The sequence below is a fragment of the Chryseobacterium sp. CH21 genome (assembly GCF_004119445.1).
In the GTDB taxonomy this organism is placed as follows: Bacteria; Bacteroidota; Bacteroidia; order Flavobacteriales; family Weeksellaceae; genus Chryseobacterium.
On sequence record NZ_QICI01000044.1, the window covers coordinates 57672 to 115342 of the forward strand.

Sequence of the window (57671 nt, forward strand, 5' to 3'; positions counted from 1 at the left end):
GAGATAATATATTAGGATGAACCTCTAATAATTGGGCAACAGTATTCAGATTAAGTTCCGGATCTTTGTATAGCTTTTCCTGTACCATTTGTGCACAAGTTTTTTATAAATAGATTGTATCGCCTCGTCTCCGGGAGAATTTTTCTGATATTTTACAATCTCATTATCAACCGCTCCTGTATCCTCAATATCAGGAAGAACAGGAATGTTCAAAATTCCTACACGGCTGATTCCAAAATAAGCAGCCACTACAATAAACAGAACTACCAGTGAGAATATGAGAATATCATTTCTAATAATCACTGCTATCCATATTAAAGCGATCCCAGCAATGAGATAATACAGCCAATTCAGATTCATTTTTTCAGTATTAGAATATTGACTGGATATGCCTTCCGTATATTTTCTTACAGTAAAAAGACTTAAAGCAACATAGATTATTCCTGATAAGATCATGAGATATTTAAGCACTTTACTTAATAACTTAAACTCATTATTTCCGCTCTGGTAAACAGCCAGTCTATCCCATGGGGACATTAAAAATAGTTGAGACAGCATCAGACAGATCATCAGAACAGGAATAGCGTTCAACAACCATATCTTCACACCCGGATTTCTTCCTGTAACACACAAAACATACAAATACAGCATGGGCCCGTGAATAAAAGGAAAGACAACTTCATATCCCAGAAGATAGGGAAACTTCAAATAGCTGCCGGAAAAAAACAGAATAAATAAGATAAGATGTATTCCTATAATCAGGAACCATCCAGCTAATATATAATCTGCCATTATTTTTTTGCGCTTTCCTAAAATCAAAAAGGAAGAGAAACAGGCAATAAAAACGCCTGCCAGATAAAATAGAGATGGTAAAGATTGCAGCCCAAAATCAGACATTCTATGAATACTTTAATTGACCTTTAAATTATTCATTTTTTTGACATATTATGATGATTTTTACCACCATACCTCAAAAAATTAATGAAGAGATCAATAATTAAGAATATTTTAATTCGTAAATCTCAAATTTTAATTTATACTTCGTAATTTTATCATGTTTTTTAAACGTTTGGATTACCATAGATAAGCCATTAGCTGTAATGCAAAGCATATCGGAATGTTAGATATGATTTTAAGCATATTTTAATATTAAACTTTGTTAAAAGTGATTGATTCTTTAACAAAAAGTATATTTTTGCACAATTATTGATTTAGTCTATTGATTTTGAAAATAATTTAAACGAAATAAATAATTATAAACTTTTAAAAATTTAAAATTATGTCACAATCGTACGAGGTTATTTTCGAAAACAACAAAAATGGGTAGAGTCCAAAGTAGCTGAAGATCCCAACTTCTTTCAGGAACTTGCCAAAACTCAGCATCCTGAATTCCTTTATATAGGATGTTCAGATAGCAGAGCTACAGCAGAAGAACTGATGGGAGCAAAACCGGGAGAAGTATTTGTTCACAGGAACATTGCTAATGTTGTCAATACTTTAGATATGAGTTCCACAGCCGTTATTCAGTATGCTGTAGAACATCTGAAAGTAAAACACATTATTGTTTGTGGCCATTACAACTGTGGTGGAGTAAAAGCAGCGATGACTCCTCAGGATTTAGGATTATTGAACCCATGGCTGAGAAACATCCGTGACGTTTACAGACTTCATCAGACAGAGCTGGATTCTATTGAGGACGAAAGCAAGCGTTATGACAGACTTGTAGAACTTAATGTTCAGGAGCAGTGCATCAACGTAATCAAAATGGCCTGCGTACAGGAAAGATATATCCTTGAGGAACAACCTATTGTACATGGCTGGGTATTTGACCTTAGAACAGGTAAAATTATTGATCTGGAGATTGATTTTGAGAAAACCTTAAAAGACATTCAAAAGATCTACAATCTTACAGGTTCTGATTGGGTAATGAGTAGAAAGACCAAATAGTTTTTCTAAAAAGAATGTAAAATGAAATTCTGGAGTATTATTGTATTAACGTTTTTTCTGAATTTTACAGCGCTGCCAAGTATTGCTGCGGTTGCGGGCTGGGATATTGCAAGAACGAATATTATAATCAATGAAGAAGAACCCCATTCTCACCCATCCTCATTTATTGTTTACGAAAAGACTATTCCGAAACCTTTAGATGTATTCGATTATCTGAAATTTTCAGAACCTGATGTTCAGGGCGTGTCTTTTGTACTGATTGATGATTCTTTTCATCTTTCACCTTTACTTACTATATTTTCTCCCCCTCCGGAAGCGTAACTCCTATAGTTAGATTTTTTTGATACCATTTCCATATCATTTTTGATATCGGATACACCCGTATTTAAAATTAATTTTTTTTTCAACTTCTTATAATTGACTTATTGATAAACCAATAAGCCTGTTATATCTTACAGCTTCACATTATGAAAAAGACATCATTAATAGGAGGAATCAAGGAGAACTTTCCTTCAGGACTCGTGGTATTTTTAGTAGCACTTCCGTTGTGTTTAGGAATTGCTTTAGCATCAGGTGCTCCCCCATTGTCCGGTATTATTTCGGGTATTATTGGCGGCCTGGTAGTAGGTACAATCAGTAATTCAAATATTTCAGTTTCCGGACCTGCTGCAGGTTTAACGGCTATTGTTTTAACGGCTATAACAGATCTTGGCGCATTTGAGCTTTTCCTTTGTGCAGGGATCATAGCAGGACTTATCCAATTGGTTTTAGGATTTGTAAGAGCCGGAAGTATATCCAACTATTTCCCAAATAACGTGATTGAAGGAATGCTTGCTGCCATAGGAATCATTATTATTTTAAAACAGATTCCACACGCATTAGGATTCGATAAAGATTACGAAGGTCATGAATCTATTTTTGATAATGGCCTGAACTTCGGATATTTTACAGAATTATTTGGAGCTATCCATCCGGGAGCTATCGTTATTACTCTAATTTCTGTAGCAATTCTTATTGCATGGGATAAAATCCACGTTCTGAAAAGGATGAAAATGCTTCCTGGAGCTTTGGTTGCAGTAATCGTAAGTATCCTTTTGAATCAACTCTTTAAGATGTCCGGAAGCTCTTTGGCTATTGAAACCCAGCATTTGGTTTCATTACCGGTTCCACAGACTCTTGATGATTTTAAAAATCTGATCACAACGCCTGATCTTAATGGTTTTACCAATCCTAAAGTCTGGATTGTAGGGGCAACAATCGCTATCGTAGCTTCTATTGAAACGTTGCTTTGTATTGAAGCATCAGACCGATTAGACCGACAGAGAAGAATCACAGATACCAATCTTGAGTTAAAAGCACAGGGAATAGGAAACCTTATCAGTTCTTTTATCGGTGGGCTTCCAATGACTTCAGTTGTGGTAAGAAGTTCTGCCAATGCCAATGCGGGGGCAACTTCTAAAATGTCAACGATTATTCATGGTATATTTTTATTGATCTGTGTACTTTCTATTCCTGTTGTATTAAATTTAATTCCATTGGCTACTTTGGCGGCGGTATTAATTTTGGTGGGATATAAATTGGCAAAGCCAGCTACATTCAAGCATTTCTGGCATTTAGGAAAATTCCAGTTTATTCCATTTGTAGCAACGGTTGCCGCAGTAGTAGCAACAGATTTGTTAAAAGGAGTAGGAATTGGTCTTGCCATCTCTATTTTCTATATTCTTCAGGGAAATATGAAAAGAGCTTACTATCTAAGTAGAGAAAGACTAGATGATGCTGACGGAATCAATATAAAACTGGCTGAAGAAGTTTCATTTTTAAATAAAGCAGCGATCAAAAAAACACTTAAAAACATTAAGCCCAACTCTACCGTTATCATTGATGCCAAGAATACTTCTTACATTGCAACCGATGTATTGGAGATGATTCAGGACTTTGCCAATATCCGTGCAAAGGAACAGGACATCAACGTAGAGCTTTTAGGCTTTAAAACTTCATACAGAGATTACGAAAGAAGTGAGGATTCTCACATTTTAGTTACTCATAAAAGAGCCATGTAATCTCAAACACAAATTAATTTTTTTAACTTTAAATTCGAAAATAATAAATAAAATATGAAAGCACATACATACGAAACACAATCAACAATTACTCCGGAGAAAGCATTAGAATTCTTAAAAGAAGGAAATCAAAGGTTTGTAAACAACCTTAAAGCCAACAGAGACCTTCTAGAACAAGTGAATGCTACCCGTGAGGGACAGTGGCCGTTTGCTGTAGTTTTAAGCTGTATTGACAGCCGTACTTCTGCAGAGTTGATCTTTGACCAGGGATTAGGAGACGTTTTCAGTATCAGAATTGCCGGTAATTTTGTAAATCAGGACATTCTTGGATCTATGGAATTTGGATGTAATGTTGCTGGTTCCAAACTTATTGTAGTATTAGGACACACAAAATGCGGAGCATTGAAAGGAGGTCTTGACGCTGCACAAATTGAAGGAATGGGAATGGACAACCTAAACCACTTGATCAATCACTTCAATCCTATCATCAATGACATCATTGAAGAAAATGAAGAACGTTCTTCAAAAAACAGCTCCCTTCTGGAAAGACTTAACCTGCAGAACGTAAGAAGTGCCATCGAAGATATCCGTAAGCAAAGTTCAACCCTTAAAAACCTTGAAGCAGAAGGCAAAATTAAAATCGTTGGAGCCAATTATGATGTTGAAACAGGTGTTGTAACATGGTTATAAAAAAATAAAATCATTAGATTTCAATTATAATTTACAGAAAATGCCACCGGAATCCGGTGGCATTTATTTTTTGTTATGATTTAGATTCATGCACATAAAAGTTCAGGCTGCCCTGTTACTTATCATCTTGAATCTGCTATCTATTTTATTTCCCGTTAAAGGCTGACATTGTATTATTCAAACCTGCAAATACAAAAGAAAGACTGGCCTTTGAAAACGTTTCAATTCTTTCTGTAAGCTTTTCCGATTCTTCTTCATTCCATGTTCCTAAAACATAATCTACCTGTCTCCCTGCAGAAAAATCAGCAGAGATCCCGAAACGCAGTCTTGCATAATTTTGAGTCTGTAATACTTCATTGATATTTTTAAGTCCATTATGCCCTGCATCAGACCCTTTTCCTTTCAATCTTAAAGTTCCGAAAGGAAGAGCAAGATCATCAGTAACGATCAGTACATTTTCCAAAGGAATATTTTCCTTCTGCATCCAGTATTTCACTGCATTTCCGGAAAGATTCATGTAGGTATCCGGCTTAAGGACAAACACTTTTCTTCCTTTGTGCTTTCCTTCTGCCAGCCACCCAAAGTTGGAAGTATTGAATGATACGTCAAGAGTTTCCGCTATTTTCTCAGCTACTTTAAAGCCTATATTATGTCGTGTATTTTCATATTCTGAGCCTTTGTTACCAAGCCCGACAATTAAATATTTCATCAGAAATTTTTGCAAAATTAAGGGATAAAAAATAAAAAACTCAATCTTAGGAAAGATTGAGTTTAAATATTGTTAAAAAATTATTCTATTGCGGTTTATAGATGTAATTAATGCCATATCCTTTCGTCATATAAGTCTGAAGATCATAAACGTAATTGGTACTCTTTACAATTGGAGTTGGAATTGGCGGTGTAAGATCTGTCACAGACCATCTCTTAGGATTGTTTGGAGATAAAATAAGACTTTCTTTATCATTGATAACCGTAGATAATAGTCTTGAAATTTTATATACATGCGGCAATAATGTGAATGGGCTCACCTGATCATCATATGCATAGTATTCATAGCTGTATTTGTTTGTAACAGGTCCTGGTGCACCTCCTGCCATAGTACCATAAAATCTCACTACTTTAGAAACATTATCTCCCACATAAGTATATCCTGTTCTTGAATAGTCTGTAAAAACAAGTGGAGCTCCTGCTACATCCGGACCGTTTCTCATAATGATAGAATCCAGTTTCCCTGTAGAATTGCTGTATACTATTCTATAAGAAGTTTTCTCTTTTTTAAGCAGGGTCTGTGGCCCCGGAGTAGTTGCCGGTGGTACAGGTGGAGGTCTTCTGAAGGTAGAACGGTTCTCAGAAATTGTCTGAAGCTTGCTGTTATTGGCATAAGTGAATAGTTGAGTGTAAGATACACTGTCTTTATCAAGCTTTCCGTTTCCATCAAGATCCAGGAAACCATTGAAATTAATCTGGCTGATTTTATCACCACTGTACATAATATTAGTAATGGAAGCACTGTCTGTGATTACTTTAGTCACAAGAAGGCCGCTGTACTGATATTCTGCGATCGTATCTTTATCTGTTATTTCTCTGTATAATGCTCTGGGACCGCTTAATCCTCCTGTATTATTAAGATCCAACAATGGATTCCCATCCTCATCCAATAAGCTCTTGCAGGAATATATTGAGGAAAAACCTGCGATGAGTAAAATAAAATAGAAAATTTGTTTCATTTCCTTGTAATTGATTATTTTTTTGACAAATATAATTTTTTTTTGCCTAAAAATTGTATTATTATTTATATTCTGGTAAGATTAATGACTATATTTCTCCTATAAATTTTTATAGGTAAAAGTCATGTTCTGATTTTTTTCTACAACCACATATCCCTGATTGTCATAAGAATAACTTTGAGCTGTATTAACAGGAGCTGCCGGTGATGGCAATTCTATAAACATTGAAGTAGGATTGTTCGGAGAGATTTTATAGAAATTTACCGGACTGATCAGACTTCGTGTGATGAAATAGACTGATGGAAGTGTAGAATATGGGCTTTTCTGAGCATCATAGTTTTGAAAACTATACTTGCTTACCACTGCTGTTGTCATATTCGGATTTCCGTTGATATCCAATAATCCTTTAGAGCAAACAACCTGAATAACATTATTCCCGTTATACACAAAAGCATAATCTATAAATCTGTTATAAGCACTGATCCCTCCTTCTTTTCTTTTCTCAAGAATTTTAGTAAGTTTATTGGTTACAGCATCATAAGTAAATGCATAATCACTTACTACAGATGCAGACGGGGTAGCTCCTGTTGCCGTAGAAGTTGCATTGTAAATCTTTTTACCAGTATCATCTGGAACAATATTAAATTCATAAACAAGGCTTGATGAAGCAGAGCTTACATATTTAATTTTAGTAATATTCTTGTTGGTATACGTTACTGTTCCTGTAAAATAAGCATTTCCGGAAGCAAATTCATCTTTGGATACCGCAGCCTGTAAATCTCCGGTTACCGCCATTGTAGTATATTCTTCCTGAGAAACATTGTTTGAGCTAACCTTTGCTAAAACTCTTTTAGGAGGCGGTCCATCATCCGGATCAGGGATGGATTCTGTAGGATCTGAGGTAGTATTACATGCTGTCAGCAGCCCAAGAAAAGCAATACCGGCAAACATTTTAAGAAAATAGTTTTTTACCATATAGAATTTTTTTAGCTTGTCCAAATATAATTCAATTTTTAATAATACACTTCACTTTATACGAACAAATTCACAAGGAATAGACTTAATAAACAAAAAAAATCTAAAAACATAACGTTTTTAGATTTCCAATTATTGTATTATTATGAAAATTAATAAGGCTGCAATATTGATGTTGTCAAAACAGATTGTGACATATCACTGTTAAGGAAGGTCGTATTCACTGCTGTTCCTACCCCAAGTGTAGATCCTGAAATGGCCCTTTTTGTACAGGCTACTTTCACTTTATAGTCATTTTTTGGAGTAAGATTAGTAAGCGTTGCATTCAGATTAAAGATTTTATAGGCTCCCGCATCCCCAAGCAATACGTCTGTTCTTACCGCTTTTAACTGATCATCTACAAATACTCCGCAAGCAAAACTGGCAGAATTGGCCCCTGTTTTTTGTACGGTTGTTTGAAATGAAAAAGTAGCTTTATTTGTTTGATTAGTCACAGAGAAACTATCCATTGTTCCTGTAAGTACAGACCAGTCAGTAGTAAGTGCTGCTCCATCATTATAAGGGTTTGTTGAACCATTATTCCCGGAAAAGCTCACTCCGGTTTTGTCAGAAACCGTATTAATGGAAAACACAGACATACTTCCTTGTCCGTCAGCAATTTTTATCGTTTTCCAGTCATTTGTATTTAAGTCTGTATTATTATGCAAAATATCACCTGCTGCTCCGGCAGATCCTTTCAATGCATCTGTACCTCCTGTTCTTAATTCTTTTCTGATATTAAGATCTCCATTCACATCCAGCATATTCGTTGGACTTGGAGTATTAATACCCACTTGAGCGGTTGCAGCAACAGTTAACAGAAGTGATGTTACAAATAGTATTTTTTTCATGATCAGCTTTAGTTTATAATGTTGTTAAACACTTGAGGAACTTCATATACATCTACTTTAAGGGATGACTGTGCAATGAAGTCATTAATATTAGTATTGGTATTACTTCCTATCTTAAGGGTATTACCGGAAGCCCCATAAGATCCTAATCTTGTACAGGCAACATCTACGGAATGGTTTCCTGTGCCAAGATTATCTACTATCCCGATTTGGGTATGGGTAAGAAACGGATATAAGCTATTGATTGCCTTTAAGTTCCTCTGTCTAAGATTCACCAGTTTTCCATCTACAAAAATACCACATGCATAATCTATTGAAGTATCCGCCGTTGTACCTGCTGTTCCGAAATCTGCCTGAACCACTGTTTCAAACTGGAAGTAAGCCTTACTTTGAGAACTGAATACGCTGATCGTCTTTGAGAGACCATCTATTTTTTTAAAATTCGGAAGGGTACTCAACTCTTTTCCTTTGGTAAAAGTAGCCCCTCTTGAAGTGAAGCCTACCGTAGAATCATCAGAGGATGTAAATGAAGCCCCTACTTTATCTGAAAAGGAGTTGTTGTAGATCAGATAAAACTTATTCGGTTCATATTCAGGAATACGTAGTGATTTCCAGATCGGTGGAAAACCTTCTCCCCTGGAAACCAGAAGCTGGTCATTATTCCCTTGGAATATCGTATTATCAGCGGTATTATAAACACCAATTTTGTTTCTGAAGTTGACATCTCCGTTTACGTCAAGTTTTGCTTTTGGAGCATCAGTTTTTATACCTACTTGAGCGGTTGCCAAAAGTCCCGTTGTAAAAAGCAGAGTTGATAATATTTTTTTCATCATTAGTTGTTTTTATAGCTCACGTATTCGATAACGTCTATTTTCAGGGTAGATTCCAGAGTAAACGCACTGGATACTCCACTTGAAGTCTGTACATTACGTCCGATTGCAAATTCTGAAGTTGAATTTGATGTATCAATCTTTCGGCATGCAATTTCAATATTGTGAACTCCTATGGGAACATTTTGTTCGGTATAATTAAGGGTGAAGATATAGTCCTGAAGACCATTTTTCCCGGAATTATTATTAGAGGCAATTCTATCCGGGCGCACAGCTACCAACAATCCATTTCTGAAAACACCGCAGGTAAATCTAACACTTTCTATAGTGGTAGAAGATTGCGCTTTCATTTCAACCCCCGTCTGAAACTGATAGGTGATTCTGTTTTTTCCGTTTTTGATAGTAAAGGTATTTTGAAGACCATCAATCTTTTTCCAATTCCCTTTTGCTGCATCAGTCACATTATCCCCCACTTTGTTTGTGTAGATATTATCACCGGCAACACCGTTAGACAGAGAGATTACACCCAACTGATCAGACGACAGATAAGAATTGATCAGCTTATACTGTCCCTCTTCCATAAAGGAAACGTTCAAAGATTTCCACACAGGAGGCAAACCCTCACCCTGAGAAACCAAAACCTGGCCGTTTAACCCAGCCCCGCCAGCCTGAGTTGAAGTCCCGCCTACTCTAAGTTCTTTTCTTAAGGTGGTTTTCCCATTCACATCAAGAACAGATTTCGGTTTCGCTGTACCGATTCCCACCTGTGCGTTGGCGTAGAAAGAAAGAAATCCAGCCGCGCAGCAATATATAATTTTTTTCATAATAAGGACTGCAAAGGTACGTAATGAAGCCCTAAAAATTCCAGTTATACATTCATAAACCTATAGAAATAAACACATTACAAGATAGAATTAATCACACGTAAAAGTAGAATTATTACTACATAACTCCACTTTCCATGTAGTGAAAATAAATTATAGCTACAAACCCTTACTGTTCGGGGTTTTACAGGATTTTTTTTATCATTGAAAAGTGACTTCAGACCCCTCAAAAAGAGCTTAATTCTCTTAAGCAGGAATATTACCAAATAAAAACATGATAAGAATCACAAAAAAAGCGCGCAAAAATTAAGATTTCTACGCGCTTTTTATCTTTATCATAATTTTATTTACAATAAATAAAAATTATAACTTAATTATGCTCAATAATAGCTTTCAACAGGATATTAACCTCATCCACGTTTTTCACCTTTTCTTTCCTCATCATCAGCTGATTACCTTCTTTTCCGGACTTTTCTTTAAGCTGAGCTTCGGCAGGATTTCGGGTTAAATAATTAATAATATGCCTGAATCTATCCGTCTGATAGAACTTATCCTGAGGGTTTCCAGGGAAGTATCCAAGGAACACTCCATTTTTCATAACAATCTTTTCAAAACCAATATCTGCTGCCAACCATTTCAGCGAAACACTCTTCAACAGGTTTACTGCTTCTTTTGGTAATGCACCAAAACGGTCAATCAATTCCAATTCAAATTGGTGAAGATCTGCCTCATTAGTAATTTCTGCAATTTTCTGATACAGCAATAATCTTTCTTCTGTATTGGAGATGTAGAAATCCGGCAACATCAATTCTAAATCTGTATCAATATTAACATCTTTCACAGATTTAAACAGCTTCTGCCTGTCTTCTTCATTATCGAACAGTTTTTCAAAATCAGCGTCATCTTTCAATTCTTCCAATGCTTCCTGCATTAGTTTCTGATAAGTTTCAAACCCCATTTCATTGATAAATCCACTTTGTTCAGCGCCCAAAAGATCTCCTGCGCCACGAATTTCAAGATCTTTCATTGCAATCTGGAAACCACTTCCCAAATCAGAAAACTGTTCAATAGCTTCCAAACGCTTTCTTGCATCGGAAGTCATCATATCATAAGGAGGTGTGATCAGATAACAAAATGCCTTTCTGTTACTACGTCCTACTCTTCCTCTCATCTGGTGAAGATCCGCCATACCAAATCTCTGTGCATCATTGATGAAAATAGTATTGGCATTAGGAACATCTACCCCACTTTCTACAATAGTCGTGGAAACAAGAACATCATACTTTCCTTCCATAAAATCAAGAACATTCTTTTCCAGCTGTTTTCCTTCCATCTGCCCATGCCCCGTAATCACTCTTGCATCCGGAACCAACCTTTGAATAAGCCCGGCAATATCTTTCAGATTTTCAATCCTGTTATTAATAAAGTAAACCTGCCCATCTCTTTGAAGTTCATAAGAAACAGCATCACGAAGTATTTCCTCACTGAATCCAATCAACTGAGTATCTACAGGCTGCCTGTTGGGTGGTGGTGTTTTGATAACAGACAAATCCCTTGCCGCCATAAGAGAAAACTGCAATGTCCTAGGGATAGGAGTTGCTGTCAGGGTAAGGGTATCCACATTATTCTTAAGTGTCTTCAGCTTATCCTTTACCGACACTCCAAATTTATGTTCTTCATCAATAATCAATAATCCAAGATCTTTAAACTTTACTGAACTGCTTGCCAGCTGGTGTGTTCCAATGATGATATCTACTTTTCCATTCTTTAAAGCATCTAACGTCTCAGATTTTTGTTTAGCCGTCCTGAATCTGTTGACATAAGCAACATTGACAGGAAAATCTTTCAACCTTTCTTTAAAACTTCTGTAATGCTGAAAAGCAAGGATCGTAGTAGGAACCAATACAGCAACCTGTTTACCATCTGTTGCCGCTTTAAATGCAGCGCGGATCGCAACCTCAGTTTTACCGAAACCTACATCTCCGCAAACAAGCCTGTCCATAACGGTATCAGCTTCCATATCTTTTTTACATCTATGGTAGCTTTTTCCTGATCCGGAGTATCTTCATAGATAAAGCTGGCTTCCAATTCGTTCTGCAGATAAGAATCCGGCGTATAGGCAAACCCTTTTGCCGTTTTTCTCTGCGCATATAATTGGATAAGGTCAAAAGCAATCTGTTTTACTTTAGCTTTTGTTTTCTGTTTTAATGATTTCCAGGTTGGAGAGCCAAGTTTACTCAGCACAATCTCCCTTCCATCCGGTCCGTTATATTTCGAGATTTTATGCAAAGAGTGAATACTTACATATAATAAGTCCCCATTTTTATAAGTTAGTTTAAAACATTCCTGAATCTTACCATCGTTATTTACTTTTACAAGCCCCATAAACTTCCCGATTCCATGATCAATATGGGCAATATAATCCCCTATTTTCAAGGACATCAAATCCTTCAGAGTAAGCTGCTCAGATTTTGCAAAGGTATTTTTTGCTTTATATCTCTGATAACGGTCAAAAATCTGATGATCAGTATAAACCAGCAATTTGTGCCCGTTATCTACAAACCCCTCATGAAGTTCAGACTTAAAACTTTTAAAAGGAAGCTCATGTTCAAGTTCCTCAAAAATAGATTCCAGTCTTTCTTTCTGCTTTTCCGTTGAAAAAGAAATCCATGTATCAAATCCGCTGTTTTGTTTTTCTTCGATATCTTCAATCAGCAGTTCAAAGTTTTTATGGAAAGATGGCTGTGGAGTCTGTTCCATTTTGACTTCTGTAATTTCTTTCAAGCCTTCAATGACTACTCCACCAAAATCAACCGTTTTAAATTTTTTATAATCAAATAAAAACTCCTGGTCTGAAATAAAAAGCTCCTGTGGCGTTCTGTGGGCAATATCTTTATTTAAAGTGTCATATTTTTCCAGAGACTTTTCATAGAATGTCCTTATCTTCTGCATTCCTATCATTCCGTTTTTAGAAACCACAAAGCTTTCATTAGGTAATAGCTGCAATAGAGACACTCTGCTTCCTGTTACAGAGAAGTTCATATTGGAAACCAGCTGAAAATCTTTTACTTTATCTACGGAAAGCTGAGTTTCAATATCAAAGGTTTTAATACTTTCCACTTCATTCCCGAAGAAGGTAATTCTGTAAGGTTTTTCATTTGAAAAAGAAAATACATCCACAATACCTCCTCTCACTGAAAACTCTCCCGGTTCTGAAACAAAATCAGCCTGCTGGAAATGATAGTGATTGAGCAATTCGTCTACAAAATCAAAATCCAGCTGATCCCCAACTTTTATATGATGAGAAATCGCTTTAAAGTCTTCTTTTTTCAAAACCTTTTCAGACAAAGCTCCGGCATAAGCCACAATAACTTTCGGAGATCTTCCGGAATTGATTTTATTGAGAACTTCAGTTCTTAAAACCAGATTCGCATTTTGTGTTTTTTCCACCTGATAAGGCTCAAGATGGGTCGCAGGAAAATACAACACCTTATCCTTACCCAGAAGGTCTTCCATTTCTGTATTGGCATATAATGCATCCTCTTTATCATCTACCAGGTAAAGAATATTTTTCTTTTGAACCAAAAAAAGCTCAGCTACAAAAATAGAAACTGAAGATCCGGCACTTCCTTTTACGGCAATATGCTGACTGTTTTCTAATTGTGTGAAAATTTCTTTCCCGAACTCTTTCTGCATCAGATCTGGAAGAAACTTTTCGTTAATGGATTTTAATTGCATAAATAGTATTGGTATAAACGACAAAAGCGATTTCGGGAGTTTTCCGAAACCGTTTACTGATATACAAAGGTACGGATATTTTTTTCTTTCTTTAAAAAACAGATTGATTTCATGATTCAAAATGAAGTATTTAGCTTGTAAATCTTAAATTTTTACAATTTTATCTAACAATTCGTTAAAAAAAATCAATTATTTCCCCATGGCATAGTGTTTGGGCCTTCCAGCCTAACCAAACATTAAGAATAGTATTATGAAAAAAGCAATTAAAATCTTAGGAGTGATGATGCTGTTGGTATTTACAGCAATGTCTTTTTCGTCGTGCAGCAAGGATGATGATCCGGTAAACAACGAATTTTTTGCAGGAACGTATAAAGGAAGTGTTTCTTATAAAGATGGAGGTTCTACCAACATCAGCACAGACAACGGAAGTGTATTTGTAACAAAGATCGCCAGCGGAACCAAGTATAATTTCGCTTTCTCGAACAGTATTCCGGATCTTAACGGAATAGAATTTAATCAGGAAGGAGATCACACTCTGGTAATGATAGGTTCTACCGCAACTTCTTATATCAGAATTGACAATAATGTTCTAAAAATTCTGTATGTCAAAGATGGCAAAACGTGGACAGCTAATTGTACGCGCTAGCCATGTCTATTTATATATTATGCAAGCCTGTCTCCATTTCTGAAGACAGGCTTTTTCATTGTAAATGAAGTGTTTTAATTTTTTTTTAAGCTGTAATAAACTTTAGTTAAGGTTGAAATTCTGAATTTTCTAGCCTGCTTTTTGTATATCTTTATTCAACTAAAAAAACAAACAATAATTCTTATGAAAAAATTCTTATCAGCAATGTCATTGATCCTTGGATTAGGACTTGCAACTGCTCAGCAAACTGCTCCCGCTACCAGTGCTCAGCCTCATCACCCTGCAAAAAGCACAGTGACTGCTGCTAAACCTGCAGAGGTAAAAGCGGCAAAACCAGCAGTAGATGCAAAAGCAGCTAAGCCTGCACAACCTGCTGCCAAAATGAAAAAAGACGGTACTCCAGATAAGAGATATAAAGAAAACAAACATCTTAAAAAAGACGGCACTCCGGATAAAAGATATAAAACAAACAAATAAGTACAACATTAACATATAGTTGTTATTTTCATAATCAAATTTCGAAAAAGCCGATGGAACTTGTTCTATCGGTTTTTTTTATGTGAAGCTTTGTAAAAAATGGTTCCAGATTCTATACTTATTTATAAATTTGACCCATGTTAAACTTCTTCAAGAAAAATGCGGCGCTTATCTGGGCAAAGAAACATGTTCAAAAAGCAGAAGATTTTAAAAAAAATGCAGAGAAAAATCAGGAGAACTTATTACTTTCTCTAGTGAACACGGCTCAAAAAACACTTTTTGGGCGGGAGCATGATTTTGAAAACATTCATTCTGTCAAAGAATTCCAGAGCAAAGTTCCTGTTGCCGATTATGAAGATCTGAAACCTTATATTGAAAGGGTAAAAAAAGGTCAGGCCAATATTCTATGGACAGACACTCCGGAATATTTTGCCAAAACTTCGGGAACAACTTCCGGATCTAAATACATTCCTATATCCAAGGAAGGAATGCCTTTTCAGATTGCCGGTGCTCAAAGTGCCTTATTTCATTATATCAGTAAAAAGAATAACGCCGACTTCGTAAATGGAAAAATGATTTTTCTGCAGGGAAGCCCGGAACTGGAAGAAGTTTTTGGAATAAAAACCGGGAGATTATCCGGAATTGTAGCCCATCATATTCCTAATTATCTTCAGAAAAACCGTTTACCAAGCTGGGAAACCAATATTATGGAAGACTGGGAAGCGAAAGTGGACAAAATTATTGAGGAAACGGAGCACGAAAACATGACCCTGATCTCAGGAATCCCGCCGTGGTTAATCATGTATTTTGAGAAATTGACAGAAAAACATGGTAAAAAATCAAACAGCTTTTTCCGAATCTCCAACTTATTGTTACCGGAGGGGTAAATTATGAACCTTATCGTGATAAAATGGAAGATTTACTGGGTGGGAAAGTGGATATTATTCAGACATTTCCAGCCTCTGAAGGTTTTTTTGCTTTTCAGGATGATTATACAAAGGAAGGATTACTACTATTAACCAATCATGGGATTTTCTATGAATTTATTCCCTTAGAAGAATATGGTAAACCTAACGCAAAAAGGTTAACATTAAAAGAAGTTGAGCTTAACAAAGATTATGCTCTGATCCTGACTACCAATTCCGGATTGTGGGCATATTCTATCGGAGATGTCGTGAGATTCACAAGCAAAGCTCCATACAGAGTATTGGTGAGTGGCAGAACAAAACATTTTACTTCCGCTTTCGGAGAACATGTAATTGCTTTTGAGGTGGAAGAAGCTATGAAAGCTACTCTTGAAAAGTATCCTGCCCAGATAACTGAGTTTCATCTTGCTCCTGAGGTAAATCCACAGGAAGGACTTCCTTATCACCAATGGCTGATCGAATTTGAAAAAGAACCCGAAAACATAGAATTATTCAAAAATGAACTGGATCAGCAGCTTAGAATAAGAAATACTTATTATGATGATTTGATTTCGGGAAATATTCTACAGAAACTTCAGATTACCCCACTTAAAAAGAATGCATTTCATGAATATGCAAAATCTCAGGGGAAACTGGGAGGGCAAAATAAAACACCGAGATTGGCTAATGACAGAAACATTGCAGATCTCTTGGAAATTTACAAAAATAATCATATTTTTTCAATTCCGAAAACGTATATTCGAAAAAAATTATAAATTTGAAAAACTAAAAGAAAATAATGAAAGCATCTGTACTGTTGAAATCGTCTTTACTAACATCTTTATTTGTTATTACATCTTGTGCTACTACAAAATACAGCGAAGATATTTCAAAAAACAATTACTCTAATCTTGAAGCCGGAAAGGTATACAAAGTAACTATGAGAGATGGCTCTCCGAAACAGACGATCCTCTTCAGAAACGTTGTTGGTGATAATCTTGTAGGGACAGCGGGTAAAAAAGACAGTACAGAAGTAGTGATTCCTAAAGCTAACGTAGCTGCTGTAAAAGACAGAAGAAAAGCAAGAATTGCTGCCGGCGCTACTATTATTGGTGCGGCAGGTGTCGCTGCCATTGTCTTGAGTTCTTCAAGAGCCGACTAAAATAGATTTTATCTTTTGAGATATATTTAATATATCTTTCAAAAATTGTCATATGGATAGTCCTAAATAAATTTTTAGGGCTATTTTTGTTCATGATTTCCTTTACCCCGTTACAAACATTACAAAATGTTGAGTTCAGAAATCTTCTCACCGGGAGATTTTTTATTGTTTTAGCTTTCAGAATGCTTGCCACTTTATTAGGTTGGTGGGTGTATCAATTAACAAAAGATCCTTTTTCAATAGGTCTTATCGGACTTTCAGAGGTGATTCCTGCAGTAAGCTGTGCGCTGTATGCCGGACATGTTATTGATATGAATGAAAAAAAGAGACTGCTTCTCATCTGCAATTACGCTTATATTTTTCTGATCGGATTACTACTGATCCCCGCATTCCTGGATGTAGAAATGCATTTCACAGGTCATCAGATCACCTACTACATTTATGGAGTTATCTTTTTTACGGGAATAGCAAGAGCTTTTATTGGACCTATTGTTCCTTCCATGATTCCTAAAATTGTAAAGAAAGAAAATCTACCCAATGCAGTGACACTGAATCAGGCAACTTTCCTGATATCTTCTGTATGCGGACATGCGGTAGGAGGTATCCTTATTGGATTTATCGGTGTAAAATGGACATTGGTTGCTATTTTAGCATTAATTTTTGTTGCCTCATTATTTTTCTGGCAGCTTCATAAACAGCATTCAGAATATAAAAAAGAAACGGTAAATGTGGTAGAAAGTATGCGTGAAGGAATCTCTTATATTTTTAAAACCAAAGAAATTTTAGGAGCATTATGTCTTGATATGTTCGCTGTACTTTTTGGTGGTGCAGTAGCCATGATCCCGGTATTTGCTACGGATATTTTAAATTCCGGAGCGGAAGGTTTCGGCTTACTGAATGCTGCTTCTGACATTGGTTCAATGTGTATTATTACAATTTTATCTATAGTTCCACTTCGAAAAAATCAAGGAAAAATACTTCTTGCTGTTGTTACCGGATTCGGGCTTTGTATCATTGGATTTGGGTTATCGAAATTATACTGGCTGTCTTTCATGTTCCTTGTGATGAGTGGAATGCTTGATGGAATTTCAGTGGTTATACGAGGTACAATTGTACAGTTAAAAACCCCTGATCATATCAGAGGGCGTGTTTTGAGCGTCAATTCAATTTTCATTATGTCCAGCAACGAAATGGGACAGTTTGAAAGTGGCGTTATGGCCAAATTATTAGGAGTTGTACGCTCAGTTGTATTTGGTGGTTGTATGACTGTTTTGGTGGCTTTAATCGTAGGAAGCACGAATCCTAAACTGAGAAAAATGCAATATTAACTTATTATTTTTCAACCCTTTTCAGATTTTAAACGAAACAAATCATAATTCGAAATACTTAAAAACAGAATAGAACGTTTTCTATTCTGTTTTTCGTTATATAGCTATTTTTTATAAGGTTAACATGATATTTACACTACAATTATTTATCGAAACAACCAATATCTTTACGATCTCCACATAATTGCATTGAAAAAATAAAATACAACATTAGAAACCAATATATTACTTTCATTAAATATATCTCAAAATCTTTAATTTAACGTTAATAATTTTTTATATTTGCTTGATAAAATATCCCCCTATGACTAAACTTTTACTAACTTTAAGCTTTTTCATTGCAAGCTGTTGGGTTGAAGCCCAAACTTTCACTGACAAAGCACTAACACAGAATGTCTTGCAGCTCAACAGCTCCAAGACGACCAATGATTTTGACAATCTTTTCAATAAATTTTCAGCAGCAAAAACGACTGAAACATGGCAGGCCAACTACTATGCTGTTGTTTCTTTATACCTTAAAAATGAAACTTTGCTAAAGAAAGCTCCAGGATCCAGCCTATTGGATGACAATGCTTTAGCCAGAAAAATAGCAACAGGAATATGGACTATACAGAGAGATAATGCTGAGGTAAACATATTGCTAGGCTTACTGTATTTTCAGAAAATACAGATTGATGGATCTCAAAACAATCAGCTGGATCTGAATGTGATCTCTCAAAGCATAGCAAAAGCTGAAGCAAACTCAAGCAATAATCCGAGACTTGCTGTTCTTCAAGCAAAAATTAAAGAAAAATCAGGAGATAAATCCAATGCCGACATTTTATACCAAAAAGCTTTAGTCGAATTTTCTAACCAAAATTCTGCAGATGGCAAATCTCCTTCATGGGGAAAGCAACTGGTACCCACTGTCCAATAATCTGGAAATAAAAAAATTAAAATGATCAACATGAAAAAATATCTACTCGTTTTTCTACTTTTCTTAGCTCAAGTGGCGTTTGGACAGCAAGACTGTATTTCCGCCATCCCGATATGCAGCGACGCAGCTATTTCTCTCACGCCTAACGGCTGGGGGAGTGTGAAAGAAGGCCAGGTAGGCTGTCTGGGTCCTAACGGAGAGAGTAACTCTATATGGCTTACTTTCAGTATAGAGACCGCAGGAACACTTACTTTTGTAGTAACTCCTACAGGTCCTACTGCAGTAGGGATTGACTACGATTTTGCTCTGTATGGCCCTAACTATAACTGTTCCAATACAACAGCTACTCCACTGAGATGTTCTTACGCCGGTGTTAATGCTAGTATAATCAACCCAACCGGGCTTAACATGACCTCTACTGATACAACCGAAGGTGGTGGTGGTGATGGCTACGTAAAATATATTGACGTACTGCCTGGGCAGGTGTATCATCTTCTTTTAAATAACTATTCTCCGCTGGTAGCTCCATTTACCTTAACTTTTGGAGGAACAGCTAAACTTCTTACTCCTTTTGATAATAACTCTGCGCAGGTTTATCAGCCCCATCCGTTTTTAGAGCCTGGCCCTACCCAAAATGGAGAAATCCCTGTATGTGGTAAAATTGTAAACTATGATTTTTCTACATTTTCTGCACAGATCATCAATGGTAACTCTAATTTTATTGTAAAATATTATGCTTCACCAACAGACGCATTAGATGATAACAATCCTATTACTGCCCCTACAAATATTAATGTGGCTAACAATTATACGTATGCCATCAGTTATGTTGATCCGAACAGCCCAACCAGCTTTTTAAATCAGTGTAGAGAATTTGGACAGATTAAATTCATTGATAAGTCTTTTACGTTAAACCCTGCCACGCTTACCTCTTGTAGTAATAACGGCTCAGGAACGGCAACGTATGATCTGTCTACAGCAACTGTAGGAGCAGCTCCCAATCATACATTAAAGTATTACCCTTCTATGTATGATCTTACAAATGGCACTAATGAGATTACCAATCCTTATGTCTTTGTTTCTGCTGAAGGGTCAGTTTTTGTAAAAGCAATCAACGAATTTGGATGTACAGCTTCCGCTGAAATTACCCTGAAATTCTATCCTTTGGTTACAGCTACAGATGCGTCAATAAGATCTTGTTTCATAGAATCAAACCCATCTACAGCGTTATTCAATCTTGCCAATGCTCCGGTTACAAGTCCTACAGGAACTGCAACCAAAAGATATTTCCCATCATTGACAGACGCCATAGATGCAACAAACGAAATTTTAACATTTAATAATTATATTGCTCCAAATGGCTTTGTATATGTGAGAGTATCAGACACCCGTGGATGTTATACTGTTGCAAAAATTACTTTAACGGTAATTGCTCCTGTAACATCAAGTGTTCTGAAAGACAAAATCATCTGTATGGAAGATACTACAACTCTTGATGCAGGTCCTGGATTCAGCAGCTATGAGTGGAGCACAGGAGCAACTACGCAATCTATCAAAAATGTTGGAGTAGGAAATTACTGGGTAAAACTAAAAACAGGAGAATGTATCGCTACTCAAAAAGTAACAGTATATCCTTCTGAGCAGCCAGTGGTAACAGGGGTGGATGTTTCCAACACAACTCTAACAATTAATGTAATAGGAGGAACACCGGATTACCAGTACTCTATGGATAAAATTCTGTGGCAGACCTCTAACACTTTCTCTAATATCGCAAGAGGAACTTACAAAGTATATGTAAAAGATGCTTACGATTGCGATCCTATTGAAGTGACAATAGTGGTTCCTAACCTTATCAATATGATTACTCCCAACGGAGATGGCGTGAATGATGTTGTAGATTATTCTGCAATAGCAGACAAACAGAACCTTGTTTTAAGTATCTTTGACAGATATGGAACAAAAATACATCAGGGAGACAAATCTAACGGATACAAATGGGATGGAACTATTGCCGGGAAGAAAATCCCGACAGGTACCTATTGGTATTCTGTAACATGGAATGAGAATGACAAAAAGAATACTCCTTTCAAGTTTTCAGGATGGATTGTTGTAAAAAACAGAGAATAATCATCATATAAGAAGTGAAAGCCGCTTTGGCGGCTTTTTCTTTTACAAATCATAGAAAAAAAATTATTGATTTCAGTTTGGTTTAACAAAAACTTTTAACAATGAAAAAAATACTACTCCTTTTTATTTTATTGATAACACAATTGGCTTACTCACAGTCAGACTGTGTCACGGCAATCCCTATCTGTGGTAACTCTGACATTTCTTACACCCCTTCAGGCCCGGGGAATATTATAGAAATTCTTAACCAAAACGGAGGATGTCTTAGTACCAATGAACGATATACCGTTTGGTATACCTTCACCGTATCCACACCAGGAACACTGGCATTTAAAATAAAACCTAACGATCAGGGGGATGATTATGATTTTGCAGTCTATGGACCTACAGCAAATGGCTGTGCTTCTTTACAGAATGCAGATCACGTATTCATCCAGCCAATAAGATGTAACTATAGCGGAACTCCGGGAGACACAGGCCTGGATCTTGCTCTTGCCCCTCCTGCCGTATTCCCTACCAACCCTCCAGGTACTACAGCAAGTATGAATAATGGTAAATGGAGCCCTTATCTGGATGTATTAGTAGGTCAAACATATTATTTGGTGATTGACAACTTCAGTAGATCCACCAATGGATTTTCTTTAGAATGGTCAGGTACTGCAAGCTTAAGTTCTGCATTTAACGACCCTGTTCTCTCTCCTAACCCATTTATCGCTCCGGGAATTCCGGGAGCTACTCCTACTGATCCTAACCAGGTGATGGTTTGTGCATTACCTACCCAGTTTGATTTTACAACACTTACTGCGGCAATTATTAATGGCAACAGCTCTAATTTTAAGGTTACCTACCATAAAACAACCAATGATGCCCTTACAGGACAAAACCCTCTTACGGTAACAACTGTAGACGGAACAACAACATATTATTACAGAATTGTATACCAAGACCCAACTAACCCTAACAATCCTATCAACGGATGTTTCATAACAGGGAAATTTAAGTTTGTAAATGTAGGTATCTCAGCAAACACAGCCACTCTATATTCGTGTAATAATAATGGAGCAGGTACTGCAAAATATAACTTAACAACAGCCAATGTATTTGGCGGCCCCGGAGCAACCATTAAGTACTATGCTACTATTGCTGACATGAATGCAGGAATCAACGAAATTACGGATCCTGCGAACTATGTTTCTCCGGAAACAACTATATATGTAAAAGTAGTTTCTACTTTCGGATGTATAGCAACCACTACAATCAGACTATTGTTCTATCCAACAGTTGTATTAAAAGATGCCGTAATCCAAAACTGTTATATTGATAATGATGTTACCCGTTCAACATTCGATCTTTCTAAAGCTGATATTGGCGTAGCAGTTCCAACACCTACGGGAACGATTATTAAATATTACACATCAGTAGCTGATGCCAAAGCACAGACTAACCCAATTACAACACCATTAAATTATCTTTCAGAAAGCAAAACAGTATATGCAAGGGTAGATAATGACAAACAGTGTTATTCAATTGCCAAAATAGAACTGAAAGTACTTCCTCCAGTAAAATCGGCAGTATTAAAAGACAAAACAATTTGTGCTGAAAGCAAAACAACTTTGGATGCTGGCCCTGGATTTGTCAGCTACGAATGGAGCACCGGAGAAACAACACAATCTATCAACAATGTACCAGTAGGGGTATATTGGGTAAAACTTCAAACCGGAAAATGTTTCACTCTTCAGGAAGTACGTATACATGCGAGCCTTCAGCCTGTAATTTCAGGAATAGAAATATCAAATAACAACATTACAGTTACTGCTACAGGCGGAGTTCCTCCTTATAAATATTCTGTAGATGGTATCAAATGGCAGGATTCTAATACATTCACCGGGCTTCCAAGAGGAGAGAATACCATCTATGTAAAAGATACTTACAACTGTACTCCTATCCAGGTGACCGTTACCGTTCCTAATCTTATTAACGCAATCACACCTAATGGAGACAACATCAATGATGTTATTGACTATTCCGCATTGACATACAAGAAAAATCTTATCTTCATTGTGTATGACAGATATGGAAACAAACTTCATGAAGCCAATAAAATGAGAAATTTCTCTTGGGACGGAACAGCCTTTGGTAAGAAAATTCCAACTGGAACTTACTGGTATACCATCTCTTGGAATGAAGACAATAAAAACAATACCGAAACTAAATATTCAGGATGGGTATTGGTAAAAAATAAAGAATAGGTTTCACTAAATCTTTCTAAAAAATCACCCCAGACCGGGGTGATTTTTTTTATCAACACAACCAACCTCCTGTCTACAGCATTTTCCGAAAGACTGCTAACAATTTGTTGAATACTATTTTTTATTATTTTTTAAATAAACTATCTTTGCACCATGGCGCAGAAAGAAACATTATCATCCCTGACACACGGAAACTTTGCAAAAGAATTGTCTATTGCGGATGGAAAAATGCCTCCCAATGCAGTGGATTTCGAAAGACTTGTTATCGGAACTTTTTTGATTGACAAAAAAGGTCTTGACCATTCCATTGACCTTCTCACCCCGGAAGTATTCTATGACCCGAGACATCAGGTCATCTTTTCTACCATCCTGAAACTTTATGAGGGAAACCAACCGGTAGACTTAATGACGATTATTCAGAATTTAAAAAAAGAAGATAAACTAAGCCAGGCAGGAGGTGACCACTATATCATTGACCTGACGATGGGGGTAAGTTCATCTGCCCATATTGAATATCATGTACGTGTTATTCTTGAAAAATACATTTTAAGAAGCCTTATTAATGTTTCCGCTAACGTTATTGATTCCTCCTACAAAGAATCAACGGATGTTTTTGAACTTTTGGACAAAGCAGAACAATCCTTTTTCGAAATCACCAACGGAACGATCAAGAAGGGATTTGATACAGCCAATTCATTGGTAAAACAGGCTATTGATACTATTAAATCTTTAAAAGATAAAGAGGGGCTTTCAGGGGTTCCTTCAGGATTCCGAGATGTAGACAAGGAAACCGGTGGATGGCAGAATTCTGACCTTATCATTATTGCCGCCCGTCCCGCGATGGGTAAAACAGCATTCCTTCTTTCCATGGCAAGAAATATTGCGGTAGGCCACAAAGTCCCTATGGCTCTTTTCTCTCTCGAGATGGCATCTGTACAGCTGATCACCAGAATGATTGCTTCCGAAACAAGGATTTCTTCTGAGAAATTAAGAAAAGGAACTTTGGATGATGAAGAATGGCAGAGACTATTCTCCAATGTATCTGAATTGGAAAATGCTCCTTTATATATTGACGAAACACCTTCCCTTTCCATCTTCGACTTCCGTGCAAAATGCCGAAGACTGGTAATGCAGCATGGAGTAAGAATCATCATGGTCGATTACCTTCAGCTGATGACAGCAGGAAGCAGCGGCGGAAAAGGAGTCGGAAACCGTGAACAGGAGATCTCCATGATTTCCCGTTCATTAAAAGCCATTGCTAAAGAACTTAACGTTCCGGTAATTGCCCTTTCCCAGCTTTCAAGAAGTGTGGAAGCCCGTCCCGGAAAAAGACCTCAGCTTTCTGACCTGAGGGAATCCGGAGCGATTGAGCAGGATGCGGATATTGTATCTTTTATCTTCAGACCGGAATATTATAAAATTACCGTTTGGGATAATGATGAAGAGGGACAGGAAACCTCTACGGAAAACCAGGCTGAGCTGATCATTGCAAAGCATAGAAATGGTGCTACTGCGGATGTCAGATTATCTTTCTTGAAACATTTTGCAAAATTCGGGGATATTGAAGCAGCAATGGATGGTGCCGGAGGCGGATATCCTTCCAACTTTGGAGAACCGAGTGGCTTTGACAAAATTAAAACAACAATTCAGCCAGGGGCAGCATTTGACCTTCCGGACAGCTCAAAACTTTCAGGTTCATCAATGAATGACTTTGATGATGATGATGATTTCCCGTTTTAAAATAAGGGAATTTAAACCCAATTCAGTTTAATTTTACATAACTCAACTTTTAAAAAGCAGACTTGAGAATCGAAATTTATACCGACGGGGCTTGCAGCGGAAATCCGGGAAAAGGCGGATATGGAATTCTCATGCGTGTTCCTGAAAAAAACTATCAGAAAACATTTTCCAAAGGTTTTCGAAAAACCACCAACAACAGAATGGAACTTCTGGCCGTCATCACTGCACTGGAAAAATTGAAATCAACAGAAAATGAGATCCATGTGTATACTGACAGCAAGTACGTATCTGATGCAATCAATCAAAACTGGATTGCAGGATGGATCAAAAGAGGCTGGAAAAATGTGAAGAACCCGGATCTCTGGAAAAAATTCGTTGAACTGTATCATAAACATACCCCTAAAATGCATTGGGTAAAAGGACATGCGGGTCACTTTGAAAACGAGCTCTGCGATAAACTAGCCGTGGCTGCAGCCAATTCTACGGATCTTGAAATTGACACCTATTTTGAGGGGCTCGACTCCAATTCTCTTTTTTAGGCTTATTTAAAACAAATCCAAAGCGCCCGCTCAACATTTACCATTTCAACAGAAGAAATAAGTTTTATTAAAAAATAATTAAAATTTTTAACAGATTTAACATTAAATACATATTATTTAATTGGGATTTAATATCTTTACACATTAATCTAAGTCCCATCTACATGAATAAAAATCTATTATTGTATTTATCTGTTTTTTTACTCTGTATAGCCGGGAAGTCCTCCGCCCAGACTTATCAGCTTATCGGAAACCCAGTGACTACTACTGGATGGACGATGGTCTCGCCTACTCAGGTAAACACAGATTTCATCCAGCTCACTCCGGATACCAACAACCAATCTGGTTCTATCAGGCTGAATGATCCAATCAACTTAAAATATTGTGACAAATGGAGAGTGGAATTCGATTTCAGAATGGATTCCAACCAAACCTCAAACGGAGATGGAATTGCCTTCTGGTATCTGGCTAATCCCCCGGTTGCAAGTGTATTAGGCTCAGGTCTTGGGGTATCTCAAAATGCAGTAGGACTTGTCGTAGGACTTGATACTTACAACAATACCACAACCGCAACAATGAGTAAAGTACACGTTGCTTACGGACAGGTTCAAAATACAACCGACACCAATAACGTTGAATTCTTCAATGTTCCGGGAAGCTCCTTTCACTCCCCTGATTTAAATACCACCCAACCTTTCCAGGGAGCAACTTTCAAACACGTAGAAGTGACAGCTCAGGTAGATCCTGCCGCTCCTACCAACTGGATTATCAAAATAACCATAGATGGTAATGTAATTTGTAACCAGTCTTTTGCTCCTTCGGGCACGGCTGCTGCAATGACCGTAGGATATTTTGGATTTTCAGCATCTACAGGAGGAGCAAGATCAAGACATTCTATTAAAAATGTAAAAATTTATACTGATAAAGTTCCTATTCTACAGAATTCAGCAACACAATCTTTCTGTCCTAATCCTACAACAGGATATGGATCTGTAAACCTGACGACTTTCAATTCGCAATTTGTAAGCAACCCTTCGAATTATACATTTACGTATTATCCTTTTGGCAGCTCAACACCTATTGCCAATCCGACCAATTATCAGTTCAATGCTAATGCAACTGTTACCGTTGTTATTAAAGATAATGCAGGGCTCCTTTGTGATAATCCGGATGGTAAAATCTTATTGGTTCTGGCCCCTTTCAAAGCTGAAGATAAAACCATTACGGTATGTAATAACAACAAAGCGGGAACTGCCGCTTTCAATCTGAATACTGCACCCGTTACTACCGTTCTGGGAGTGACTAAAAAATACTACAAAACGCTGGCAGACCTCAATGCAGATATGAATGAGATTCAAAACCCTGACAATTACATATCTGCTCCCGGAGTAGTTTATGCAAAAGTAACAACCCCTCAGGGATGTACAGGTTCTGCAAAGATTACACTGGCATTTTATGCAGATACCCCCGTAAAAGAAGCTACTTTAAGATCATGCTTCATTGAAAATAATATCACGAGTGCTATCTTTAATTTAACTTCGGCAGACGTTACCTCTTTAGGAACTGGTGCCGCAAAAAATATTACAGTTCTATAGCGAATGCCTTAGATGGTGTGAATGAAATTATGAATCCTCTTCAGTATTTATCTACAAGCACTGCTGTGTATGCAAAAGTTACTGATGCCAACGGATGTTTTAATATTGCTAAAATCAATCTTATTGTATTGCCGCCTGTGACATCTTCCGTTCTGAAAGACAAAACCATTTGTATTGGTGAAAAAACAGATCTGGATGCAGGCCCTGGATTTAATGGCTACGAATGGAGCACTGGAGCAACTACCTCATCTATAAAGGATGTAGGAGTGGGAACTTATTGGGTAAAACTTAAAACCGGTAATTGTATCACTACGCAAATCGTCAATGTAAAAGCATCTGCAAATCCTGTGATCTCCAGCATTGATATTGACAACAACACAATAACTGTAAATGCAGCAGGAGGAACTCCTCCCTACCAATTTTCTTTGGACGGAGTCAACTGGCAGACCAGCAATATATTCACAGGACTGGCAAGGGGAGAAGTAAGAGTATATGTAAAAGATTTTTACAATTGCACACCTGTTGAAGTTCAGATTACCGTACCAAATCTGATTAACGCCATTACACCAAACGGCGATAACGTAAACGATTTCATTGACTATTCAGCACTCGCTTATAAGAAAAACCTCATCTTCATTGTCTACGACAGATATGGTAATAAACTATACGAAGCTGGCAAAATGAGAAACTTCACTTGGGACGGAACCGCTTCCGGTAAAAAAGTTCTTACAGGAACTTACTGGTACACCATCTCATGGAACGAAAACAATAAAGACAATACTGAAACTAAATACTCAGGCTGGGTATTGGTTAAAAACAGAGAATAAATTTTACTATCAGAAACTACCTCATTTGGGGTAGTTTCGGTATTAAAAAAAGGATCTGCCCAATCAGAGATTGGGAATTGACATTCCTTTTATCACCAATTCAAACATAAAAAACAATTTTAAATCTAAGATTAAGTATAACATCACAATCCATCCACTATGAAAAAAGATATACTCATTTTTGTACTGACTATCTTATTATGCTTGCCGGGAAGATTATTTTCACAAACCTACCAACTTACCGGAAACCCTGTAAATACAACGGGCTGGGATCTTGTCTCTGATGCTATCGTAAGCGGAGACTTTGTAAGACTTACAACGGATCAGACCAGCAAATATGGAGCGGTAAAATTATCCACCCCAATCACCCTTAGCTATTGTGATAAATGGAAAGTGGAATTCGACTTCAGAATTGACGGAAATGGAACCACACAGTTCGGAAAAGGAGACGGTTTTACTTTCTGGTATCTTGCCAATCCACCAACAGGTTTCGTATCAGGAGGAGGATTAGGTATTCCTGCCAATGCTTCCGGATTGATGGTTGGTTTTGATATTTTCAACAATACCACAGAAGGCCAGATGAGTAAAGTTCACATCCTTTATGGCACTAATAATACAGCAGGTAACAATATTGAATACAATACTACGCCTGGAAGCACATTCCACTCTCCGGACCTTATTGCCACTCAGCCATTTGTAGGAGATACTTACAGACACGTTGAAGTAAATGGAGAAACAGATCTTACCAACCCAACAAACTGGATTATCAAAGTTAGAATCAACGGGGTACTTATTGTAGACCAGTCTTTTGCTCCTTCCGGAGGTGCCGTAGGAATGTCACAAGGATATTTTGGTTTCTCTGCAGCAACCGGAGGTGCCAGTGCAAGACATTCTATTAAAGACGTAAAAGTTTTCGTGGATAAGGTTCCTATCTTAAGCAATACTGTAACTCCATTCGTTTGTACAAATCCAGCAACTGGAAATGGCACAGTAGACCTTACTTCTTATAATTCTCAATTTGTAAATAATCCTGGAAATTATATTTTCACTTATTACGTATTGGGAAGTTCTACTCCTATTGCTAATCCTACAGCTTTCCAGTATTCAGGAAATACTACTATAAAAGTCATCGTAAAAGACCCAAGCTCCACTCTTTGTGATAATGGTGACGGAGTTATTCAGCTTAACCCCACTCCATTTGCAGCAACGGATGCCACTCTTACCGGGTGTAATAACAACAATGCTGGAACAGCAACCTTTGATCTTAACTCTGCAGCTGTCACCACTGTTGCTGGAGTAACCAAGGAATTCTATCCTACATTATATGATCTTAATAATGGCACAAACCTGATTACAAATCCATCTGCTTATGCTTCCGCTGCAGCAACAATATATGTAAAAGTAACAACCCCTCAAGGCTGTGTAAGTACATCTAAAGTTACCCTGAACATTTATCCTGTTGTAGTTGTGAATGATGTTGAGATCAAATCATGTTTTATTGAGACCAATCCATCTATGGCTTCTTTCAATCTTGTAGCAGCTGTAGTTTCTCAAGGTGGACTCACAAAAGAATATTATCCATCATTAACTGATGCTATCAGTGGAACTAACGCAATTTCAACTCCAACGGCATACATTGCTCCTAATGGAGTAGCTTATATTAAAGTTTTCAGTGCAAATGGATGTTATGCTATTGCTAAAGTTACTTTAACGGTAATACCTCCTGTTTTCTCAAGAACTCTGCATGATCAAACCATCTGTATTGAAAACACAACAACATTAGATGCTGGAGCTGGTTTCAAAAGCTACGAATGGAGCACCGGAGCTACCACTCAATCCATCAAGAATGTAGGAGTTGGTACTTATTGGGTAAAACTTAAAACCGGAGATTGTATCGCTACACAGAAAGTAACCGTATACCCTTCTGACAATCCGGTTATTACCACTGTTGATATTTCAGGAAGCACAGTAACGATATATGCTAATGGCGGAACTCCTCCTTATCAGTATTCTATGGATAATATCAATTGGCAGGATTCCCATATATTTACCAACATTGCCAGAGGAGAAGCTAAAGTATATGTAAGAGACGGATACAATTGTATTCCTGTTGAAATCAATATCACAGTTCCTAATCTTATCAATGTGATTACGCCTAATGATGATGGTATTAATGATTTTGTAGATTATTCTGCATTAGCCAATAAACAAAATCTGGAAATAGCAATTTTTGACAGATATGGCTATAAAATGTTCCAGGCAGATAAAACCAATGGCTACAAATGGGCAGGTACCACCAATGGAAGCAAAAAAGTTCCTACAGGAAATTACTGGTATTCTGTTTCATGGAATGAAAATAATAAAAACAGTACTCCGATAAAATTCTCAGGCTGGATTGTTGTAAAAAACAGAGAATAATTACACTTTCCAACACATCAAAAGAATCACCCCGACAGCCGGGGTGATTTTTTGTATAAACAGGCAGGAGATATTTCATTTTAAAAGCGCTTTATTCGTATTCAATTCTTAAATTTGTGCTATGAATTATTTGGAAGCTTTAAGCAGAAGATATTCTGTAAAAAAATTCAATCATCAGATTATTCCTCAGGAAACTCTTCACAACATTCTTGAGTCAGGAAAACTGTCTGCCAGTTCGCTGGGACTTCAACCCTATAAAATTGTGATTGTTGAGAGTGAGGAAATGAAGCAGAAACTGATTCCGGCTTTCTATAATCCTTCTCAGATTTCTACCTGTTCTCATCTTATTGTTATTATTTCAAAAAAAATCATTGAAGAGAATTATATCCGGGGTTATTTTAATCATATTTCTGAAGTAAGAGATACTCCTGTTGAAAAACTGGACCCATTTAGAAACAGTATTAATCAGCATATTACACAAAAAACACAGGATGAAATTTTCAATTGGGCAGAAAAACAGTCTTATATAGTATTAGCCAATCTTATGTATGCGGCGGCTATTGAAAATATAGACTCTTGTCCTATGGAAGGTTTCCGTCAGGAACTGATAGAAGAAATTCTAGATATCAATCCTGAAGCAGAAAAAGTAACCGTTACCCTCGCTTTAGGCTACCGTTCTGAAGAAGACCTCTTCCAGCACATGAAAAAAGTAAGAAAACCAAACGAAAAATTGTTTAAATTTATTTAATATTTTAAACGATTGTACCTAAAGTAAGCATATGATAAAAGCGGATGTATTAGTAATCGGTTCCGGCATTTCCGGACTTTCCTATGCCATTAAAGTTTCTGAACAGCTCCCTGATGCCAAAATCATTATTGTAACAAAATCTGACGAAGACGAAAGCAACACCAAATATGCACAAGGCGGTCTGGCTGTCGTTACAGATTTCCAGAACGATAATTTTCAAAAGCATATTGATGACACCATGCGTGCCGGAGACGGAGAAAATAAGCGTGATGTTGTAGAGATGGTGGTAAGAGAAGCCCCTGCAAGGTTCAACGAAATTGTAGAATGGGGTGCTCAGTTCGATATGAAGAACGGCAAATTTGCTTTAGGAAGAGAAGGAGGCCATACTGAAAACAGAATCGTCCACCACAAAGATATCACAGGTTTTGAGATTGAGCGTGCTTTACTGCAAACAGCCAATAGCAGCCCGAATATTGAAATCCTTGATCATCATTATGTCATAGATATTATTACACAGCATCATGTTCCCGGAAAAGAACTCAATGAAGGAGATATCCATTGCTATGGTGCCTATATTTTGGATGAAAAGTCCAAAACAATCAAAAAAATCACGTCTAAAATAACACTGGTTGCCACAGGAGGTGCCGGACATGTTTATAAAAATACAACCAACCCAACCATTGCCACAGGAGACGGAATTGCTTTTGTAGCCCGTGCAAAAGGAATGGTTTCCAATATGCAATATTATCAGTTTCACCCAACAGCTTTGTACAGCAAAATGGATGGAATGTTGTTTTTAATTTCAGAAGCCGTTCGTGGAGACGGAGCAAAATTAAGAACCAAAAGAGGCGAAAAATTCATGCATAAATATGATGAGCGTGAAGAACTAGCATCAAGAGATATTGTAGCAAGAGCAATTGACGCCGAAATGAAAATTACCGGAGACGAATTTGTAGGTTTGGATTGCAAGGAAATGAATCATGAAAAATTCCTGGAACATTTCCCGAATATTTATAAGAAATGCAAAGACGAAGGAATTGATCCATTTACCCAATTAATCCCTGTGGTACCCGCCTGTCATTATCTGATGGGAGGAATTGAAGTAGACAGGGACGGACAGTCTTCCATCAGAAATCTTTTCGCGGTAGGAGAATGTACCAATTCAGGATTACATGGCGCTAACAGACTTGCATCTAACTCATTGTTGGAAGGTTTAGTTTTTGGACATAATGCTGCTATGAAAACAGGAGCACTTCTGAATGAAAACAGTTTCAACTTTGATGATCTGAAAGCCGTTCCGGAATGGAATGAAGAAGGAATGAAAATCATGGACGAAATGGTGATCGTGAGCTACCTCAGAAAACAGCTTCAGGAAATGATGAGCGATCTTGTAGGTATTGTAAGAAGCAACAGACGTCTTAATATGGCGTTGCAGAAACATCAGGAGATTGCAGCCGCTGTTGACGAAATCTACCACTACTCTATTCTTTCTCCACAACTTTCAGAATTAAGAAACTTAACAACAGTTGCCCACCTCATTATTACCCAATCTATGGAAATGACAGAGAACAAGGGAGCATTTTATAATAAAGATTTAGTCTAAAAGCATCACACAATGAAAAGACCAGCATACGTTACAGATAAAGCATTAAAGACATTTATAAAAAATGCTCTTGAAGAAGATATTCAGGATGGTGATCATTCTACCCTATCCACTATTCCACAGGATCTTGTACAGAGTGCAAAGCTTTTAGTTAAACAGGACTGTATTCTTGCAGGTGTTGAGCTGGCTGAAATCATTTTCAACACTTTTGATAAAAATTTAAAAGTTGAAGTTTTCATTAAAGACGGAACTCCTTGCAAGTTCGGAGATGTAGCCCTTATCGTAACAGGAAGTGCAAGATCTATCCTTTCTACGGAGAGATTCGTTCTTAACTGTATCCAAAGAATGAGCGGTATCGCAACCCTTACTCACGACTGGGACTCAAGGTTAGTAGGTACAAAAACTAAACTTTTAGATACCAGAAAAACGACTCCCAACTTCAGAATATGCGAAAAATGGGCTGTTGCTATTGGAGGAGGGACCAATCACAGGTATGGTCTTTATGATATGATTATGCTGAAAGACAATCACATCGATTACAACGGAAGCATCACCAATGCAGTAGCAATGGCAAAAGATTACGTTAAAAAGAATAAGAAAAAGTTAAAAATAGAAGTTGAAACCAGAAACCTTGAGGAAGTTCAGGAGGCCATCAATGCGAAAGTTGACAGAATTATGCTTGATAATATGGATATTGAAACCATGAAGCAGGCTGTAAAAATGATCAATGGCTCATGCGAGTCCGAAGCTTCAGGAGGAATTACCCGTGATATGCTGAAAGAAATTGCTTCTACAGGAGTTACATTTATCTCTGCTGGAGCCCTTACACACTCTGCTGAGAATATAGATTTGAGTCTCAAAGCAGTGAAATAGCATTGAATTTTTAACAAAAACACCCCCACTTTGTTAAAAATTCAATAACATGACTTTTTTCATACAAAAATTCAATTTTTAGCCATAATATTGAATTTCAACATATTAACATTATTAAGACTGATTAAAAATTAACATTGAGTTAATAATAGTTAAATTTTATTTTGCGAATTTTGCAGAAAATTAAATCTAACTATTACTAACGATTATGAAATTAATCAACAAATCGATGCTATCTGCGATAATTACTTTATCAACAGCTAGTGTTTATTATGCTCAACAAGTTCAGGATACTGTAAAAACAAAATCCAATGATATTGAACAAGTTGTATTAACTGGTGTTGCTGATATCGCTAAAGATAGAAAGACTCCAGTGGCAGTTTCAACAATTAAGGAAGCTCAAATTGTTGAAAAATTAGGAAATCAGGAATTCCCTGAAATCCTTAACACTACACCTTCTGTATATGCAACTAAAGGTGGTGGTGGATTTGGAGACTCTAAATTAAACATTAGAGGATTCAGTCAAAACAATATTGCTGTAATGGTAAATGGTATGCCAGTTAACGACATGGAAAACGGCTCTGTTTATTGGTCTAACTGGGCTGGATTATCTGATGTAACCTCAGCAATGCAGGTTCAAAGAGGTCTTGGTTCATCGAAATTAGCTATTGCATCTATTGGAGGTACCGTAAATATCCTGACAAGAGCTTCTGATAAAAAACAAGGAGGAATTGTTTCTTTAGGTGTAGGTAATAATGACTATGTAAAATCTCTATTTGCATATAACACTGGTAAATCTGCAAAAGGATGGTCTTCTTCATTCTTAATGAGTAGAACAGCTGGTTCTATGTATGCAGATGGGACTAAATTCGAAGGATATAACTATTATTTTGCATTAGGATATCAGAAACCTGGAGGTAATCATGATTTCCAATTCACAATTACTGGAGCTCCACAATGGCACAACCAAAGATCTTATGCATCTACAATTGATAACTATATTCTTTACAATCAGGACCACGATGGAACACCAGATAGAAAGTACAACTCTGATTGGGGTTATTTAAACGGTAGAGAGTACTCTGCAAGAGTAAATTATTACCACAAGCCAGTAATGTCTTTAAACTGGGACTGGAATATAAGTGAAAAATCAAAACTTAATACAGTTGTTTATGCTTCTTTTGGTAGAGGTGGTGGTACCAATACAACAGGTACAGCAAATGGAAAATCGTTGAGTACTTTCAGAGATCCTAATACTGGACTTTATAACTTTGATGCAATTTATGCAGCTAACCAAGCTTCAAACCCTACAAAAGGGATATTAATCAGAAATGCATCTATTAATTCTCACAACTGGTTTGGATTAATCTCTTCTTTCAATCACCGTTTCAATGAAAACTTCAAAATCAGTGCAGGGGTTGATGCTAGATACTACCAAGGATACCACTATCAGGTAGTTAGTGACTTATTAGGAGGATCTGGATATCTTGATAAAAACAACAAAAATATTGGTAATAATATTGTAACAGCAACAGAAGGTACAGATCCAAAATGGAATCCTTTCGGAGGTAAATTAATGGATATCAATAACAGAATCGGTTATAGTAATGATTCTAATGTACTTTGGTATGGAGCATTCGGACAATTGGAGTACACAAAGAATGACTTCTCAGCATTTGTACAAGGATCAGTTTCTAACCAAGGGTTCCAGAGAATAGATAACTTCATCATTGATAATGTTACTAAATCTAAGAATGGTACTATCATGCCTACAACAACTGATTACAAAAACCTAACTGGTTACAACATCAAAGGGGGATTAAACTATAACATCAACGAACACCATAATGTATTTGGTAATGTAGGATATTATGAAAAACAACCTTTCTTTAACTCTATTTATAGAAGTAATGAAAATGTGGTTTCTCCAGATGCAACCAATGAAAAAATCTTTGGAGCTGAACTTGGATATGGATTTAGATCTTCTAAATTCAATGCTAATGTAAACATCTACAGAACTACTTGGGATGACAGATACCAAAGAAAAACAGGATTGTCTTATACTGACCCTGTATCAAATGTAAGAACAACTTATTATGCTGAAATTAATGGCATAAGTGAAATTCACCAAGGTATTGAATTTGATGCTAATCTAGTTCTTAACAAATTCTTATCTGCTTACGGTATGTTCTCAATAGGAGACTGGCGTTATAAAGGAACTGCAAATGCTACCACTTTCAACGATACAGATAATTCACCATACATTATTCCAGGAAATACTTCTAATGAACTAACACTTAATTTAGATAAAGTAAAAGTAGGAGAATCTGCTCAGATGACTGCTGCATTAGGTATTACTGTTACTCCAGTTAAAGATTTGAAAGTAGATATGAACTGGAGATATGCTAACAAATTATATTCTTCACTAGATGTTTACTCTTACAGTAGTGCATCTGCTAAAGGAGCTCTTCAGCTTCCTGATTATCATTTGTTTGACCTAGGAATCTCTTATAAAATCAAACTAAACAATCCTTCACAGTACTTTACAATCAGAGGAAACGTTTACAACTTGTTTGATACAACTTATATCGCAGAATCTCTAACAGCTATTCATGCTGATGATAAAACTGGTACTGCTGCTAATGCTCCAACTTACGAACAAGCAGGTAAGTTATATAACGGAGTTGCTACAGGTAACCAGGTGTATTTCGGATTCGGAAGAACTTGGGCAGCAACCTTATCATTCAACTTCTAATAATATCACAATATTAGATTTTATAAATATCAATCCCGGCTTTGAGCCGGGATTTTTGTTATCTTTGTGTACAAAAAATAGAAAGTATGGATTTTTACAACATTTTACTTAATGCCCATAAAGGATTCGGGTATCTTGAAATTCTTTTGGTCACATTATTTATCATTGCACTTTTAGCTACCATGTTCGGTTTCAGTGGAAAAGTGAACAAATTTTTGAAGAAAACAACACTTTTCACGATGATTTTCTTCCACGTTCAGTTTTTATTGGGAATCATTATGCTGATCACCACATTCAGCAAAGGATTAAACATGGGAGAAGTAATGAAAAATGCAGCATTGAGATTCCAATATGTTGAACATCCGTTTTCTATGCTTATTGCAGCTGTTTTGATGACTATTGTTAACAAAAAAGTAAAATCCAATGATACGATCTCTTTAGGAGTGGTATTTATGGGTCTGATTGCAGTAGGTTTATTTGCATTCGCATTCCCTTGGATGAGAGTCTTTGGGGCTTAAAAAATATAAAGAAATTATATGCGTTATAATTTATAAATAGTTTAATCTTAAATTTTTAATTAAATCAATGAAAGTAGCTGTAGTAGGTTCAACAGGAATGGTTGGACAAGTTATGCTTAAAGTTTTGGAGGAGAGAAACTTCCCTGTAACAGAATTAATCCCGGTAGCATCCGAAAGATCTGTAGGCAAGAAGGTGAAGTATAAACAGAAGGAATTTACCATCGTAAGCATGAAGGACGCTATAGCTGCCAAACCGGATATTGCAATCTTCTCTGCAGGTGGTTCTACTTCTGTTGAATTCGCTCCTTTATTTGCGGAAGCTGGAACAACAGTAATTGATAATTCTTCTGCATGGAGAATGGATCCTGACAAAAAATTAGTCGTTCCTGAAATCAATGCTGATGTTTTAACAAAAGAAGATAAAATCATTGCAAATCCGAATTGTTCTACCATTCAGTTGGTAATGGTTCTTGGACCTTTGAACAAAAAATATGATTTAAAAAGAGTAATCGTTTCTACTTATCAGTCTGTAACAGGAACTGGTAAAGCTGCTGTAGACCAGTTAAACGGTGAAATCAGCGGAGATGATTCTACTGAAAAAGTATATCCTTATCAGATCTTCAAAAATGCATTGCCACACTGTGATGTATTTGCAGATGATGATTACACAAAAGAAGAGATCAAACTGATGAAGGAGCCTAAGAAAATTTTAGGTGATGATACCTTTAACTTAACAGCAACTGCGGTAAGAGTTCCGGTTCAGGGTGGGCACTCAGAAAGTGTAAACATTGAGTTCGAAAATGAATTTGAATTGGATGAAGTAAGAAAAATCTTATCTGAAACTCCAGGGGTAATCGTAATGGACGATGTGAAAAACAACCACTACCCGATGCCATTATATTCTGAAGGAAAAGACGAAGTTTTCGTAGGAAGAATCAGAAGGGATCTGTCGCAGCCCAAAACGCTCAACCTCTGGATTGTAGCAGACAATCTGAGGAAAGGAGCAGCAACAAACGCTGTACAAATCGCAGAATACCTTGTAGCAAATAACTTAGTATAAACTAACAAAATAAAAAAGAGTCTCAAAATTGAGATTCTTTTTTTTATCAAACTCTATATGAATACCCAGAAAAATACCCACAAAGAGAAAATAGGATTCCAAAAACTTATTGCAGTATTTGGAGTGATCCTTTTTATCGGAAAGATTATTGCCTGGAAACTCACCAATTCCGATGCCGTATTTTCCGATGCCATGGAAAGTATTGTTAACGTCATAAGTGCATTCATGGGACTGTATTCTCTTCATCTTGCTGCTAAGCCTAAAGACGAAGACCATCCGTATGGACACGGAAAAGTAGAATTCGTCACTTCCGGTATTGAAGGAGCTTTGATTGCCATAGCCGGCAGTATGATCATCTATGAAGGAATTCACAGCCTTATTGTAGGAAAAACACTAAGTAAAATTGATCTTGGGATATGGATTATTGCTGCCACTGCAGTTATTAATTATATGTTAGGATATATTTCTATTAAAAAAGGAGAAAGAGAAAATTCTCTGGTTCTGATTTCATCTGGAAAACATCTTCAATCTGATACGATTACGACTCTTGGAGTGGTTGCCAGTTTAATCATTGTTTATTTTACTAAAATTTATTGGCTAGACTCTGTGGTAGCACTTACTTTCGGACTTTATATCATATTTGTAGGCTATAAAATCGTCCGAAAATCTTTAAGCGGAATTATGGATGAGCAGGATCCTGAAATATTAAATCAGGTCATTAAAATTCTTGAAGAAAACAGGCAGATAGAATGGATAGATGTACACAATATGAAAATCCAGCAGTTTGGTTCTTCACTGCATATTGATGCTCATATAACGCTTCCGTGGTATTATGATCTTCGTGATGCCCATGGCGAAATGGAAAAAGTAATCATTCTTCTTGCCAAAAACATCAAGCGTACTATTGAATTCAATTTCCATATGGACGACTGTAAACCTATTTCATGTTCAATCTGCCAGATCAAAGAGTGTCCCGTACGCGAAAAAGATTTTGTAAAACGGGTAGAATGGACCCCGGAAAATGTGACCAGTGTGGATAAACACACTGTAGAATAATTTAGGAATATTCAATTAAATCTTTATGCCTGGTTTCCTTTATTTTCTTTACTAAGCATCTGCTTTCTGTAATAAAACATCGGAACAACCAGTAATATGATCAAAGGCTGGATGACGAACCTTCTCATATAAAAAGAAAAAAGATATCCTATTTCGAATCTGTCTGAAATACAATACAGATAAATCGGCAGCGATATCATAAAGACAATAGTAATCATCAAAGCACCCTGCAATGTCCATTGCCTGTTTTTAAATAAACCATAAATAATCAGACAGGAAAACAGAAGGTTCAAAAGAAACCTGAACAAGTGTCCTCCAATCAGTTTCCCCCACTCAAATGCAGGGAATTCAATATTTTTATTTGCTTCATGAAAATAATTAAGGAAAGGATCATAAAAAAGAGTATCCTCCAGAGCTCTCACTCCTATCAATCCGCAGATTCCTGCTATAACCAAAAGCCAATTAAGAATTCTCATGTTGTAAAGCAAAAAATTTAATCCAGACCAGCCAAAGCAAAACTACCGTTCCATAAATGATAGCAGGGAAAATAAAGTCGTGAAACATTTTTCCGTATTGCTCATAATCAGACATCACAATATTCAGCCCTACAATTCTAAGGATATTCATGATATATAATAAAACCAACCCTACTCCCACAAATACAAAAGTCTTTGCACCTTTATAAAATGCAAAAACAAAGGATACAAACAGAATGATAACAGAAATAGCATTACAGCCTTCCACCATTCTTGTCTCATATCTGTCTTTGACATAAAACCAAACCTGTTCATTCTTTACATCATCGTAAAGCTGTGTAGGATATCCAAGCACATTCTGTATAGAAGTTACCTGATTCGCAATAATCCTAGAAAAAGGATCCAAACCGGAATCTTTACCGCTATTCAAATAAAGCTGGTAAGCAAAAAGCAGCACCAGATAAACAATAATAAAACGCAATAAAATACCTAAAACAGGTTTAAAGTCTTTCAGCATAATGCAAAGATAAAAATTAGCATGTAATATCCTGAATCTGAACAAAGAAAGTTAAAAATCAAAACCCAAAACCGACAATTATCTAGATAAAACGTAATAATTTTCTCAAAAACGTTTAATAAAATCAATATTTTAAAGCTGCTAACAATCCTCTTTTTTCATTATATATCAGTTCTTTAAACGATTATTTCCAACTCCATGTTAATTTAGTATATTTGTTTCCATATTATGACTTCTGAAAACGCAAAACGATTTTTTGAAAACCATATAGGTAAAAAATCTTCCGAATTCGTCACATTAGCTCAAAGCGGCTCTGCTAGGGTCAATTTTCTGGCCTCAGCCGGTTCTGAAAAATACATCATCACCTACAATGAGAATATTCCGGAAAATGAAAGTTTCCTTTATTATTCTGAAGTATTTTCTAGTCTGAACCTTAATACACCTTCTATTCTTGCTATTACTGATGATAGAAAGATGTACATCCAGGAGTTTTTAGGCCAACAAACACTTTCCGAGGTAATTACAAAGGAACAATTATCTCCTAATGTAAAAGATTTGGTACAACAGACATTAGAAAAGCTTTTTCAACTGCAAAAACAGACCCAGGGAAAAATTGATTTTTCAAGAACCTTTGAATATGAAAGTTATGATGAACTTCCCGTGATTCATGATCTTTATTATTTTAAAAACTTTGTAGCCGATGTTCTGGAGCTGGAATACAACAAATCAACGCTTCTGAAAGAGTTCAAAAAGATTGCAGAACTCGTTGAAAATCTTGAACCTAAAGGAATTATGATCCGTGATTTTCAGGCAAGAAATATCATGGTGAATGAAAAAAATGAAGTCTCTTTCATCGATTACCAATCAGCAATGAAAGGTCCATTACTATACGATGTCACCTCTTTTCTTTTTCAGGCTAAAGCTAACTTCCCGGAAGATTTCAAACAGGAAATGCTGGAATTCTATATTCAGCAGTTCGAAGATTCTGAAACAAGAATTCAGCTGAAAAATGCAGTAATGCCTATTCAGATGATGAGATTTTTACAGGTTTTAGGAGCTTATGGATTCCGAGGATTGATTCAAAGAAAGCAACATTTCATGGCCAGCCTTGAAAAAGGAATCCAGAATATCACCCAATTTGCTGATACATGGGAACTGATGGATCATTATCCGGAACTGAAGAAAGTGATCAAGCAGCTGACATCAGAGAAGACAAAGCAAAAAATTGAGGAAATTATAAATTTGAACCATTAAGAAATATTTAAGTCATTAAGAATATTAAGGTTATGACCAAAAAAGAAGTTACTCAATTGTCATATGAAATTACAGGCTTTGCTATTAAAGTCCATAAGACACTTGGTCCTGGCCTGCTTGAAAGTGTATATCAAGAATGCTTAAAAATCGAACTTACTAAAAATGGTTATGATGTTAAACAACAAGTATATTTTCCTATCAATTATGAAGGGGTAGAAATTGAGACAAAGCTTGTTGTAGATCTCCTCGTCAACGATATAATTATTATAGAGTTAAAAGCTGTAGAAGATGTTTTACCCATCCATGAGGCACAATTACTCACTTACATGAAAGTTCTTAAAAAGCCACAGGGACTTCTTATTAATTTTTTCTCTAACAATATTACAAAGTCAATGAAACCTTTTATTAATGAATTTTTCAAAGAGCTTCCTGACTAAATTTTGATTTATCAAAATCTTAACTTACCTTAAAACCTAAATAAATCTTAATGGTTTAAAAAATAAAAAGAATATGCTACACATCGAGATACACAGTTTTTCTTACAAGAAAGGAGGAATTCCTAAAGACCATTCAGGAAATGGCGGAGGTTTCGCGTTTGACTGCCGTGGAATTTTAAATCCCGGAAGAATTGAAGAATATAAAATCCAGACCGGAAATGACATCGGAGTTCAGGAATATCTGGAAACAAAAACGGAAATGCCTAAGTTTTTAGAACTCATAAAATCTCTTGTTTCCATCAATATAGACGATTATCTTGCCAGAGGTTTTGAACATCTGCAAATCAATTTCGGATGTACTGGCGGGCAGCACAGATCAGTATATTCCGCTATAAAAATCGCAGAATTCATCAAAGAAAAATATCCTGAAGGAACAGCGGTAACTCTTCATCATGATGAACAACCGCAACTCAATCAATAAATGATAAGTGATCATTGATAAATGATTTAATTGTCATTTATTGATGATACAAAGTATTATCATTCATCAATTACCATTATCAATTATAAAAATGAAAGCTCTAATTTTCGCAGCAGGAAAAGGGACCAGACTTAAACCGTTTACAGATCACCATCCGAAAGCTTTAGCCAAAGTAAACGAAGTTCCGCTTCTGGAAAGAAATATCACTTACCTGAAAAGTTTTGGTATAAAGGATTTTGTCATTAACATCCATCATTTTGGAGATCAGATTGTTGATTTTTTAAATAAAAATAATAATTTCGGATGCAAAATCGAAATCTCTGATGAGACCAATGAACTTCTGGAAACAGGGGGCGGCTTGATTTTGCAAGAAAATTTCTTGATCACGGAGAAGATTTTTTAATCATGAATGCTGATATTCTAACAGACCTGAACATCAATGCATTGGTAGAATACCACAAAAAGATAAAAGATTTTGCTACTTTAGCGGTTTCGGACAGAGAAAGTTCGAGAAAACTCCTTTTCAATGATGATATGGTTTTGAGAGGCTGGCTCAATGTTCAAACGGGTGAACAAAGACTGGCGGAATTCAACAAAGGCTTTAAAGCTCTTGCTTTCAGCGGAATTCACTGCATCAATCCTGTCATCTTCGAAAAAATAAAAAGAACAGGCAAATTTTCTGTTATGGAAGAATATCTGGATCTGATGCAAACCGAGCATATACATGGCTTTGTACATGACAGTATCCTTATCGATGTCGGAAGACCATCCTCTGTAATAGAAGCCGAAAAACATTTTAAATAAATTTTGCAATGGAAATTGATGGAACTAGGGATGAAAGTTTAGTAAATCCGGAACTTGACATTAACGAAACAAAACTACATAACAGTTTCAGACAAAAAACCTGGGACGAAACAATTGCTAAAGACAGCTGGATGGTCTTCAAGGTCATGGCTGAATTTGTAGATGGTTATGAAAAACTGGCTAAAATTGGGCCATGTGTTTCTATATTTGGTTCTGCCCGACTGAAGCCGGAGAACAAATATTATGAAATGGCTGTAGATATTGCTGAAAAAATCACCAAAATAGGTTTCGGAATTATCACCGGAGGTGGTCCTGGGGTTATGGAAGCAGGAAATAAAGGTGCTTTTAATGCAAAGGGAAAATCTATCGGACTTAATATTGACCTTCCTTTTGAACAGCATTTTAATCCTTATATCAATAAGTCTTACTCCATGAATTTTGATTACTTCTTCGTAAGGAAAGTAATGTTTGTAAAATATTCTCAGGGATTCGTAGTAATGCCCGGAGGTTTTGGTACACTGGATGAACTGACTGAGGCGATGACCCTGATTCAAACTAACAAAATTGGTAAATTCCCAATTGTTTTGGTAGGAAGTGAATTTTGGGGAGGCCTATTGGACTGGTTCAAGGCCACTCTGTTAAAAGAAGGCATGATTGCTGAGGATGATCTGGATCTTTATCGTGTGGTAGATACGGCTGATGAGGCTGTTGCACATATTAAAGCTTTTTATGATAAATATTCTGTGAATGTAAATTTCTAATTGGCATATTATTTGTGACTTATAACGAACAACTATGATTGTAAATCTATTAATTAAGATGAAAAAACTTTTATATATATCAGGAATTTTAACATTTTTTGTGTTAATGAGTTTTATGTATGTAGACTTTTTCTCTTCAATGACCAAAGTGGACTATATTGATGGAAGCAAGACATTGAAGTTTACCACAAAAATGAATACAAGCCATATCTCTGACGCGATTAAAATCAACCCGAATACGGCAGGATTTGAGGCAGAGGTAAAAAAATATGTGAACAATAATTTTGATGTATTTGTCAATGGGGCTCCTAAAACGATAACCTTTACCGGAAGTCAGGTCAGTGGAGAAACTGTATGGGTATATTTTGAAACCGGAGGGGTTTCGGATATCAATACCTTAAAGATTAAAAACACGATCCTTTTAAGCGCTTTTCCTAAGCAGATCAATCTGGTGAATATTGCCTACAAAGGCAGCCAGAAAACAATGAACTTCCAAAGAGGAAAAGAAGTGAATGAGGTTTCTTTTTAAACGTGAATTAGATTTAACCATTATAAATGAGTACCCTGAAAGTTGAACTTTTCAGGGTATTTTTTTTGACTAATAAAAAATCACATAAAAGAGATAAATTAAGTACAAATACCTAATCTCAAATTTCAGCATTTACACTCTAATATTTTCATTTTCAAGAATGTACATTTGTATAGTAATTACAACCCAACGGGTGAAGCCGGATCACTTTAATCACGGGGCGGAATCTGAAAAGCCAATGAGTAAGAAAACACCAAACAAAACTAAATATCATGGAAGATATAGAACTTAAATCATCCAGTCAGGCAATAGATGTCCTGATCGTAATTGACACAGATTATGTAAGAGCAAATTATAAAACTCCAAGTAAAGATCCTAATAAACCTGTAGGAATTGACCATAACAGCCAGCACATGATTGTTTCAAATGCCAATGCCATCTCAGGACAGGGTTCTGCTGACCTCAACTTCAGCGCAAGAGCCGGAGATGTAGTTTCGTTCAGAGGAACTTCAATTTATCAGAATTCGGATGACGCAGTTATTATTTATAATATTAAATACTGGTCGGGAGATCAGGTTTTTAATAATTTCGTATACAATTCTGTCAGAAGAAAGCAAGCTGCAGTACCAGATGTAAAATCTTTAAACGGTCTCCCTGCAACCTCAGCAGATATAACTTTTGCTAGCATTGACTCGAAGGTAGCAGCTACAGGAAAAGAGAATTTCTATGTACAGTTTGGACTTTATATTTTAGATCCAAATGACAGTAACAAACAGATTCTGTACGGTTACTTTTACTGGGATCCAACAATTACAGTTAAATAAAAGGAAATAAAAAATCACTGCACCAGCAGTGATTTTTGTTTTTTAGCCGTGTTCCGTCTGATACATCGTCGGACATTATGTTGCAGATAATCTCAATATGGAAAGTAACCTGATGGCTTTGAAGAAGTTATTAAAGGACAATGTATTAGCTGAGAATCTCTGATTCATCACTCTGACAAGGGACTGCAATATTGTTCGAATGAATTCAGACCTCATTTTTCAAATCACTATTTAACGCCAAATCAAATGTATAAACAGTCGAACTTAAAAATGAAGACGTATAAAACATCAAGGCAAAAATAAATTTGCTCTGGTTTATTATTTATTATTATTTAATTTGTATCGATATTTCAGGACTAATCAATTACAGCAAGTACATTGGTGTACAAGTTGTTGTTAATGATGCAGGGAATGTTGTTAATCAGGAAATACAATAATTTTTATTTAATGAAGAGAGAGAATAAGGTTTTCTTAATAATAATGATCTGTAGTATAGGCTGGATCATATATTTTTTAAGTATAAGTCTATAAGCCCGCCAACAGCAATAATACTTAAAAATGCCAAATATACTGTAGGAGAAATTACTTCTGTTTATTATGGAGACAGAGCACGTAAAAAGGGGAATGATTTTGCATTTAGTTATAAGGAAGGAGTTATTAGAAATGCTCATCAAGACGGAGAATTCATCAATGGACGAAAATATCTCGTTGTTTATGACTCTGTGAATATCAGAAATGGATATTTGATTTTAGACAAATTTGATATTACTGATTCTTTAAATAAATATCATATCTATAAAAATTATAATTATTATGATGTTGGATGGTCATTGTCTGGAATACCTTTTAAATATAATAAAAGTGATATTGAGCAAGAAGTAAAGATGAACCTCAGAAGTGAATAAGTCTATGACTTGATAAAACCAAAAATCCTCAAAAACATAAAAAAAGGCTGTCTTCACTTGTGAAAACAGCCTTTTTATTTAGACTAATCAGTCGCCTTTAATAAAAATACCTTAATATATTACTCAACTTTGATATTATCGATCTGAAGATCATAAACTCCACCAGTTCCGGTTTTGATAGCGAACATATCTTTTCCGGCTGTTGTGTTAATATCAGCAATACCTGTAAGAGTAAGTTCAACTAATCTCCACTGACCGTTTGTATTAATAGATCCTGTGTAAGAGTTAGCACTTTCTACTCCTAAAGTAGCACCCGTAGAGAATGTTCCTAAGTTAAATACGTAGAAACCTCCACCTGCTTTATATACGTTGAAAGAAAGTGTTTTTCCAGTTGCAGTACCTTTGATATACATGGTAATTCTCTTCGGTACAGCCGGGATTCCTGTAGTAGCGATAGATGTAAATACATAATCGTTAGCTGTAGGTGTTCCTTTGATTTGAAGTGAATTTGTACCATTGTATCCTAAACCAACACCTTGTGTAGCATAAGGCTTAAGTCCGAAGCTGTTTACACTTGTTAAGAAAGTTGCCCAGTTTTCGAAATCAGATCCTGCGAAAAGGTTTACAGCAGAAGCAGAAGGAGCTTCCGGCTCACCTGGGTTGAATCTATCGTTCGGGAAGTTGATATCATCAAGAGTTCTGATATAAGCCTGTTCTGTATAAGTTGTAGTGTTGCTTGTACCTGTATAACGGCTTAAAAGAAGAACGATATCACCACTTTTTGCATATTTAGGAGAGATCGGAGACTTCGCAAAAGTTGCATAGTTACTGAAACGAAGGTCTAATCTTCCTGCTTTTTTATCTGTAATATAACGGTCACCTGTAGCAGATTCATCAGCAAAAGTTTTTGTTAATTCCGGATCTTCAAACTGAACGTTTTTAATTTTTACAAGCTGGTTGATGTGAGCACCATTTTTAAGGGCATCAGAGATAGAAGCGAACTCTAATGGTTTCATTGCAGCTACAACTGGCTTTTGTCCGTCACAAACTCTTGCAACGTAGTTTGAAACTTTATTTGGGTTGATTCTACCGATTGGATAGTTAGGGTCATAAGAACCTACTTTAATGTTTCCATTAACCCCCTGAACGATTAATCCTTTCAGGTTGATTCTTACTAAAGCTCCTGTTGGGAAATCAAGATACTGGTTACCACCATCAATATCAATTTCGATACCTTGAGTTGGGTTTTCAGGCTTATCCTGAAGGAACATCATTTTGTAGATGTTTCCAGACTCATCACTTGAAGAAACATACGCTTCAACGATATAATCTTCTTTAATGATATCAGCTTCAGCAGGTTTTACTTTTGCAATGGTTGCAAGCTCTGATAACTGGTGATTAGCTGCTGCAAATTTGTTGGTACATTTGATTTCCGGCACATCATAATCATCAGTTTTTACACAAGACGAGAATGCCAGCATTGAAATGGCACTAAAGATCGCCGCTTTAAAATATATATTTTTCATTGTTTTCGATTTTTAATTTAATTTTTTTAGAATCTGAATTGAAGGTTCACAAAATAAGATCTACCCTGATTATACCAATATTTAGGAGCGAATACCATGTTTCCACTGTCATAATCATTAGCATAGTCAGTATAGTTAACGTTTCTTGTCTGCTCAAATCCACCTGTAATAAAGTTTCTGTTATTAAGGATGTTATTTACAGATGCAGACACCAATACATAATACTTACCAATCATCCAGGACTTACCTGCATTCACATTAAAGAAGAATGCTGAAGGTAGTTTTGTAGGTGTAAGAACTCTTGCCAGCTCTTCTTCAGTTACGTTATCGTAAGGTACTCCCGGTGTATTAGGGTTGGTATAGAATCTTGCTGTTCTGGTTACCGGAGACGGATCTAAGAACGAATGTCCGAAATAGTTCCATGTTGCTCCCAACCACCAGTATTTAGGACTGCTGTAACGAAGACCTAAAGTATATGCCTCCTGAGGAGTTCCTCCTTGTCTGTAATTTTTAAGAGTAGCTTCCCCCATGTTCGTATAAGATCTTGATACGATATTTCCGCTTCCGTCAAGCTCTCTGAATGTTCCCACAGCATCAGATGCAAAATAAACTGTAGGATTATTTGTATACGTATACTGTCCTAAGCTTAATAATCCACTCGCTGTCAAAGTAGGAGTAACTTTCAGTTGTGCACCAAGCTCAATACCCATGTTTCTCTTATTAGCTCCTGCCAATACCTGTGTAATGAAAGCACCATCCTGAATAGGAGCCTGATCTCCGCTTTCAGTAAGCGTTGTCAGTTTAACTCCCTGTGCGAAATATCTTTGTACACTTGTTTCATTTTGAGTATTAACAAGGTAACCTGTCAATCTAAGTTTTAAGATCGGAGTAGAGATGACATAACTCAAGTCGTTTGCATCAACAACAACGTTCTTGATACCTGGAGTCGTAACACCACTTACTCTTGTATTAAAATAAATATCATTTAAGAATGGAGACTGTGAAAAGTAAGCTCCATTATAAACCAGGAAGTTTCTACCATTGATTTTATAGGTAACCTGACCTTTCACCCCTGCATTCCAGAAGTTTTGATCTGCACCTTTTCCATAAGAAGACTCATACAGATAATGCTGGAACAATCCTTCTCTGCTGTTTGTTGTATAACCGAATAATCCGGAAATAAAGACATCAAATTTCCCTGTTGCGAATTTGAAAGCAGGGTTTATTTTAAATTCCTGTCTTCTGAAAATATAGCTGTACCCGATTTTGTCACCTTCTCTTTTGGCAACATCTGTATCGCTTTCTCTGGTATTAAATTTACCCCAAACACTTCCTGCAGTGGTATTGGATGCAAACGGGTCCATATTCAGGGCGAAATCTGCTCCTAAAAGGTCGTTAACTTCTCTGTACTGTTCAGATCTGTAGTTTTGGTAAGATAAGTTTAAGATGAAACGGGATGTATCATTAAAGTTATAGGTATAGTGAGTAGCTAAATTCCATACTTTATCATCTTTTACATCATCAACAAGATAATACGCAGCTCTTCTACCACCAAGCGCAGCATTATATTCTATGTTTCTGTTGGCATTATAAAGATTATCCCAATTGATCTGTGTATGAGACTGATCATCATTCGTCCACCAATCTCTGGTAATTCCAATGTTCGCAGCCTGTTCAGGCGCTGGGTTGGTATAGTTTAACCAATAGCTTGGTAAATTACGGTAATAGGTTGGAGATGGGTTATTGGCTCTGTACCAATCTAATCTTGAACTGTATTCTTTACCGAACTGGTAAGAAACAGATGTCCATAATTGAGAGTTTTTATTGATTTTCCAGAAATCCTGTAATTGAATCATCGGCTGAAAACCTCTTTTTACTCTTTCATTTCTTTTATCTCCGTTCTGCCATCCCCAGTAAGAGTTGTAATGAACACCTCTGAAGTCATATACTTCCTGAGTACTTGGGCTTGAAGAACTTCTTGAATATTTGGAACCAATGGCATTCAATGTCATTGTATGGCTGTCGCTGAATTTCTTCTCAATACCAAGATATCCGCTGTAAGCATCATAAGCAGTACCATCCTGGATCCCTTCCTGTGCCCATCTTCTCGCAATCATTCCTGTAAACGCCCATCCGTTCTTGCTCATTCCGGAGGAGAATCTGTAAGATAATCTGTTCGTATAGTTTCTGTTGGTAAGAGAATACGTTAACTGACTTCCTTTTCTGTACTCGCTGGCTTTAGTATTCTTATAAAATACTCCGGTAGTTCCTCCGAAAGCATATTCGGAAGGCGCATGGTTAGCAGAGATTTCTGGGTAACGTGTAATTTCATTCAATCCTCCCCAGGTACTGAAGTCTACATCTCCATTATCTGCAGCGGCCATAGAAACCCCATTGATCATATTCTCACCTGTTCTGCTATCAATTCCTCTTGGGCGGAACCAGTATGGTCCTAAATCGAAACTTGCAATTCTGTTGAATACATCCTGAGAAGACTGTAGTAATCCTACAGTTGCAGTTTGCTGTGCACCACCGCTGTCACTTTCTCCGGAATCCTCTACAATAGCCAAACCCTGATCTGCACCATTCAATGCGGAATAAAGAGTAATTACTCCAAGATCTTTTCTTTTCTCATCACTGGTTACGTCAAATTCAAAAATCTTAGTTTCAAAATTGGGTTTTGTAACCATAATTTGATAATGTCCCGGCATCAAATCAGTAAATTGGAAATAACCGATTTTGTCTGCCTTTGCATCATTTCCTGCTCCTTTTAAATCTACATCTGCCTGTTCCACAGGTTTGCCTTCTGCATCCTTAAGATACGCAAACACTGTTGTCTGCGCATAATAATATGACGCAGGCAGCAAAGTAAATAAAGAGATCAATGATAGTTTTTTAATCATGAGTATATTAATTTTTTAATACTTTTCTTATTAATTCTCAACAGTTTAAAAGTTGGGGGCACAAATTTAGTCAAATTTTATAATTCACAACTTTTTTAAGGTAAATTTTTCTTAACATTGCAATCTTTTAAGAATCATTATATAAGTGATGATAAGATTGCTGCTTTTAAATTTACAAATATTTAAAATACAGTGAATTAAAAAAAAGTAAATTTGCAAATTAAATAGTATTAATAATAACTCTAAAGAGATGAAGAGAATTTCGACTCTGTTTGCCATTGTCATTTCGATCATGGCATTCTCACAACAACAAGGAAAATTGAGAAAAGTAGCTACTGTAGGTTTTTTAAATGTAGAAAACCTTTGGGACACTATCCGTTCAGCAGATTATATCGATGGAACTAAAGACATTAAGAATCCTGCTTTTCACAGAAGTATTCCTATGGATTCTATCAAGCTTCTGGAAGCTGAAAAATATGACGGGCCATGGAGTGATGGTGCTTTAAAAGGCAAAAAAGTAGTAAGAGAACAAAGCGGCTCTGAAGAGTTTACCCCCAAAAGTGCAAAAAACTACGGGTCAAAAATTTATAAAGCAAAATTAGCCAACGAAGCTAAAGTAATTTCTGAAATGGGAGCACAATATACCAAAACAGCTCCTGCAATAGTTGGGTTAATTGAGGTTGAAAACAGACAGGTCATTCAGGATCTTGTGAACGAACCTGCTTTAAAAAAATACGATTACGGAATCATTCATTACAACTCTTATGACTACAGAGGAATTGATGTAGCATTGATCTATCAGAAAAGAAGATTCACTCCTACCAATTCATTAAAAAAAGAATTGGTAATCTATGGTGACAGCGGAAAAAGAGAATACACCAGAGATATCCTTGTGGTAACAGGGTTTTTAGATAATGAGAAAGTTGCATTTTTTATGAACCACTGGCCTTCCAGAAGAGGGGGTGAAGCCATTTCATTACCTAAAAGAAATGCTGCTGCTGCTTTATTAAAGAAACAAATGGACAGTGTAAGAGCAGCAGATCCTACGACAAAGCTTTTTGCAATGGGAGATTTTAATGATGACCCTGTAAGCCCAAGTTTAAAAAATCATTTGAAAGCTCAGGCAAGCCCTAAAGATTTAAGCGAAGAAACACCTTATCTTAACCTTATGTATCCTTTATATAAGAAAGGGGTTGCTTCTCTTGCATATCAGGATGCTCCTAACCTATTTGACCAGATTATCGTTTCTAAAAACGTAATTTCAGATCAGGTAACTAAAGAATACTCTGTATACAAGGCAGAAATCTTTGCCCCGGCTTACTTAGTCAATAAAGAAGGAAATTACAAAGGATATCCTTTCAGATCCTGGAACGGAGACCAGTTTACAGGAGGCTACAGTGACCACTTCCCGGCATTTGTAGTTCTTCAGAAAGAACCATAAAAAAGTTAGGCACTCTTATTGGAGTGCTTTTTTATGTAAATACCTTTATCATGAAAAATAGTATTTTATTAGTAATGATTGCTTTGCTTCCTTTCAGCTGTTTTTCACAGGAAACACCAAAGAAAGATAAAGAACAACAGGAAATGAAACCTTCTAAAAACGGAGATGGAGAATGGGATCTTACAGTCATTGACACCCAGTTTGATTATTTTCTGAGTGCTGTAGCCAAGCCCATCAGCCAGTATACAGAATCTTATCTGAAAACAAAAAACACATTTTTGGTGAATGAATGGAACAGTTATTATAATTCCGGGAGATACAGAAATGTTATAGAATCCGGAATAGATTACGATCCTAAGGAAAATTACGGGATCAAGTTTGAATATAAATTATATCAGGTTTTCGTGTATGTAAACTGGAAATATAAATTAAGAATGAACGGATTATCCGGAAGTGATGCGATAAGATAGTTTCATCATTACATCTAATAAAAAAGGTTCAGAATGATTCTGAACCTTTTCATTTTTATAATAGCTGAAAATTATTTATTGAATAATTCTTCTACTTTATCCCAGTTTACTACATCGAAGAATGCAGAAACATAGTCAGGTCTTCTATTTTGGTAGTTTAAATAATAAGCATGCTCCCAAACGTCCAATCCTAAAACCGGAGTTCCTTTAACGTCTGCTACAGGCATTAATGGATTGTCCTGGTTAGGTGTAGAAGATACAGATACAGAACCGTCAGCATTTTTTACTAACCAAGCCCATCCTGAACCGAATCTTGTTTTAGCAGCATCAGAAAAATCATTTTTGAATTTCTCAAGACCACCATAGTTTTCAATAGCCGCTTTTACATTTCCTACAGGCTCTTTGCTTCCTCCTGGCGTTAAAATTTCCCAGAATAAAGAGTGGTTGAAGTGTCCTCCTCCATTGTTTCTTACTGCTGGCTTGTCAGTTCCTGTCTGGCAGATTTCTTCAATCGTTTTTCCTGCTAGTTCAGTTCCTTCAATTGCTTTATTTAAATTGTCAATATATGCCTGATGGTGTTTTGTATGGTGGATTTCCATAGTTCTTGCATCAATAGTTGGCTCTAATGCATCGTATGCATATCCTAGTTTTGGTAATTCAAATGACATAATCTTTATTTTTAATGTTATAACCCAAAAATAACCAATATTTAAGGTATTATCAAGGATTGTAGATTACTTTAATAAATATTTAACATTGATACATTGATTTAGAATGAATTAAGTTTTATTTTTTTTTATTTACGTCCAACAAAAAGCACGAACCTAATGATCCGTGCTTTCCGCTTAACAATATTAAATTAAATTTATTTATTCATAGACATCAGGAATTCCTCATTATTCAGAGTTCCTTTGATGTTCTTATTAACAAATTCCATTGCTTCTACAGGATTCATTTCAGAAAGATATTTTCTGAAGATCCACATTCTCTGTGAAGTCACTTCATCCAGAAGCAGATCATCTCTACGCGTACTGGAAGAAATAAGATCAATAGCAGGATAGATTCTTCTGTTAGCAATTTTTCTGTCTAACTGAAGTTCCATGTTACCCGTACCTTTGAATTCTTCAAAGATTACTTCGTCCATTTTAGATCCTGTATCAATCAATGCAGTTGCAATAATGGTAAGAGATCCTCCTCCTTCAATTTTTCTTGCTGCTCCGAAAAATCTTTTTGGCTTGTGAAGCGCATTCGCATCTACTCCACCGGAAAGAACTTTACCTGATGCAGGCGTTACGGTGTTGTATGCTCTTGCTAATCTTGTAATAGAATCCAGTAAAATAACTACATCATGTCCACATTCTACCATTCTTTGTGCTTTTGCAAGAACAAGGTTGGCAACTTTTACGTGTTTTTCTGCTGCTTCATCAAATGTAGAAGCAATTACTTCTGCATTTACGCTTCTTTCCATGTCAGTAACCTCTTCCGGACGTTCATCGATCAAAAGAACCATCATATATACTTCCGGGTGGTTAGCTGCAATAGAGTTTGCAATATCTTTAAGCAACATCGTTTTACCTGTTTTAGGCTGTGCAACGATCATTGCTCTCTGACCTTTTCCGATAGGTGCAAATAAATCTACAATTCTGGTAGAAATCGTAGAATTGTTTCCTGCCAAATTGAATTTTTCTTCCGGGAAAAGCGGTGTAAGATACTCAAAAGCCACACGGTCTTTGATGAATGCAAGATCACGTCCGTTAACCTCTGTTGGTTTTAATAATGAAAAGTATTTCTCTCCTTCTTTTGGAAGTCTTACAATTCCTTTCACGGTATCTCCGGTTTTCAACCCATAATTCCTGATCTGTGCTGTAGATACATACACATCATCCGGAGAAGAGATATAGCTGAAATCTGAAGAACGTAAAAATCCGTAGTTATCCGGTAAAATTTCCAAAACACCTTCAATACTTACCAATCCATCGAAATTGAATTCTTTTTTATGGTCGTGCTGCTCCTCTGCCTTTTCAGAATGTCTGTTTTGATTCTGATTCTGATTTTGGTTTTGATGCTGGTGTTGTTGGTTTTGGTTTTTATGTTGGTTTCCACTGTTCTGTGGATGGTTGTGTCCTTTTTGAGGTCTGTTAGCCTGTTGTTGAGGGGGATTGTTCGGCTTTTCTTCAGCCTGAGCAGGCTCTTGAGATTCTGTGTTTTTTGGAGTTTCTGGTCTTTCCTGAGATACTTCTGTATTAGCTGTATTGGTAGAAACTCTTTTTCTTTTCTTTTTAGCTTGAGCATTTGCTGCTGATTCTTCACTTACTGCAGCTACTTCCGCTTTTGGCTCTTCCGGTTTTATTTCTTCAGAAGCGGGTACCTTTTCTTCTACTTTCTCTTCTGCTTTAGGTTCTTCTGCCGGAGCTTTTGCATTTGTGTTTGTTTTTGGCTTGGCTGCCGGTTTTTTCGGAGCAGCTTTTCTTGCCGGGGCTTTAGCAGGTTTTTCTGCTGGAGCCTCTTCAGTGGTTACACTGGTAGTTTCTGTGGCGTTGAAATAATCTTTTGCAACTTTAGGGTTAGAAGCCTGAAAGTCAAGAATAGCAAAGATCTTGTCATTTTCATTGCTGGTTCTTGCAACTTTAACGCCCAAATCTTTTAAGATTTTAGTCAGTTCCGTTACGGATTTTGACCTTAACGTTTCTATGTTAAACATATTTATGTAAAAATGTAATTAATTGTGAGTAAGAAAAGTAAGTCCGGCGACTTTGGTTTTCAAGTACATTGTATAATGCAAATCTACACTTATTTTTGAATTGTGCAAAATTTATGTTATTTTTGCCAAGAATTTAATATTCAATGCTACAGAGAATACAAACTATATGGGCTTTATTAGCAGTTTTAGCTGCTGTTTTCCTTTTTATAACGGGACAGGATGTTGTCATTTCAGACAGTATTCCTTTGCTTAATTTGGGATGTATAGCCCTTGTTATTATAGGAGCATTAAGTATTTTTAGTTTCAAAAACAGAAAAAGACAAATTTTGCTGAATACCATCAGCATCATTATAAACGTTTTGTTGATTGGTGTATTGGCGTACTGGTTACTAAAATTATCCGGAGGAATTCATTTTCCTGAGAAGGGTATTGAGCCAATTTTCCCATTGATTGCGGTGATATGTCTGCTTATAGCAAATGTTTACACCCGCAAAGATGAGAGGCTCGTAAAATCTGTAGACAGACTTCGATAACCTTACAACGATTTTTTGAGTGAGAACAGCTTCTTTTTAGGAGCTGTTTTTTATTTTTCACCTACTCCTATTTATAATTCTACTCTGTCAGATCAATTAATTTATGTACATTCATGCAACTTTTTAACTGAAACCACGACAGATCATATAACTTTTAATAAAAGACAATGAAAAAGCTAACTTATCTTACTTTATCACTTTTCTCCATATTTACCTTTGCACAGGAAGTTTCCAAAGAAAGGGTAAAAACAGTCCTTTCTACACTGGCATCCGACGAAATGAAAGGCCGTGAAATCGGAACTCAGGAAAACGAAAATGCAGCCAACTATATTGCTAAACTTTTCAAAGAAAACAATCTGGAATACTGTACAGGAAAATCCTATTTAGTACCATTTGACTATAATGGAAAAACAGTATACAATGTCTGCGGTGTCAAAAGGGGGAAATCAGATCAGTATCTTGGTTTCTCAGGACATTTTGATCATATCGGAACCAGTGATAAAACAGGAGACAATATTTATAATGGAGCAGATGATGACGCCAGCGGAATTACAACTCTGGTAGGCATCGCCGATTATTTTAAAAATAAAAAACCGGAATTCTCCATGGTATTTATGGCATTTAATGGAGAAGAGAAAGGAATGCTGGGTTCAAGAGCTATTTCAACAGATAAAAACTTAGATCCTATTTATAATAAAATGACGGCCCTTTTCAATTTTGAAATGGTTGCTACAGAGTCTCAGTGGGGGAAAAATGCATTATATATGACCGGAGACGGATTCTCAGATCTTGATGAACTTTTCAATAAAAATGCAGTAAACGGATTAAAAATAAATGCAGATCCTTATGCAAGGCAACAATTATTTTACCGTTCAGACAATGTAAGCTTTGTAAAAAAGAAAATCATTGCTCACTCATTCTCTACCGTTGATATGACAAAAGCGTCTCATTATCACCACGAAAATGATGACGTCAACATTGTAGACTTTGATAATATGACGCAGATCATCAATAACTTTGGAAAAACTCTGGACAAGCTGAGTCCTAAAAATTTTGCTCCGAAGTATAATGACCAGGTAAAATTTTAAATAAAACCATGATATAAAAACCGCTTAAACAGCGGTTTTTTCATTAAAAAATAATGACATATTACCTCTGATTATTAAGTATCTTTCTGACTTATTGATTCAAAAAAATGAGATACAATAGCCCTGAGTTGTAACAAAAAGACAATTTTTAGAACTTATCCATTAAAGTAAAACAGGATTAAGAACGTCTTATCTTTTAATTTTACGTAATTTTGCTATCCAATTTTTTCATTGAATGAACCAATATATTAAAATACTAAAGTTCGCAAGACCTCACCAAAAATACATCTACGGAAGTTTGTTTTTCAACCTTATGTACTCTGTATTTCAGATTGCTTCCTTAGGGACTATTCTACCGGTTTTGGGGATGCTTTTCGGAACCATTGAGGCCAAAAAATACAGTCATCCTCCTGTATATTCGGGAGAGATTTTAGACTTCTTCTCTTACGCAAAAGAATATGCCAATTATTATGTTCAAACCTTAGTAACTGAGCATGGAGCACTTAATGTTTTGGCCTGGCTTTGTGTGATCACGGCTTTTATGTTTTTACTGAGAAACCTTTTCAGATATTTAGGTTCGTTTTTATTGATCAACTATCGTGTAGGGGTTACTAAAGATCTTCGTGGGGCCATGTACAGAAAGATTCTTTCTTTACCCGTTTCATTTTTTACAGAAAGCAGAAAGGGAGATCTGATGTCCCGTATGTCCAATGACGTAGGGGAAGTTGAAGGTAACATTTTGGGAAGTTTAGTGGAACTGATCAACGCTCCTTTCATGCTGATCAGCACATTGGTAAC

At 36.3% G+C, this 57671-nt stretch carries 47 protein-coding genes and 4 pseudogenes (2 of these 51 cut by a window edge); 36 read left to right on the plus strand and 15 right to left on the minus strand.

The window, feature by feature from the left end; translation table 11 throughout:
- A protein-coding gene (locus BOQ62_RS23045; protein WP_228413815.1) for a helix-turn-helix domain-containing protein crosses the window boundary here: on the minus strand, positions 1-88 show its 5' end (the start). The gene continues 230 nt to the left of window position 1, outside the view; 88 of the gene's 318 nt are visible here — the first part of the coding sequence; it begins with the start codon at positions 86-88; the stop codon falls past the left edge of the window.
- Positions 46-792, minus strand: coding sequence for an alkaline shock response membrane anchor protein AmaP (locus BOQ62_RS08125; protein ID WP_228413818.1), 747 nt, complete (start codon positions 790-792; stop codon positions 46-48). Before BOQ62_RS08125 ends, BOQ62_RS23045 begins: the two co-directional genes overlap by 43 nt.
- A gap of 487 nt (positions 793-1279) precedes the next feature.
- Here BOQ62_RS08125 and BOQ62_RS08130 point away from each other — a divergent pair.
- The 4 genes and pseudogenes from BOQ62_RS08130 (at position 1280) to BOQ62_RS08145 (ending at position 4697) form a co-directional block, all read left to right on the plus strand.
- Positions 1280-1947 (plus strand): annotated as a pseudogene (locus BOQ62_RS08130) (carbonic anhydrase).
- 21 nt (positions 1948-1968) lie between these two features.
- Positions 1969-2268: a hypothetical protein gene (locus BOQ62_RS08135; RefSeq protein ID WP_089692794.1), complete on the plus strand. Its 300-nt coding sequence runs from the start codon at positions 1969-1971 to the stop codon at positions 2266-2268.
- A 146-nt stretch (positions 2269-2414) separates the two neighbouring features.
- Positions 2415-4007, plus strand: a complete 1593-nt coding sequence (locus tag BOQ62_RS08140; RefSeq protein ID WP_129038546.1) for a SulP family inorganic anion transporter — start codon at positions 2415-2417, stop codon at positions 4005-4007.
- A gap of 54 nt (positions 4008-4061) precedes the next feature.
- Positions 4062-4697 (plus strand): carbonic anhydrase, encoded by a 636-nt coding sequence (locus BOQ62_RS08145; protein WP_129038548.1) that lies wholly within the window; start codon positions 4062-4064, stop codon positions 4695-4697.
- Positions 4698-4842: 145 nt separating this feature from the next.
- Here BOQ62_RS08145 and pth read toward each other — a convergent pair whose 3' ends face one another.
- From pth to mfd, 7 genes and pseudogenes are all read right to left on the minus strand, one after another.
- Complete coding sequence (pth, locus tag BOQ62_RS08150; protein ID WP_129038550.1) at positions 4843-5406, minus strand: aminoacyl-tRNA hydrolase; 564 nt, start codon at positions 5404-5406, stop codon at positions 4843-4845.
- 85 nt (positions 5407-5491) lie between these two features.
- The gene (locus BOQ62_RS08155) at positions 5492-6424 is read right to left on the minus strand and encodes a hypothetical protein (RefSeq protein ID WP_129038552.1); all 933 of its coding nucleotides are present in this window, start codon (positions 6422-6424) and stop codon (positions 5492-5494) included.
- Between the two features lie 99 nt (positions 6425-6523).
- Positions 6524-7399, minus strand: coding sequence for a hypothetical protein (locus BOQ62_RS08160; protein WP_129038554.1), 876 nt, complete (start codon positions 7397-7399; stop codon positions 6524-6526).
- Positions 7400-7551: 152 nt separating this feature from the next.
- Positions 7552-8289, minus strand: coding sequence for a hypothetical protein (locus tag BOQ62_RS08165; protein WP_129038556.1), 738 nt, complete (start codon positions 8287-8289; stop codon positions 7552-7554).
- Positions 8290-8297: 8 nt separating this feature from the next.
- Entirely contained in the window at positions 8298-9119 is an 822-nt protein-coding gene (locus BOQ62_RS08170; protein ID WP_228413820.1) for a hypothetical protein, read from the minus strand.
- Between the two features lie 2 nt (positions 9120-9121).
- Positions 9122-9943 carry a hypothetical protein gene (locus BOQ62_RS08175; protein WP_129038559.1) on the minus strand — a complete coding sequence of 274 codons (822 nt, stop codon included), beginning with the start codon at positions 9941-9943 and terminating at the stop codon, positions 9122-9124.
- A 370-nt stretch (positions 9944-10313) separates the two neighbouring features.
- Positions 10314-13681: pseudogene (gene mfd / locus BOQ62_RS08180) on the minus strand (transcription-repair coupling factor).
- A gap of 250 nt (positions 13682-13931) precedes the next feature.
- Here mfd and BOQ62_RS08185 point away from each other — a divergent pair.
- The 20 genes and pseudogenes from BOQ62_RS08185 to BOQ62_RS08275 all read left to right on the plus strand — a co-directional run bounded on the left by BOQ62_RS08185 (position 13932) and on the right by BOQ62_RS08275 (position 39223).
- On the plus strand, positions 13932-14327 hold the full coding sequence (locus BOQ62_RS08185; RefSeq protein WP_129038561.1) for a hypothetical protein: 396 nt from the start codon (positions 13932-13934) through the stop codon (positions 14325-14327).
- A gap of 183 nt (positions 14328-14510) precedes the next feature.
- Positions 14511-14804 (plus strand): hypothetical protein, encoded by a 294-nt coding sequence (locus BOQ62_RS08190; protein WP_129038563.1) that lies wholly within the window; start codon positions 14511-14513, stop codon positions 14802-14804.
- 137 nt (positions 14805-14941) lie between these two features.
- A pseudogene (locus BOQ62_RS08195) lies at positions 14942-16485 on the plus strand (GH3 auxin-responsive promoter family protein).
- Between the two features lie 23 nt (positions 16486-16508).
- Entirely contained in the window at positions 16509-16871 is a 363-nt protein-coding gene (locus BOQ62_RS08200; protein WP_129038565.1) for a hypothetical protein, read from the plus strand.
- Between the two features lie 92 nt (positions 16872-16963).
- Positions 16964-18199 (plus strand): MFS transporter, encoded by a 1236-nt coding sequence (locus tag BOQ62_RS08205; RefSeq protein WP_129038567.1) that lies wholly within the window; start codon positions 16964-16966, stop codon positions 18197-18199.
- 304 nt (positions 18200-18503) lie between these two features.
- Positions 18504-19115: a hypothetical protein gene (locus tag BOQ62_RS08210; protein ID WP_129038569.1), complete on the plus strand. Its 612-nt coding sequence runs from the start codon at positions 18504-18506 to the stop codon at positions 19113-19115.
- A gap of 30 nt (positions 19116-19145) precedes the next feature.
- The gene (locus BOQ62_RS08215) at positions 19146-21242 is read left to right on the plus strand and encodes a T9SS type B sorting domain-containing protein (RefSeq protein ID WP_228413822.1); all 2097 of its coding nucleotides are present in this window, start codon (positions 19146-19148) and stop codon (positions 21240-21242) included.
- A 101-nt stretch (positions 21243-21343) separates the two neighbouring features.
- A complete protein-coding gene (locus tag BOQ62_RS08220) occupies positions 21344-23491 on the plus strand; it encodes a T9SS type B sorting domain-containing protein (RefSeq protein WP_129038573.1) in 2148 nt (715 codons plus the stop codon).
- Between the two features lie 153 nt (positions 23492-23644).
- Positions 23645-25231: a replicative DNA helicase gene (gene dnaB / locus BOQ62_RS08225; RefSeq protein WP_047376434.1), complete on the plus strand. Its 1587-nt coding sequence runs from the start codon at positions 23645-23647 to the stop codon at positions 25229-25231.
- A 62-nt stretch (positions 25232-25293) separates the two neighbouring features.
- Positions 25294-25770 carry a ribonuclease HI gene (gene rnhA, locus BOQ62_RS08230; RefSeq protein ID WP_129038575.1) on the plus strand — a complete coding sequence of 159 codons (477 nt, stop codon included), beginning with the start codon at positions 25294-25296 and terminating at the stop codon, positions 25768-25770.
- A gap of 164 nt (positions 25771-25934) precedes the next feature.
- Positions 25935-27365 carry a lectin-like domain-containing protein gene (locus tag BOQ62_RS23050; RefSeq protein WP_228413824.1) on the plus strand — a complete coding sequence of 477 codons (1431 nt, stop codon included), beginning with the start codon at positions 25935-25937 and terminating at the stop codon, positions 27363-27365.
- Between the two features lie 29 nt (positions 27366-27394).
- Positions 27395-28192 (plus strand): T9SS type B sorting domain-containing protein, encoded by a 798-nt coding sequence (locus BOQ62_RS23055; protein ID WP_228413826.1) that lies wholly within the window; start codon positions 27395-27397, stop codon positions 28190-28192.
- 159 nt (positions 28193-28351) lie between these two features.
- Positions 28352-30610 carry a T9SS type B sorting domain-containing protein gene (locus BOQ62_RS08240; protein WP_129038576.1) on the plus strand — a complete coding sequence of 753 codons (2259 nt, stop codon included), beginning with the start codon at positions 28352-28354 and terminating at the stop codon, positions 30608-30610.
- A 121-nt stretch (positions 30611-30731) separates the two neighbouring features.
- On the plus strand, positions 30732-31358 hold the full coding sequence (locus tag BOQ62_RS08245) for an NAD(P)H-dependent oxidoreductase (RefSeq protein WP_105700562.1): 627 nt from the start codon (positions 30732-30734) through the stop codon (positions 31356-31358).
- Positions 31359-31389: 31 nt separating this feature from the next.
- Complete coding sequence (nadB, locus tag BOQ62_RS08250) at positions 31390-32961, plus strand: L-aspartate oxidase (protein WP_129038578.1); 1572 nt, start codon at positions 31390-31392, stop codon at positions 32959-32961.
- Between the two features lie 12 nt (positions 32962-32973).
- A complete protein-coding gene (gene nadC / locus BOQ62_RS08255; protein ID WP_129038580.1) occupies positions 32974-33834 on the plus strand; it encodes a carboxylating nicotinate-nucleotide diphosphorylase in 861 nt (286 codons plus the stop codon).
- A 208-nt stretch (positions 33835-34042) separates the two neighbouring features.
- On the plus strand, positions 34043-36589 hold the full coding sequence (locus BOQ62_RS08260; protein WP_129038582.1) for a TonB-dependent receptor: 2547 nt from the start codon (positions 34043-34045) through the stop codon (positions 36587-36589).
- Positions 36590-36675: 86 nt separating this feature from the next.
- Entirely contained in the window at positions 36676-37107 is a 432-nt protein-coding gene (locus BOQ62_RS08265) for a hypothetical protein (protein WP_129038584.1), read from the plus strand.
- A gap of 67 nt (positions 37108-37174) precedes the next feature.
- Positions 37175-38167, plus strand: a complete 993-nt coding sequence (locus BOQ62_RS08270; RefSeq protein WP_129038586.1) for an aspartate-semialdehyde dehydrogenase — start codon at positions 37175-37177, stop codon at positions 38165-38167.
- 57 nt (positions 38168-38224) lie between these two features.
- Positions 38225-39223, plus strand: a complete 999-nt coding sequence (locus tag BOQ62_RS08275) for a cation diffusion facilitator family transporter (protein ID WP_129038588.1) — start codon at positions 38225-38227, stop codon at positions 39221-39223.
- A gap of 23 nt (positions 39224-39246) precedes the next feature.
- Here the strand turns inward: BOQ62_RS08275 and BOQ62_RS08280 are convergent, their stop codons facing one another.
- Together BOQ62_RS08280 and xrtF are read right to left on the minus strand one after the other, a co-directional pair.
- Positions 39247-39699 (minus strand): exosortase F system-associated membrane protein, encoded by a 453-nt coding sequence (locus BOQ62_RS08280; protein ID WP_129038590.1) that lies wholly within the window; start codon positions 39697-39699, stop codon positions 39247-39249.
- Positions 39686-40216 carry an exosortase family protein XrtF gene (xrtF, locus tag BOQ62_RS08285; protein ID WP_129038592.1) on the minus strand — a complete coding sequence of 177 codons (531 nt, stop codon included), beginning with the start codon at positions 40214-40216 and terminating at the stop codon, positions 39686-39688. Before xrtF ends, BOQ62_RS08280 begins: the two co-directional genes overlap by 14 nt.
- 228 nt (positions 40217-40444) lie before the next feature.
- Between xrtF and BOQ62_RS08290 the strand changes: the two genes are divergently transcribed.
- From BOQ62_RS08290 to BOQ62_RS08320, 7 genes and pseudogenes are all read left to right on the plus strand, one after another.
- On the plus strand, positions 40445-41470 hold the full coding sequence (locus BOQ62_RS08290; RefSeq protein ID WP_129038594.1) for an aminoglycoside phosphotransferase family protein: 1026 nt from the start codon (positions 40445-40447) through the stop codon (positions 41468-41470).
- A gap of 32 nt (positions 41471-41502) precedes the next feature.
- Positions 41503-41907 carry a GxxExxY protein gene (locus tag BOQ62_RS08295; RefSeq protein ID WP_129038596.1) on the plus strand — a complete coding sequence of 135 codons (405 nt, stop codon included), beginning with the start codon at positions 41503-41505 and terminating at the stop codon, positions 41905-41907.
- Positions 41908-41980: 73 nt separating this feature from the next.
- Positions 41981-42388 carry an RNase adapter RapZ gene (locus BOQ62_RS08300; protein ID WP_129038598.1) on the plus strand — a complete coding sequence of 136 codons (408 nt, stop codon included), beginning with the start codon at positions 41981-41983 and terminating at the stop codon, positions 42386-42388.
- Between the two features lie 91 nt (positions 42389-42479).
- Positions 42480-43192: pseudogene (locus tag BOQ62_RS08305) on the plus strand (NDP-sugar synthase).
- Positions 43193-43200: 8 nt separating this feature from the next.
- Entirely contained in the window at positions 43201-43953 is a 753-nt protein-coding gene (locus BOQ62_RS08310) for a TIGR00730 family Rossman fold protein (RefSeq protein WP_052186347.1), read from the plus strand.
- Positions 43954-44011: 58 nt separating this feature from the next.
- On the plus strand, positions 44012-44482 hold the full coding sequence (locus BOQ62_RS08315; protein ID WP_228377469.1) for a DUF6702 family protein: 471 nt from the start codon (positions 44012-44014) through the stop codon (positions 44480-44482).
- Positions 44483-44754: 272 nt separating this feature from the next.
- Positions 44755-45306 carry an inclusion body family protein gene (locus BOQ62_RS08320; RefSeq protein WP_129038599.1) on the plus strand — a complete coding sequence of 184 codons (552 nt, stop codon included), beginning with the start codon at positions 44755-44757 and terminating at the stop codon, positions 45304-45306.
- 1024 nt (positions 45307-46330) lie between these two features.
- Here the strand turns inward: BOQ62_RS08320 and BOQ62_RS08325 are convergent.
- Positions 46331-47737, minus strand: coding sequence for a DUF5689 domain-containing protein (locus BOQ62_RS08325; protein ID WP_129038601.1), 1407 nt, complete (start codon positions 47735-47737; stop codon positions 46331-46333).
- 26 nt (positions 47738-47763) lie between these two features.
- Positions 47764-50640 carry a carboxypeptidase-like regulatory domain-containing protein gene (locus BOQ62_RS08330; protein WP_129038603.1) on the minus strand — a complete coding sequence of 959 codons (2877 nt, stop codon included), beginning with the start codon at positions 50638-50640 and terminating at the stop codon, positions 47764-47766.
- 250 nt (positions 50641-50890) lie between these two features.
- Between BOQ62_RS08330 and BOQ62_RS08335 the strand changes: the two genes are divergently transcribed.
- Both BOQ62_RS08335 and BOQ62_RS08340 read left to right on the plus strand, forming a co-directional pair.
- Entirely contained in the window at positions 50891-52081 is a 1191-nt protein-coding gene (locus BOQ62_RS08335; protein ID WP_129038605.1) for an endonuclease, read from the plus strand.
- A gap of 50 nt (positions 52082-52131) precedes the next feature.
- Positions 52132-52551 carry a DUF6146 family protein gene (locus BOQ62_RS08340; protein WP_129038607.1) on the plus strand — a complete coding sequence of 140 codons (420 nt, stop codon included), beginning with the start codon at positions 52132-52134 and terminating at the stop codon, positions 52549-52551.
- A gap of 71 nt (positions 52552-52622) precedes the next feature.
- Here BOQ62_RS08340 and BOQ62_RS08345 read toward each other — a convergent pair whose 3' ends face one another.
- Together BOQ62_RS08345 and rho are read right to left on the minus strand one after the other, a co-directional pair.
- Positions 52623-53219 (minus strand): superoxide dismutase, encoded by a 597-nt coding sequence (locus BOQ62_RS08345; protein ID WP_129038609.1) that lies wholly within the window; start codon positions 53217-53219, stop codon positions 52623-52625.
- Between the two features lie 197 nt (positions 53220-53416).
- On the minus strand, positions 53417-55252 hold the full coding sequence (gene rho, locus BOQ62_RS08350) for a transcription termination factor Rho (RefSeq protein WP_129038611.1): 1836 nt from the start codon (positions 55250-55252) through the stop codon (positions 53417-53419).
- Between the two features lie 143 nt (positions 55253-55395).
- Here rho and BOQ62_RS08355 point away from each other — a divergent pair, with 143 nt between their 5' ends.
- The 3 genes from BOQ62_RS08355 to BOQ62_RS08365 all read left to right on the plus strand — a co-directional run.
- Positions 55396-55785, plus strand: a complete 390-nt coding sequence (locus BOQ62_RS08355) for a DUF4293 family protein (RefSeq protein ID WP_129038613.1) — start codon at positions 55396-55398, stop codon at positions 55783-55785.
- 167 nt (positions 55786-55952) lie between these two features.
- Complete coding sequence (locus tag BOQ62_RS08360; protein ID WP_129038615.1) at positions 55953-56873, plus strand: M28 family peptidase; 921 nt, start codon at positions 55953-55955, stop codon at positions 56871-56873.
- 235 nt (positions 56874-57108) lie between these two features.
- Positions 57109-57671: the start of an ABC transporter ATP-binding protein gene (locus tag BOQ62_RS08365; protein WP_129038617.1), read on the plus strand. Its footprint extends 1276 nt past the window's final position; the window shows 563 of its 1839 coding nt (coding positions 1-563); it begins with the start codon at positions 57109-57111; its stop codon lies off the right edge, out of view.

Excerpts from the sequence above, each read along its gene's own strand:
- BOQ62_RS08330 (WP_129038603.1), bottom strand. The coding sequence starts at position 50,640 with ATGATTAAAAAACTATCATTGATCTCTTTATTTACTTTGCTGCCTGCG.
- BOQ62_RS08240 (WP_129038576.1), top strand. The coding sequence starts at position 28,352 with ATGAAAAAAGATATACTCATTTTTGTACTGACTATCTTATTATGCTTG.
- BOQ62_RS08300 (WP_129038598.1), top strand. The coding sequence starts at position 41,981 with ATGCTACACATCGAGATACACAGTTTTTCTTACAAGAAAGGAGGAATT.
- BOQ62_RS08140 (WP_129038546.1), top strand. The coding sequence starts at position 2,415 with ATGAAAAAGACATCATTAATAGGAGGAATCAAGGAGAACTTTCCTTCA.
- BOQ62_RS08170 (WP_228413820.1), bottom strand. The coding sequence starts at position 9,119 with ATGAAAAAAATATTATCAACTCTGCTTTTTACAACGGGACTTTTGGCA.
- BOQ62_RS08265 (WP_129038584.1), top strand. The coding sequence starts at position 36,676 with ATGGATTTTTACAACATTTTACTTAATGCCCATAAAGGATTCGGGTAT.
- BOQ62_RS08155 (WP_129038552.1), bottom strand. The coding sequence starts at position 6,424 with ATGAAACAAATTTTCTATTTTATTTTACTCATCGCAGGTTTTTCCTCA.
- BOQ62_RS08310 (WP_052186347.1), top strand. The coding sequence starts at position 43,201 with ATGGAAATTGATGGAACTAGGGATGAAAGTTTAGTAAATCCGGAACTT.
- BOQ62_RS08210 (WP_129038569.1), top strand. The coding sequence starts at position 18,504 with ATGACTAAACTTTTACTAACTTTAAGCTTTTTCATTGCAAGCTGTTGG.
- BOQ62_RS08290 (WP_129038594.1), top strand. The coding sequence starts at position 40,445 with ATGACTTCTGAAAACGCAAAACGATTTTTTGAAAACCATATAGGTAAA.
- BOQ62_RS23050 (WP_228413824.1), top strand. The coding sequence starts at position 25,935 with ATGAATAAAAATCTATTATTGTATTTATCTGTTTTTTTACTCTGTATA.
- BOQ62_RS08295 (WP_129038596.1), top strand. The coding sequence starts at position 41,503 with ATGACCAAAAAAGAAGTTACTCAATTGTCATATGAAATTACAGGCTTT.
- BOQ62_RS08275 (WP_129038588.1), top strand. The coding sequence starts at position 38,225 with ATGAATACCCAGAAAAATACCCACAAAGAGAAAATAGGATTCCAAAAA.
- BOQ62_RS08355 (WP_129038613.1), top strand. The coding sequence starts at position 55,396 with ATGCTACAGAGAATACAAACTATATGGGCTTTATTAGCAGTTTTAGCT.
- BOQ62_RS08325 (WP_129038601.1), bottom strand. The coding sequence starts at position 47,737 with ATGAAAAATATATATTTTAAAGCGGCGATCTTTAGTGCCATTTCAATG.
- BOQ62_RS08315 (WP_228377469.1), top strand. The coding sequence starts at position 44,012 with ATGAAAAAACTTTTATATATATCAGGAATTTTAACATTTTTTGTGTTA.
- BOQ62_RS08215 (WP_228413822.1), top strand. The coding sequence starts at position 19,146 with ATGAAAAAATATCTACTCGTTTTTCTACTTTTCTTAGCTCAAGTGGCG.
- nadB (WP_129038578.1), top strand. The coding sequence starts at position 31,390 with ATGATAAAAGCGGATGTATTAGTAATCGGTTCCGGCATTTCCGGACTT.
- BOQ62_RS08220 (WP_129038573.1), top strand. The coding sequence starts at position 21,344 with ATGAAAAAAATACTACTCCTTTTTATTTTATTGATAACACAATTGGCT.
- BOQ62_RS08175 (WP_129038559.1), bottom strand. The coding sequence starts at position 9,943 with ATGAAAAAAATTATATATTGCTGCGCGGCTGGATTTCTTTCTTTCTAC.
- BOQ62_RS08125 (WP_228413818.1), bottom strand. The coding sequence starts at position 792 with ATGGCAGATTATATATTAGCTGGATGGTTCCTGATTATAGGAATACAT.
- BOQ62_RS08200 (WP_129038565.1), top strand. The coding sequence starts at position 16,509 with ATGAAAGCATCTGTACTGTTGAAATCGTCTTTACTAACATCTTTATTT.
- dnaB (WP_047376434.1), top strand. The coding sequence starts at position 23,645 with ATGGCGCAGAAAGAAACATTATCATCCCTGACACACGGAAACTTTGCA.
- BOQ62_RS08245 (WP_105700562.1), top strand. The coding sequence starts at position 30,732 with ATGAATTATTTGGAAGCTTTAAGCAGAAGATATTCTGTAAAAAAATTC.
- BOQ62_RS08205 (WP_129038567.1), top strand. The coding sequence starts at position 16,964 with ATGATTTCCTTTACCCCGTTACAAACATTACAAAATGTTGAGTTCAGA.
- BOQ62_RS08270 (WP_129038586.1), top strand. The coding sequence starts at position 37,175 with ATGAAAGTAGCTGTAGTAGGTTCAACAGGAATGGTTGGACAAGTTATG.
- BOQ62_RS08165 (WP_129038556.1), bottom strand. The coding sequence starts at position 8,289 with ATGAAAAAAATACTATTTGTAACATCACTTCTGTTAACTGTTGCTGCA.
- BOQ62_RS08135 (WP_089692794.1), top strand. The coding sequence starts at position 1,969 with ATGAAATTCTGGAGTATTATTGTATTAACGTTTTTTCTGAATTTTACA.
- BOQ62_RS08340 (WP_129038607.1), top strand. The coding sequence starts at position 52,132 with ATGAAAAATAGTATTTTATTAGTAATGATTGCTTTGCTTCCTTTCAGC.
- BOQ62_RS08335 (WP_129038605.1), top strand. The coding sequence starts at position 50,891 with ATGAAGAGAATTTCGACTCTGTTTGCCATTGTCATTTCGATCATGGCA.
- rho (WP_129038611.1), bottom strand. The coding sequence starts at position 55,252 with ATGTTTAACATAGAAACGTTAAGGTCAAAATCCGTAACGGAACTGACT.
- BOQ62_RS08145 (WP_129038548.1), top strand. The coding sequence starts at position 4,062 with ATGAAAGCACATACATACGAAACACAATCAACAATTACTCCGGAGAAA.
- BOQ62_RS08320 (WP_129038599.1), top strand. The coding sequence starts at position 44,755 with ATGGAAGATATAGAACTTAAATCATCCAGTCAGGCAATAGATGTCCTG.
- xrtF (WP_129038592.1), bottom strand. The coding sequence starts at position 40,216 with ATGCTGAAAGACTTTAAACCTGTTTTAGGTATTTTATTGCGTTTTATT.
- BOQ62_RS08185 (WP_129038561.1), top strand. The coding sequence starts at position 13,932 with ATGAAAAAAGCAATTAAAATCTTAGGAGTGATGATGCTGTTGGTATTT.
- BOQ62_RS08345 (WP_129038609.1), bottom strand. The coding sequence starts at position 53,219 with ATGTCATTTGAATTACCAAAACTAGGATATGCATACGATGCATTAGAG.
- BOQ62_RS08260 (WP_129038582.1), top strand. The coding sequence starts at position 34,043 with ATGAAATTAATCAACAAATCGATGCTATCTGCGATAATTACTTTATCA.
- BOQ62_RS08360 (WP_129038615.1), top strand. The coding sequence starts at position 55,953 with ATGAAAAAGCTAACTTATCTTACTTTATCACTTTTCTCCATATTTACC.
- nadC (WP_129038580.1), top strand. The coding sequence starts at position 32,974 with ATGAAAAGACCAGCATACGTTACAGATAAAGCATTAAAGACATTTATA.
- BOQ62_RS08280 (WP_129038590.1), bottom strand. The coding sequence starts at position 39,699 with ATGAGAATTCTTAATTGGCTTTTGGTTATAGCAGGAATCTGCGGATTG.
- BOQ62_RS08190 (WP_129038563.1), top strand. The coding sequence starts at position 14,511 with ATGAAAAAATTCTTATCAGCAATGTCATTGATCCTTGGATTAGGACTT.
- pth (WP_129038550.1), bottom strand. The coding sequence starts at position 5,406 with ATGAAATATTTAATTGTCGGGCTTGGTAACAAAGGCTCAGAATATGAA.
- BOQ62_RS08160 (WP_129038554.1), bottom strand. The coding sequence starts at position 7,399 with ATGGTAAAAAACTATTTTCTTAAAATGTTTGCCGGTATTGCTTTTCTT.
- BOQ62_RS23055 (WP_228413826.1), top strand. The coding sequence starts at position 27,395 with ATGAATCCTCTTCAGTATTTATCTACAAGCACTGCTGTGTATGCAAAA.